We start from the raw sequence: 57671 nt of genomic DNA, 5'->3' as shown, positions 1-57671 counted from the left end.
CGCGTTGACCCGTATCCACGACGGCATAGCGGAGGAATCAGCCGGCACCCCGTCGCGACGGCCCCGGCCGGCCGTCGGACGCGTGACCGAGAAGCGCCGGCGGGTCGTGGGCGGCCGATGTCCAGCCCAGGACGGCCTGTGGACGCTGAGAGATGAGGAGCGCGTAGCGATCGGACGCGCCTCCCCCGACACGGCAGGGCGGCTGTGATCGGCCCCGCCTCCTGTTCGTCCCCCACGCCCGACCCACCCGAAGGTCTCTGGTGTGCCCGTCCCTGGAAAGGATCGCCCGGCTCGTTCCTTTGGGGGTTTCCCGGCGGTCTTCGTGTGTCCGGGGCGGGACGGTCGGTCAAGGGTGGAGCGCAGCGACATCGCGAAGCGACGCGACCGGAGGGAGCGCCCTTGAGGGACCGGCCCGACACGGAGAGACGATGAGACTGACGGGAAACCCCCATACGCCTCTCTGATTCCGATCAAGTGGCTCCCGCCCACCCACGCCCCCGACCCCCACCCCCGCCCCACGTCACAGCTGCGCTGCAAGGCGACCCGCCCAGGACGGTCGCCGCGTGGCGGCTCGTAGAATCGCCGGGTGGATACGACCCTGGATGACCCCCTCGTCGGGCGCGTGCTCGACGGCCGCTACCGCATCGACGCCCGCATCGCGGCCGGCGGCATGGCCACGGTCTACCGGGCCCTCGACACCCGCCTCGACCGCGTGCTCGCGCTGAAGGTGATGCACCCGGCCCTCGCCGCCGACGCCGCCTTCGTCGACCGGTTCATCCGCGAGGCGAAGTCCGTCGCCCGGCTCGCGCACCCGAACGTGGTCGCCGTCTTCGACCAGGGCACGGACGGGCCGTACGTGTACCTGGCCATGGAGTACGTCTCCGGCTGCACCCTGCGCGACGTGCTCCGCGAGCGCGGCGCGCTCCAGCCCCGGGCCGCCCTCGACATCCTCGAACCGGTCCTCGCCGCCCTCGGCGCCGCCCACCGGGCCGGCTTCGTCCACCGCGACATGAAGCCCGAGAACGTCCTGATCGGGGACGACGGCCGGGTGAAGGTCGCGGACTTCGGGCTGGTGCGGTCGGTCGACTCGGTGACCAACACCACCGGCTCCGTCCTCGGCACCGTCTCCTACCTAGCCCCCGAGCAGATCGAGAACGGCATCGCCGACACCCGCGTGGACGTCTACGCCTGCGGTGTCGTCCTCTACGAGATGCTCACCGGCTCCAAGCCCCACCTCGGCGGCACCGCCGCGCAGGTGCTCTACCAGCACCTGCACGAGGACGTCCCGCCCCCGTCCGCCGTGGTCCCGGGGCTCGCCGTCGGGCTCGACGAGCTGGTAGCGCAGGCCGCCGCCCGCAATCCAGACCTGCGTCCCTACGACGCGGCCGCGCTGCTCGGCCTCACCCGCGAGGCCCGCGCGCGGCTCAGCGACGCCGAGCTGGACGCCCTGCCCCCGCAGGCGCGCGCCGAGGAGCGCTCGTCCGCCGAGGACCGCACGGGTGTGATCCCGCGTCCGGTGTCCGCGCAGCAGCCCGTGCAGCACACCTCCCGTCTGGAGATGCCCCCGGCGCCGCCCGTGCCGCCCGCGCACCGGCCGGTGGCCTCCGCGCGGCGGCCCCGTCGCGGGGTGCTGCTCGTCATCGCGGGCGTGCTGCTCGCGCTGGGGCTCGGGGTCGGCGTCTGGTACATCAACTCCGGGCAGTTCACGAAGGTCCCCAACCTGCTCGGCAAGACCGAGGAGCAGGCCCGCTCCCAGCTGTCCGCGGCCGGGCTCGGGGTGAAGGGGGTGAACCGGAAGTTCAGCGAAGCCTTCGAACGCGGGACGGTGATGAACACCGATCCCGCGGGCGGCCGGCGGATCCGCGGCAACGACGCGGTGACCATCACCATCTCCCGCGGCCCCGAGGTCGTGGCCGTGCCCAACCTGAAGGGCCGGCCCCTGGAGGAGGCCACCGCCGAGCTGACGCAGTCCGGGCTGGCGCCCGGCATGGTGACGCAGGCCTTCAGTCAGGACATCGCGCAGGGTTCGGTGATCAGCACCAATCCGGCGGGCGGCGAGAAGCGGGCGCCGGACACGGCGGTCTCGCTCGTCGTCAGCAAGGGCCGCCCGGTACCGGTCCCGAGCGTGACCGGGATCCCCGCCGACCAGGCGAAGGCGGCCCTGGAGGCCGTGGGCCTCAAGGTCGTGATGGCTCCCGAGCAGGTCAACGCCCCGTTCGCGGCCGGTACGGTCGCCAACCAGTCGGTCGGCGCCGGCACCCAGGCCGCGGCCGGGGACACGGTCACGCTGACCGTGTCCAAGGGCCCCCGGCTGATCCCGGTCCCGAACGTGACCGGTCAGGACGTGGACGCGGCCCGCAAGGCGCTGGAGGCGGCCGGCTTCAAGGTGAAGGTGGACCGGCCGCTGATCTCCTTCAGCAACACGGTCGACACCCAGTCGGTGCCGGCCGGGCAGAACGCCCCCGAGGGCAGCACGATCACCATCAAGACCAAGGGGCTGTGAGCCGTGGTGATGCGCAATCCAGTGGGCGGGCACGTCCCCGTCGCCGGGGGGCTCGCCTCGGTCGGCCTGACCTACGCCCGGGAGATGGGGGCGGAGGCCGTCCAGGTCTTCGTCGCCAATCCGCGCGGCTGGGCCACCCCGGTCGGCAATCCGGCGCAGGACGAACGGTTCCGGGCGGAGTGCGCGGCCGAGTCGATCCCGGCGTACGTGCACGCCCCGTATCTGATCAATTTCGGCTCGCACACCGAGGCGACCGTGGAGAAGTCGGTGGAGTCGCTGCGCCATTCGCTGCGCCGCGGCCGGGAGATCGGCGCGCTCGGGGTGGTCGTGCACACCGGTTCGGCGACCGGTGGCCGCCCGCGGGAGGCGGCGTACGCGCAGGTCAGGGAGCACATGCTGCCGTTGCTGGACGAGCTGACGCATGACGACGACCCGTTCCTGCTGCTGGAGTCCACGGCCGGGCAGGGCTCCTCGCTGTGCTCGCGCACGTGGGACTTCGGGCCGTACTTCGAGGCGCTCGACCACCATCCGAAGCTGGGGATCTGCCTGGACACCTGCCACATCTTCGCGGCCGGTCACGATCTGGCGGAGCCGGGCGGGACGAAGGTGATGCTGGACCTGCTGGTGGACACGGTGGGCGAGGGCCGGCTGAAGCTGGTTCACGCGAACGATTCCAAGGAGGGCGTCGGCGCCCACAAGGACCGGCACGCCAACATCGGCCAGGGCCACATCGGCCGGGACGCCTTCGCGGAGCTGTTCACGCACCCCGCGATGGACGGCGTGCCGCTGATCACCGAGACGCCCGGCGGCAAGGAAGGGCACGCGGCGGACGTCGCGCTGCTGAAGGAGCTGCGCGGCCCGCAGTGATCCACCGATCCCTTGAGGAATACCCCAGGGGGGTATACGGTTCCGTCATATCGACGGGACCGCTACCCGGCGTACCCACGAGGGGGTTGTCATGGAGCACGCGCATGAGGGGCACGAGGGGCACCACGGCCACGGGCCCGCGCACGAGCACCACGCACACACACACGCGCACGGCGCCGGTGGCCCGGTCAGCTGGGGCACGGCCGCCCGGGCCACCCTCCACTGCCTCACCGGATGCGCCATCGGCGAAGTGCTCGGCATGATCATCGGTACCGCGCTGGGCTGGGGGAACGTCCCGACGATGATCCTGGCGATCGTCCTCGCGTTCTTCTTCGGCTACGCGCTCACCCTGCGCGGGGTCCTCGCCGCAGGCGTCGACCTGCGTACGGCCGTCCGGGTGGCGCTGGCCGCGGACACCCTTTCGATCGCCGTCATGGAGCTGATCGACAACGGGGTGATCGCCCTGTGGCCCGGCGCGATGGACGCGCACCTGTCGGAGCCGCTGTTCTGGATCGTCCTGGCGATCGCGCTGGCGGCCGCCTTCGTGATCACGACCCCGGTCAACAAGTGGATGATCGGCCGCGGCAGGGGCCACGCGGTCGTGCACCGGTACCACCACTGAGCGAGCACCACCGAGCGGCGGGGCGCCCCTACAGTTCGGGGCCCTCCCCGGGCTCCTCCTGGTAGGAGTAGCGCTGCTCGCGCCACGGGTCGCCGATGTTGTGGTAGCCGCGCTCCTCCCAGAAGCCGCGGCGGTCGGCGGTCATGTACTCGATGCCGCGGACCCACTTGGGGCCCTTCCAGGCGTACAGGTGCGGGACCACCAGCCGTACCGGGAAACCGTGCTCGGCGGTGAGCAGTTCACCGCCCTCGTGGGTGGCGAAGACGGTCCGGTCGGAGGCGAAATCGGCCAGGCGCAGGTTGGAGCTGAAGCCGTACTCGGCCCACACCATCACGTGCGTGACCTGGGGGGCGGGGGGAGCCAGGGCGAGGACCTCGCGGGCGAGCACGCCGCCCCATTCGGCGCCCTGCATGCTGAACTTCGTGACGCAGTGCAGATCGGCCACGACGGAGTCGAACGGCAGGGCCGTGAACTCCTCGTGGTTCCAGCAGTGCTTGCCCCCGTCGGCCGTCGCGCCGAAGACGCGGAACTCCCAGCGGTCCGGCTTGAACTTGGGTACGGGCCCGTAGTGGGTGACCGGCCAGCCCCTCTGAAGCCGCTGCCCCGGTGGAAGCTCCAGCTGCTCTGCTCCCGGAGATTCCCGGCTTTCCGGCTGACCCATGACTCCATGGTGACAGACTGGGCAGGGTGGTCATGACCAGGTCTCGGCCGATTCGGGCAAGTCGCAGTAACTCCCACTAAGGAGGCACTTACTGGACGGCCTCCAGCGGCGGTGCGAGGATGCGCGCAACTGCCCCGTCACATAGCTGACATTGCCTGGAAGGAGCCTCTGCGATGCAGGGCGACCCCGAGGTCCTTGAGTTTCTGAACGAGCAGCTGACCGGCGAGCTGACGGCCATCAACCAGTACTGGCTGCACTACCGCATCCAGGACAACAAGGGCTGGACCAAGCTCGCCAAGTACACGCGTGAAGAGTCCATCGACGAGATGAAGCACGCGGACAAGATCACCGAGCGCATCCTGATGCTCGACGGTCTGCCGAATTACCAGCGCCTCTTCCATGTGCGCGTCGGGCAGACGCTCCCGGAGATGTTCCAGGCGGACCGCCAGGTCGAGGTCGAGGCCATCGACCGGCTCAAGCGGGGCATCGAGGTCATGCGCGGCAAGGGTGACATCACCTCGGCCCGGCTCTTCGAGGAGATCCTGGAGGACGAGGAGCACCACATCGACTACCTCGACACCCAGCTGGAGCTCATCGACTCCCTGGGCGAGCCGCTCTACATCGCGCAGCTGATCGAGCAGCCGAGCTAACCGGCTCTAGGCCGCTTCCGCCAGCTCCGCCGAACGGGCCGTACCCGGCTCCGCGGCGAGCACGGCCGCCGTCCGGCCCTTCTCCAGCAGCTCCCGGCGGGGGCACGCCCCACGGCCGAGGATGCCCTGGATGGTGCGCACGCACGATCCGCAGTCGGTGCCGGCCTTGGTGGCCGAGGCGATCTGGCGCGGGGTGCAGGCCCCGGCAGCCGCGTGCTCCTTGACCTGCTTGTCGGTGACACCGAAGCAAGAACAGACGTACACGCGGTTCACCTCCGAGGGCGGAATGGTTCAGCGGTTCAGCGGTTCGACGAGCCGTCCCCATTTCGGTGAGGCTTACCTAACCGTACCTAAAGTTAGGGTCGCCTAAAAGCCCTGGATATGACAGTGGGGCGCGGATCACATCGATCCGCGCCCCGCTGTCGTACGAAGGTACTGAGTGATCCCTACTGGTCGCGGTACATCTCGGCGACGAGGAACGCCAGGTCGAGGGACTGGCTGCGGTTGAGCCGCGGGTCGCAGGCCGTCTCGTAGCGCTGGTGCAGGTCGTCGACGAAGATCTCGTCGCCGCCGCCCACGCATTCGGTGACATCGTCACCGGTGAGCTCGACGTGGATGCCGCCCGGGTGGGTGCCGAGGGCCTTGTGGACCTCGAAGAAGCCCTTGACCTCGTCGAGCACGTCGTCGAAACGGCGCGTCTTGTGGCCGGAGGCCGCCTCGAAGGTGTTGCCGTGCATCGGGTCGGTGACCCAGGCGACGGTCGCGCCGGAGGCGGTGACCTTCTCGACGAGCTCGGGGAGCTTGTCGCGGACCTTGTCGGCGCCCATGCGGACGACGAAGGTCAGCCGGCCCGGCTCACGCTCGGGGTCCAGGCGGTCGATGTACGTCAGCGCCTCGTCCACCGTGGTGGTGGGGCCGAGCTTGATGCCGATCGGGTTGGCGATCTGCGAGCAGAACTCGATGTGCGCGTGGTCCAGCTGGCGGGTGCGCTCACCGATCCAGACCATGTGGCCGGAGGTGTCGTACAGCTTGCCGGTGCGCGAGTCGGTGCGGGTCAGCGCGCCCTCGTAGTCGAGCAGCAGCGCCTCGTGGGAGGCGTAGAACTCGACGGCCTTGAACTCGGCCGGGTCGGTGCCGCACGCCTTCATGAAGTTCAGCGCGTTGTCGATCTCGCGCGCCAGCTGCTCGTACCGCTGACCGGACGGGCTGGACTTCACGAAGTCCTGGTTCCAGGCGTGCACCTGGCGCAGGTCGGCGTAGCCACCGGTGGTGAAGGCGCGCACCAGGTTGAGCGTCGAGGCGGACGCGTTGTACATGCGCTTCAGCCGCTCGGGGTCCGGGATCCGGGCCTCTTCGGTGAAGGCGAAGCCGTTGACGGAGTCGCCGCGGTAGGTCGGCAGGGTGACGCCGTCGCGGGTCTCGGTGTCCTTGGAGCGCGGCTTGGAGTACTGGCCCGCGATGCGGCCGACCTTGACGACGGGCACGGAGGCGGCGTACGTCAGGACGGCGCTCATCTGGAGCAGCGTCTTCAGCTTGGCGCGGATGTGGTCGGCGGAGACGCCGTCGAAGGCCTCGGCACAGTCGCCGCCCTGGAGCAGGAACGCCTCGCCCTTGGCGACGGCTCCCAGACGGGCACGCAGCTGGTCGCACTCACCCGCGAAAACGAGGGGAGGATACGACTCGAGGTCCGCGACGACAGCGCGCAGAGCCTCGGCATCGGGGTACGAAGGCTGCTGCGCCGCGGGAAGGTCTCGCCAGGTCGCCTTGGCGGCGGGGGCTTGGTGTTCAGCGTTCACGGTCACCTCGTACACATTACGGCGTCACACGCCGCGTTCAGCCCCCCGCCCACAACGTGAGACGAACCAGCTCAAAGGTCGCGAGCGTCCGGCGGAACGGAATCCATGGTTCAGCTCACGCCATGAGACAGATCCTGCCCCGCGGGGGCGGTCTGGGCTAAGGTGCCCACCATGTACGCGCACTCGAACCAGAACTGGTGGTGGCCCGCTCCCGGCGGCCCACTTCTCGCGCGTACCTGAAGACACGCACGACGCGAAGGCCGCCCCGAGGGGCGGCCTTCCGCGTTTTCGACCACGTCGTCGGATCCCAGGGGCCGCTCCTCCCACCGGAAGGACGCTCCGCCCCATGAACCCCAGCCGACCCGGCCGACTGAGCCGACTGCTCGACCCCGCCGGCCCGCCGTTCGCCCTGCTGCGCCGACGGACCCCCGGCCGCGACCACGACACCGTCGAGGTGCTGATCGGGCAGGTGCACGAGGTCGAACACCTCGCCGACCTGCCCGTCGGCGAGCTGCCCGCACTCGCTCTCGTCCCCTTCCGGCAGATCCGGGAGCGCGGTTTCGACGTACGCGACGACGGCACGCCGCTGAGCGTGCTGGTCGCCGGGGAGGCGTACGAGATCCCGCTCGCCGAGGCGCTGGCCGCGCTGCCGAGCCACCCGGTGCGGGTCGACGGCGGCGGCTTCGACGTCCCCGACGAGGAGTACGCGGCCACCGTCCGGCGGGTCATCGAGGACGAGATCGGCCGCGGCGAGGGCGCGAACTTCGTCATCCGGCGCACCTACGGGGGCCGCATCGGCGGCTTCGGCCGGGCCGACGCGCTCGCGCTGTTCCGGCGGCTGCTGGAGGGCGAGCGGGGCGCGTACTGGACGTACGTCGTCCACACCGGGGAGCGGACCCTCGTCGGGGCCAGCCCCGAGGTGCACGTGCGGATGTCCGGGGGGACGGTCGTGATGAACCCGATCAGCGGCACGTACCGCTATCCGGCCGGGGGGCCGACGGCCGACTCCCTCCTCGCCTTCCTCGGCGACCGCAAGGAGACCGAGGAACTGTCGATGGTGGTCGACGAGGAGCTGAAGATGATGTGCACGGTCGGCGACATGGGCGGGGTCGTCGTCGGACCGCGGCTTAAGGAGATGTCCCACCTCGCGCACACCGAGTACGAGCTGCGCGGCCGGTCCTCGCTGGACGTGCGCGAGGTGCTGCGCGAAACCATGTTCGCCGCGACCGTCACCGGATCCCCCGTGCAGAACGCCTGCCGCGTCATCGAGCGCTACGAGGCCGGCGGACGCGGCTACTACGCGGGCGCGCTGGCCCTGCTGGGCCAGGACCCCGCGGGGGCGCAGACCCTCGACTCCCCCATCCTGATCCGCACCGCCGACATCGCGGCGGACGGCACGCTGCGGGTACCGGTGGGCGCCACGCTGGTGCGGCACTCGGATCCGGCGGGCGAGGTGGCGGAGACCCATGCGAAGGCGGCGGGGGTGCTGGCGGCGCTCGGGGTACGGGCGGCCGCGCCGCGCCCGGCCTTCGAGGGGGCCCGGCTGGCGGACGACCCGCGGGTGCGGGCGGCCCTGGCGGCGCGCCGCCAGGACCTGGCACCGTTCTGGCTGCGGATGCAGGAGCGGCCCGCGGCCCCGGCCGGACACGCGCTGGTGGTGGACGGCGAGGACACCTTCACGGCGATGCTGGCACACGTCCTGCGGGTGGCCGGGCTGGAGGTGACCGTACGCCGCTACGACGACCCGGGGCTGCGGGCGGCGGCCCTGGCCTGGGAGGGCCCGATCGTGCTGGGCCCCGGCCCGGGCGATCCGGCCGAGGCCGCGGACCCCAAGATGCGGATGCTGCGCGCGCTGGCGGCCGACCTGCTGGCCGGGCACCGCCACGGCCTGGTCGGGGTCTGCCTGGGCCACGAGCTGCTGGCGGCCGAGCTGGGCCTCCCGCTGGTCCGCAAGGCGGAACCGGCGCAGGGGGCGCAGACCCGGATCGATCTGTTCGGGGCCGAGGAGGTGGTCGGCTTCTACAACACGTACACCGCGCACTGCGACGACGCCCTGGCCGCGCGGCTCGCCGCCGGCGGGGTGGAGGTGGCCCGTGATCCGGCGACGGGCGAGGTCCACGCCCTCCGCTCCGCGGCCGGCTTCGCGGGGGTCCAGTTCCATCCGGAGTCGGTGCTCACCCTGCGCGGCGCGGATGTGCTGCGCGAGCTGCTGACGGGGGACACGGCCGGGGTGCGGGCGGTTTCCTAGGACTCAGGCTTCCCCGCCCGGGGTGGCTCCCGCGCCGGTCGTGGGGGCCGTCCCCGCCGTCCGGCGGGCGAGGACGGAGCGGATTCCCTGCCACGACAGGATCGCCAGCAGCACCGGGGCCGCTACCGCCAGGACAAAGACCGCGCCGAAGGCCAGCCCGAGGGACAGCACCACGCCCGTGGCGTGGTCGGCGGCCTCCAGCCACGGATCCGTCCGCCGGCCGGGCTCGGCCCGGCGCGCCAGCTGCGCGGCGCGGTAGACGTACAGCAGTTGTACGGCGGCGAAGACGAAGAAGATCCACCGGATCCAGTCAGGTATGTGCACGGTGCGAACATAAGCCCGCCCCGGCTCCGCGTCGTGGACGGGGGGTGAACGCGGGCAGAACTCCGGGGTCGTGTCCTGGGACCCGCAGCACCCGGCCGCTCAGCCGAAGAACACCCCGGCCTCCTTGTAGAGGGCGGGATCCACCGTCTTCAGCTTCGACGTCGCCTCCGAGATCGGCACCCGGACGATGTCCGTCCCCTTGAGCGCGACCATCTTCCCGAAGTCCCTGTCGCGCACCGCGTCGATCGCGTGCAGCCCGAACCGGGTCGCGAGCCACCGGTCGAAGGCGCTCGGCGTGCCGCCCCGCTGGATGTGCCCGAGCACCGTCGTACGGGCCTCCTTGCCGGTCCGCGTCTCGATCTCCTTGGCCAGCCACTCGCCCACGCCCGACAGCCGGACATGGCCGAAGGAGTCCAGGGTGCCGTCCTTCAGCACCATCTCCCCGTCCTTGGGCATCGCCCCCTCCGCGACGACCACGATCGGCGCGTAGCTCGCCTTGAACCGTGAGGTCACCCAGGCGCAGACCTCGTCCATGTCGAAGCGCTGCTCCGGGATGAGGATGACGTTGGCGCCGCCCGCGAGCCCCGAGTGCAGGGCGATCCAGCCGGCGTGCCGGCCCATGACCTCGACGACCAGGACCCGCATGTGGGACTCGGCCGTGGTGTGCAGCCGGTCGATGGCCTCGGTCGCGATGCCGACGGCGGTGTCGAAGCCGAAGGTGTAGTCGGTGGCGGACAGGTCGTTGTCGATGGTCTTGGGCACGCCGACACAGGGGATGCCGTACTCCTCGTACAGCCGGGCCGCGACCCCGAGGGTGTCCTCGCCGCCGATCGCGATGAGCGCGTCCACCTCGTACTTCGCGAGGTTGTCCTTGATGTCGCGCACGCCGTGCTCCGTCTTGAACGGATTGGTGCGCGAGGAGCCGAGGATGGTGCCGCCGCGGGGCAGGATGCCGCGGACGGCGGGGATGTCGAGGGGGACGGTACGCCCCTCGATCGCGCCCCGCCAGCCGTCCTTGAACCCGACGAACCCGCAGCCGTACTCCTGCTCGCCCTTGCGGACGACGGCCCTGATCACCGCGTTGAGCCCGGGGCAGTCGCCGCCGCCGGTCAGCACTCCGACCTTCATGGAATCTCCAATCGCCATGACGGTCACGCTAGTGGTGGCGCAGGTCACAGCAAGGGGCCTGGAGAGGTCAATTCCGGTGGAATCGTGAGGCGTTGCGTACGCCCGTTCACTCGTACGAGGACGTAAGTACGATCGACGTGCGGTGCGGACGTCCCCCGGGCGGGTACTACGCGTCGTCGAGGCCGCGTTCTATGGCGTACCGGACGAGCTCCACCCGGTTGTGCAACTGCAGCTTGCCCAGGGTGTTCTGGACGTGGTTCTGCACGGTGCGGTGGGAGATGACCAGACGCTCGGCGATCTGCTTGTACGACAGCCCCTTGGCCACGAGCCGCAGCACCTCGGTCTCGCGGTCGGTCAGTTGCGGGGCCTTCGGCTCGTCGGAGGTGGCCGGCATCGGATCGGTGGCCAGGCGCCGGTACTCGCCGAGCACCAGCCCGGCCAGGCCCGGGGTGAAGACCGGGTCGCCGGCCGCGGTGCGGCGGACGGCGTCGATCAGCTCCTGGGCGCCGGCGGACTTCAGCAGGTAGCCGGTCGCACCGGACTTCACCGCCTCCAGGACGTCCGCGTGCTCGCCGCTGGCCGACAGGACCAGGACCCGCAGGGCCGGGTTGGCGCCGACCAGTTCCTTGCAGACCTGCACGCCCGGCATGCCGGGCAGGTTGAGGTCGAGGACCAGTACGTCGGGCGTGACGGCGTGGGCCCGGCGGACCGCCTCGGGGCCGTCGCCGGCGGTGGCGACGACGTCGAAGCCCGCGGCGGCCAGGTCGCGGGCGACCGCGTCCCGCCACATCGGGTGGTCGTCGACGACCATCACCTTTATGTCGTGCAGCTCGTTCGGCCGGTTCGGGTCGTTCACGTCGGTGCGCTCGCTCATCTCTTGTCCGTCCTCCCCCTGGGTACCTTCAGTTCCACTTCGGTGCCCTGCCCGGGAACGGACACCAGGTCGGCGCTGCCGCCGAGATCGCGCAGCCTGCCGCGGATGGACAGGGCCACCCCCATCCGGCCCTCGCCCGCCGCCTGGTCGAGCCGGCCCGCGGGGATGCCGGGGCCGTCGTCGCGAACGGTCACGATCACCTCGTCGCCCCAGTCCTCGACGAGGATCCAGGCCCGCGCCCCTTCCCCGGCGTGCTTGCGCACGTTGTCCAGGGCGGCGCCGACCGCCGCGGCCAGTTCCTTCGCGGCGGGCACCGGCAGCGGCACCGGGGTGCCCGGCTCGGCGAAGCTCACGCGGGACCCGGCGTGCGGGGCGAGGAGCGTCCGCAGGTCCAGCTCGCCGTCCTCGGCGCCCGGCTCGTCCACCTCGTACGTGTCCACCCGCGCGCCGCGCGACTCGTCGCGGGAGACCCGGGAGGGCTGGACCAGCCCGCTGGAGACCAGCGTGCGCAGCGCCACCTCCTGCTCCCCCGCCATCCGGCCGAGCTCCTCGGCCTCGCCGCCCAGCGCGCTGCCGCGCCGCTGGACCATGGCGAGGACCTGGAGGACCCCGTCGTGGATGTCGCGGGCCAGGCGCTCGCGCTCGCGGGTGGCGGCCTCGATCTCCAGGGCGCGCGCGAGGGTGTTCTCACTGGCCCGGGCGACCTCGACCACGTAGCCGATGGCCACGGAGGCGACCCAGACGAGCAGGACGTTGTGCAGGGTGTCCCGGGTGGGCTGGCCGGTGTGGATGGCGAGGTTGGCCGCCGCCACGAAGGTGGAGGCGAAGCAGGCCCAGCGCCAGCCGCCCTTGATGGCGAAGGCGAGGACCGCGCCCGCCGTCCAGATGGTGGGGAGGGTGCTGCCTCCCGCGGAGATCCGCGCCTGGGTGTCGGCGACCGGTGTGAGCACGATGCCCACGATCGCGACGGTGAGGTCGGCGACGAGGAAGCCCTTGGTGCAGCTGGCGGCGTTCGCCACCTTGCGGGAGGTGGCGAGGGTCCAGACGGCGAGGAAGGCGAGGTAGCCGACCGCCACCCCGGGGCGCGGGAACTCCTTGTGCGCGGCGGCGAACAGCAGCGCCGCGTACACCATGGTCAGCAGCCGGTACGCGGTCAGGGCACGCCAGAGCGGCTGCTCGACCGACATGCGTACGACGCGTTCGCGTTTCGCCATCTCCCCCACCCCTCGCGGGCGGCATCGCCCACGCGCAGCTACTCCGACGTGCCGTCGGCCTTGTCCGCCTTGGCAGCCTTCTCGGCCTTCTCGGCATCGGCGATCTGGCGCTTGGCGGCCGTCGCGTAGATGTCGACGTACTCCTGGCCGGAGAGCTTCATGATCTCGTACATGACCTCGTCGGTCACCGAGCGGAGGATGAAGCGGTCGTTCTCCATGCCGTGGTAACGGCTGAAGTCCAGCGGCTTGCCGATCCGGATCCCCGGGCGCATCAGCTTGGGGACCACCTTGCCGGGCGGCTGGATCTTCTCCGTGTCGATCATCGCGACGGGGATCACGGGCGCACCGGTGGCCAGGGCCACGCGGGCCAGACCGCCGGGCTTGCCGCGGTAGAGGCGTCCGTCGGGTGAGCGCGTGCCCTCGGGGTAGATACCGAACAGCTCTCCGCGCTCGATGACCTGGATGCCGCTCTGGATCGCGGCCTCCCCGGCCCCGCGGGCTCCGGAGCGGTCCACCGGGAGCTGGCCGACGCCCTTGAAGAAGGCGGCCGTCAGCTTGCCCTTGACCCCCGGCGAGGTGAAGTACTCCGCCTTCGCGATGAAGGTGACCTTCCGGTCCAGCACCGCCGGCAGGAAGAAGGAGTCGGAGAAGGACAGGTGGTTGCTCGCGAGGATCGCCGGCCCCTCCGCGGGAATGTTCTCGAGGCCCTCCACCCACGGCCTGAAAGCGAGTTTCAGTGAACCGCCGATGGAGAACTTCATTGCGCCGTAGATCAACTCGAAAGCCTTCCTGTGTCTGTCGAACAGACCATATCCCGTGCCTACACCGGCAGGGGCCCGACGACCCTGGCCGGTGCCACCCCGGTCGCGTACGGTGAAGTCACACAGAGCAACGCACCCACCCGACGTACATCATGATCAAGGAGACCCTGGTGCCCGTCCTCCCTGGAGCCGAGCCGTTCCGCCACGAGGGCGGAGAGGTCGGCGTCCTCCTCTGCCACGGCTTCACCGGTTCCCCGCAGTCCCTGCGCCCCTGGGCCGAGTATCTCGCCGGGCGGGGCCTCACGGTGTCGCTCCCGCTGCTGCCCGGACACGGGACGCGCTGGCAGGACATGCAGCTCACGGGCTGGCAGGACTGGTACGCCGAGGTCGACCGCGCCCTGCGGGAACTGCTGGACCGGTGCGAGCAGGTGTTCGTCTTCGGGCTCTCGATGGGCGGGGCGCTGACCCTGCGGCTGGCGGCCAAGCACGGGGACGCCATCAGCGGCATCGTGCTCGTCAACCCGGCCAACAAGGTGCACGACCCGCTGGCCGTGACCCTCCCGGTGACCAAGCACCTCATCCGGTCGACGCCGGGCATCGCCAGCGACATCGCGAAGCCGGGCTCGGAGGAGGTCGGCTACGACCGGGTCCCGACCCGGGCCGCGCACTCGCTGAAGAAGTTCCTGCAGCTCGTGGACGCGGAGCTGCCGCAGGTGACGCAACCGATGCTGCTGCTGCACAGCCCGCAGGACCATGTCGTACCGCCCGTCGACTCCGCGCGGGTGCTGGCCCGGGTCTCCTCGACGGACGTCACCGAGACCCTGCTGGAACAGAGCTACCACGTCGCGACGTTGGACCATGACGCGGAGCGGATCTTCGCGGACAGCTATGCGTTCATCGGCCGACTGGCGGAGAGCGTGGGCAGGGAGGGGGCGGAGGCCGGTGGCTGAGCACGAGGAGCAGTCGGGCGGGGTTCCGCCGCTGGACGAGGAAGCGGCGTGGGCGGCGATCGTCGCCGGGTACGGACAGGAGCCGCCGGACCCGCCGGGGGCCCGGCCGTTCAGACCGATCGAGAACCTCCTCCTGCCGGAGGAGGACGTCAAGCCGCTGCCCGCGGAGTCCGGACCGGATCCGAAGGCCGACCCGAAGCCGGACCCGAAGCCGGAATCGGAATCGAACCCTCCGGCGGCGCTGGGCAGCTCCGTGGTCTTCGCCCCGGGTGTGGGCATGGCGGGTCCCCGGGACCACTCACCGGCAGAACCGAAGGACGACGACCTGACTCCGGCGGACGAGGGCCACTTCGTCCCCCCGGAGCCGGAGCTCCCCCCGGCGGACACGACGTCGAAGTTCGCGTGGCTGGCGGTCGTCGGCGGCCCGGTCCTGCTGCTGCTCGCCGTACTCCTGCAGTGGGAGATGACCTGGTGGCTGACGACGCTGGGCATCGGCGGCTTCCTGGGCGGCTTCGCCACGCTGATCGCACGCATGCAGCACGACGAGGATGACGACGACGACCCGGGCCGCGGCGCGGTCGTCTGACACGCCCGTTGCCGGGGCTCCGCCCGCTCTCTCAGCCCCGCCGGCGTTCGAGGCGCGGGGGTCCGGGGGCGGCGCCCCCGGCAACGACGCCGCACCCGGACCCGTCGAGCTACGGCGCAGCCGTCAGACGCAGGGCCGCCAGCACCGGCAGGTGGTCCGTCGCCGAACGCAGGTCCGTGGTCGAGACCCCCGGCAGCCCCTCCGGTACACCGCAGGCCAGCACCTGAACCCCCTTCGTGGCGAACACGGCGTCGATCCGGCGGTCCGGCGCCGACGCCGGGAAGGTCGGTCCGCCGCCCCAGGGGGCCACCGCCCGGCAGTCCTGGAGCTCGGTGGCCAGCCGCCCGTACGCCGGCCCGTCCGGCCCCTCGTTCAGGTCGCCCGCGGCGATCGCGTACGGCACGTCCATGGCGGCCAGCCGCTCCAGCAGCAGCTCCGCGTGGGCCCGGCGCTCGGCCGCCTGCAGCGAGAGGTGCACGGAGGCCAGCCCCACCCGCACGCCCCCGACCCGGATCACCGCCGTGGCGAAGCCCCTGCGGTGCAGGCCGGGGGTGCGCGGCAGCAGGACGTCCTCCGTCCGCTCCACGAAGACCCGCAGCGAGCACAGCAGCAGCGGCCCGGCCGCCGTCGCGCCCCCGCCCAGCACCACCAGGTCGCACTTGGCGGCAAGCCGCGCCGCGTGTTTGCGCCACCGGAAGAACCGGGGGGCCTCCTGCACGAGGACGAGGTCGGGCTCGCACGCCCGGATGACCCGGGCCAGCGCCTCCTCGTCGTCGCGCAGCGAGCGGATGTTGTAGCTGAGCACCCGGATCACGGCAGAACCGTCGGGCTCCGTACGGGACTTCGGCAGCTGGTCCATGCCCCGCAAGATACGCAGCCGCCCGCCGCTCCCCCAAGGGGCGCGACGGGCGGTACGCGTGGAAATGAAGGGTGAGAAAAGGCTCAGCCCTGGCGGGCCAGGTCGGCCGCGCCGACGAGCCCGGCCTTGCCGCCCAGCTGCGCGGCGAGGACCTGCGCGTGCGGACGCCAGGCGCCGCCGACGAGCCAGCGCTTGAAGGACTTGCGGATCGGGTCGAGGACGAGGTCGCCCTCGTCCGAGACCCCGCCGCCGACGATGAACGCGGACGGGTCGAACAGCGAGGCCAGGTCGGCCAGTCCCGCGCCGGCCCAGCGGGCCAGTTCGCGGAAGGCGTCGATGGCCACCAGGTCGCCCTGCCGGGCGGCCTCGCTGATGTGCTTGCCTTCGATGCCCCCGGGGGTGCCGTCGCCGAGCGCGAGCAGGATCGCCGCGTTCTCGGGGGTGGCGTTGGCGCGCTGCTTCGCGTACCGGACGAGGGCGCGCCCGGAGGCGTACTGCTCCCAGCAGCCCTGGCTGCCGCAGCCGCACAGCAGGCCGTCCGGGACGACCCGGATGTGCCCGAACTCGGCGGCGACGCCGAAGCGTCCGCGCCGCAGCTTGTTGCCGATGATGATGCCGCCGCCCAGGCCGGTGCCGAGCGTGATGCAGATGACGTCGTCGTGGCCCTGGCCGGCGCCGAAGCGGTACTCGCCCCAGGCCGCGCAGTTCGCGTCGTTCTCGACGACGACGGGCAGGCCGATGCGCTGCTCGACCTTGTCCTTCAGCGGCTCGTGCCGCCAGTTGATGTTGGGCGCGAAGAGTACGGTCGCGCGCTTGTCGTCCACGTAGCCGGCGGCGCCGATGCCGACGGCCTCGATGGTGTGGTTGCTGCTGACCTCGGAGACGGCGGCGCAGATGGCCTCCGTCACTCCGTCCGCGGTCGGCGGGGTGGGCACCTTGTACGTCTCAAGGATCGTGCCCTCTTCGTCGACCACGCCGGCCGCGATCTTCGTGCCGCCGATGTCGACGCCGATGGTGAGTCCCATTAGTCCCTCGGTTTCCGGTCAAACCCCGCCACGGCCAACGGTACCCGAGGCTTCCGGGGGATCAGTCGAGATCGATCCGCTCGGAGGGGCCGTCCTCGGGGCCGTCGTCGCGCGCGTCGCGGTCGTGGGACGCCTGCCGGGGAGCCGGGGGTTCGCCCCGCGTCCACCGGCGCTCGTGGCCCTCGACGGCCGAGCGGTAGGCGGCGAGCAGTTCGGAGCCGGCGGCCGTGAGGTGGTCGAAGACGTCCGGGTTGCGCTCGATGACGGGCTTGGCGGCGGTCTTGGCCTGGTCGACGATCTGGCGCACCGCACTCTGCGCGGCCGCGCCGAACAGCGGGTTGTTCAGCCCGGACACCTTGTCGGCGACGGCTTCGAAGAGCTTGAACAGCTCCTCGGCGGCGGTGCCGGTGCCGCCCGCCGCGGCCTGCTCCTGTCCGCGCAGGCGCTCCTTCTCGGCGGCGAGGTCCTCGGCGCAGGCCCTGGCCCAGGCGTCGTCGTCGGTGGGGCGGTCGGTGGCCTCGCTCATGGCGGACTCTCTCCTGCGGCGGCTGCTGGACGTGCGGTACGGACTACCTTCGACGGTACCCGAACGGGGGTACGCGGTTCATCGCGTGCGGGGCCACAGGCCCGGGTCGGGGGTGAAGCGGATGCGGAGCTCCCCGTCGGCGAGGGCGGCGCCGGAGACGGTGCAGCGGCGTAGCGCCGCCGGGAGCGGAACGATCCTGCGGTGGGGGCCGGCGGTGAGCAGCAGTTCGTCGCCGCGGCGGACGAGGTCGAGGTCGCTCTTGTGCGCGCCGGGCAGCGGTACCACCCAGACGAGCACCCCGTCCTCGGCGAGCCGGTCCTCGACGGCCCAGGCCCGGCGGGGTGCGGGCGCCTCGGGGACGAGCCCGTCGGCGTCGGCGAGCCGCTCCAGGTCCTGCGGACCGCGCGGGTCGCGGCCGAGGTGGGCGAGGGCGACCAGCGGGAGCTCCCCGGCCCACTCCGCGGCGTACTTCTGCTGCTGGGCGGCGAGCCCGGCCAGCCACGGATCGGCGGATTCCGCCGGCACGGAGCGGTTGGCGACGACGGCGGAGACGGGCAGCTGCTGGAGGGCGAGTCCGAGCCGGCCGAGGCGCAGCGCGTCGGCGGCGGCCGGGCCGGGCTCGGCGACCAGCCGCAGCTCGGTGGTGTCGGCCTCGACGACGGCCTGGACGGCGGCCAGCTCCTCGTCCCAGCGGGCGGCGGTGTCGTAGAGCCACTGCGCGGGCATGGGTACGCCGGCCAGCTGCGCCAGTACGGGGCGCAGGGCGCGGGCGGCCTGCCGCTCGGCGGGCAGCAGCCGGGCGAGGTAGCGGCGCAGCTGGGCGGGGAGGGCGAGGGTGGCGACGGTCTGGTGGAGCGGTGGCATGTCGACGACGACGAGGTCGGTGCCGGGCGCGGCGGCGGCCCGCCGCAGGGCACGGAGCAGGGCGAACTGCTCGGCGCCGGGCAGTTCGGTGATCTCCTCGGCGCCCAGTGGCCGGGCCCCGACCATGCCGAGCAGGGCGGATCCGCGCTGCTGGAGGGCGACGAGTTCTTCGCGGAACTCCTCGCCGGAGTCCACCCGGGCCACCCGCAGCCCGGGTGCGGCCGGGTCGCCGACCAGGGCGGTGAGCGGGTCGCCGATGTCTCCGGAGAGCAGCAGCACCCGCCGCCCGTGGCGGGCCGCGGCGAGGGCGGTGGCCGCCGCCACGGTGGTCCGCCCGGCCCCGCCGGGGCCGGTGATCAGCAAGGTGTGCATGGTGCGGGTGCTCCGGTGTGCGGGGAAGCGGGATCAGACGGATTCGACGCGCTTCTTCAGGCCCGCGAGCGCCCGGTCGATGATGACCTTCTCGGCCTTGCGCTTGATCATCCCGAGCATGGGGATCTTGACGTCGACGGTCAGCTGGTAGGTGACCTCGGTGCGCTTGCCGCCGTCGACGGGGCTCAGCCGGTAGGAGCCGTCCAGCTGGCGCAGCATCTGGGACTTGTCCAGGGTCCAGCTGACCTCGTCGGTGCCCTTCCAGGAGTAGGCGAGGGTGTGGTCGTCCTTGATCGCGCCCGCGTCGAGCAGCAGGCGGACCTTCTCGGCGCGCCCCTGGGCGTCGGTGGCCAGTACCTCGGCCTCCTTCACCTCCCCGGTCCACTCGGGGTAACGGGCGAAGTCGGCGATCACGGCCATCACGTCGGTGGGCGCAGCCTCGATCGTGATGCTTGAGCTGGTGTGTTCCGCCATCGCGGTCGCTCCTCCGGGCTGGGGGTGGTACCTCCCAGCGGCAGCTGGGGGAGTTCGAGGATGTGGGCGGCCCGGGGGCCGCCGCGTGAAGGCTACCGCGCGTGTGGACGTCGCCACTCCAGTGCCTCCCGCACCCTGCCGGAGCCCGCCGTGAAGCGGCTCGATCTCTACCATTCCAGGGCCCAGGGCCGGCCGGTGGCCGCGAAGTGGCCCACGTTCACGCACTCGGTGTTCCCGATGCGCATCCGCCGGGCCAGGGGCTGGTGGACGTGTCCGAAGAGGGCGTAGCGGGGGCGGGTGCGGCGGATCGCCGCGAGCAGGGCCTCGCTGCCGCGTTCGAAGCGGCGGGCGACGGTGTCGTAGCAGAGCTCGGGCACTTCCGGCGGGATGTGCGAGCAGAGGACGTCCACCTCGCCGAGGGCCTCGACCTTGGCGGCGTACTCCTCCGGGTCCACCTCGTACGGGGTGCGCATCGGGGAGGGCAGTCCGCCGCCGACGAAGCCGAAGACGCGGCCGCCGATCTCCACGCGCTGGCCGTCGAGCACGGTGAGGCCGTGGCGGTCGGCGTACTCGGGCCACAGGCCCGGGACGTCGACATTGCCGTAGGTGGCGTACGTGGGGGTGGGGAAGGCGGCGAACATCTGCGCGTACTGGCGGCGTACGGCGCCCTCGATGAGGGTGTCCCGGTCCAGGCCGGCCCAGAGCTGCCGCCCGAAGGCGTGGGCCTCCTCGAAGCGGCGCGCGGTGCGCAGCTCGACGATCCGGTCGGCGTTCTCGACGCCGAACAGGTCGGGGAAGATCCCGCGCGAGTGGTCGGCGTAGTCGAGGAAGAGCACGAGGTCGCCGAGGCAGATGAGGGCGTCGGCGCCGTCGCCCGCGCGGGCGAGGGCCTCGGTGTTGCCGTGCACGTCGCTCACGACGTGGACCCGGGTGCGGCCCGGCCCACGGCCTGATCCGCTCGTGCCGAACTGCTCTCCCCGCATGCTGCCAGCCATGCCGCCAACCCTAGAGCTGCCTGGTGGCAGCGGGTAGAGGGGGTGGTAGAGGTGGCCGGACCTGCGGTTACTTCCGAGTCGCAAGTGGCGTCGACTACTGTCGGCACGGTAGGGCGAGGCAGGGTACGTACAGAATGTGACGCACGGAACATCTGGCCGGTTCCCCCTATCGGGAACCCACTACCGGTGGGTAACGTCCGGTCGGTCCACATGGTGGCGATGGCGCCCAGAGGAGCAGCAGTCTTGCGCGAGTTCAGCCTTCCGGCCCTGTACGAGGTCCCGTCGGACGGGAACCTGACGGATCTCATCCGCCGCAACGCCGCTCAGCATCCAGACACCGCCGTCATGAGCCGCAAGGTCGACGGCCGGTGGCAGGACGTGACCGCGACCGAGTTCCTGGCCGAGGTCCGGGCCACGGCCAAGGGCCTCATCGCGGCCGGCATCCGGCCCGGCGACCGGGTCGCCCTCATCTCCCGCACCCGCTACGAGTGGGTGCTGTCCGACTTCGCGATCTGGAGCGCGGGCGGCGTCACCGTCCCCGTGTACGAAACCAGCTCCCCCGAGCAGGTCCAGTGGATCCTCGGTGACTCCGGCGCCGTCGCCGTCATCGCGGAGAGCCCTGCGCACAGCGCTGCCGTGGCCTCGCTGCGCGACCGGCTGCCGGAGCTGCGCGAGGTCTGGGAGATCGAGCAGGGCGCGCTGGAGACGCTGAAGGCCGCCGGCGCAGAGATCTCCGACGCCGAGGTCGAGGAGCGCAGCAGCCTCGCCAACGCCGACGACCCGGCCACCATCGTCTACACCTCGGGTACCACCGGCCGCCCCAAGGGCTGCGTGCTGACCCACCGCAACTTCTTCGCCGAGTGCGGCAACGTGGTGGAGCGCCTCAGCCCGCTCTTCCGCACCGGCGAGTGCTCGGTCCTGCTCTTCCTCCCGGCCGCGCACGTCTTCGGGCGCCTGGTGGAGGTGGCGGCCGTGCTGGCGCCGATCCGCCTGGGCTGCGTACCGGACATCAAGAACCTGACGGACGAGCTCCAGTCCTTCCGGCCCACGCTGATCCTCGGTGTCCCGCGCGTCTTCGAGAAGGTCTACAACTCGGCGCGCGCCAAGGCCCAGGCCGAGGGCAAGGGCAAGATCTTCGACGCCGCGGCGGACACGGCGATCGCCTACAGCCGTGCGCTGGACCTTCCGGGCGGCCCGTCCTTCGGGCTGCGCCTGAAGCACAAGCTGTTCTCCAAGCTGGTCTACAGCAAGCTGCACACGGTCCTCGGCGGGCGCGGTGAGTACGCGATCTCCGGCGGCGCCCCGCTGGGCGAGCGGCTCGGCCACTTCTTCCGCGGCATCGGCTTCACGGTGCTGGAGGGCTACGGCCTCACCGAGTCCTGTGCGGCCACGGCCTTCAACCCGTGGGACAAGACGAAGATCGGTACGGTCGGCCAGCCGCTGCCCGGCTCCGTGGTGCGCATCGCGGACGACGGCGAGGTGCTGCTGCACGGCGAGCACATCTTCAAGGAGTACTGGAAGAACGAGACGGCGACCGCCGAGGCGCTGACCGACGGCTGGTTCCACACCGGCGACGTCGGCACCCTCGACGAGGACGGCTATCTCGCGATCACCGGCCGCAAGAAGGAACTCATCGTCACGGCGGGCGGCAAGAACGTCGCGCCGGCCGTCATCGAGGACCGGATCCGTGCGCACGCGCTGGTCGCGGAGTGCATGGTGGTGGGCGACGCGCGGCCCTTCGTGGCGGCGCTGGTCACCATCGACGAGGAGTTCCTCGGCCGGTGGGCCGCTGAGAACGGCAAGCCGGCCGGTGTGACGGCGGCGGAGCTGCGTGAGGACGCGGATCTGATCGCCGCCGTCCAGAAGGCCGTGGATGACGGCAACGCGGCGGTTTCCAAGGCGGAATCGGTGCGGAAATTCCGCATTCTCCCCGCCCAGTTCACGGAGGAGTCGGGTCACATCACGCCGTCGCTGAAGCTGAAGCGCAATGTGGTGGCCAAGGACTTCGCGGACGAGATCGAGGCGCTGTACCGCAGCTAGCGGCCTAGCGGGGGTCCTCGGCGAGGATCCGGGCCATGTTCCGTTCCGCGAGGGCGGTGATGGTCACGAACGGGTTCACGCCGAGCGATCCGGGGATCAGGGAGCCGTCGACCACGTACAGCCCCTGGTAGCCCTTGGCCCGCCCGTACACGTCGGTGGCGTCCCCGAGGACGCAGCCGCCGAGCGGGTGGTAGGTGAAGTTGTCGGCGAAGGCCTTGTTGTCGCCGAAGAGGTCGTAGCGGTACATCGTGAAGTTCCGCCGGTTGATGCGGTCGAAGAGGTTCTTCGCCGCGTCGACCGAGGGCGTGTTCTGGTCCCGCCGCCAGTTGAGCCGGGCCGAGTCGGTGGCGGCGTCGTAGGTGAAGTGCCCGCGCTCCCGGTTCTTGGTGATGGCCAGGTACATCGAGATCCAGTGCTCGATGCCCATGGGGAGCGGGGCGATCTCGGCGAAGACCGGGTGAGAGGCGTTGTCCCAGTCGTCGATGCCCATCGCGGGCATGGTGGCCTGGTTGCAGCCGACGGTGTCCCACAGGTGATTGGCGCGGGCGGTCATGACGTTGCCGTTGTGGCCCCAGCCGAGTCCGACCTTGTCGCTGAGCGCGGGCAGTGTCCCCCTCTCGCGGGCCCGCAGCAGGATCTCGGTGGTCCCCAGGCTCCCGGCGCCGAGGAAGAGCTGTTTGCAGCCGAGTTCGCGGACCTGGGTGACCCGTCCGGTGACATCGCTGGTCCGTACGGTCAGGACGTATCCCCCGGCCGGGTCGGGCCGTACGCCGACCACGCGCTGCATGGTCTCGATGATGACGTTGCCGGTGCCGATGGCGGCGGCGAGATAGGTCTTGTCGACGCTCTTCTTGCCGTGGTTGTTGCCGTAGATGACCTCGCCGGCCAGGGCCGAGCGGGGGGCGGTGCCGGCGGCCTCGCGCTTCATGTGCTCGAAGTCGTAGACGTTGGGGACGAAGACGGTCTTCAGGCCGGTGTTCTGGGCGTGCTTGCGGGAGATCCGGGCGAAGCGGTACCACTCGGTGGATTCGAACCAGGCCGGGTCGATGTCGTTCACCCCGAGCATGGCGCGGGCGCGGGGGTAGTACGTGCCGTACATCTCGTCGGCGTCGACCTGGGGCAGCACCTCGGAGAAGTACGAGCGCCGGGGTGTCGGGGCCATGCCGCCGTTGACGAGCGATCCGCCGCCGACGCCCCGGCCGACGTACACGGACATGTCGCCGTAGTTCACGCGGTCGAGGACGCCGGGGTAGGGGCTGATGTCGCGGTTGACCACGTCGAGCCAGAGGAACTGGGCGAGCGGGGCCTCGGTGCGGTTGCGGAACCACATGGAGCGCTGGTCGGGCGCGGAGGTGGAGGGGAAGACCTTGCCGTCGGCGCCGGGGGTGTCCCAGAGCCGGCCCATCTCCAGCACGACGGTACGCACGCCCGCCTGGCCGAGCCGCAGGGCGGCGACGGCGGATCCGTAGCCGGAGCCGACGACGATGGCGGGGGCGTACGGGGCGGCGGCGGGCTCCACGGCCGCGGCGGAGGCCGCCCCGATCCGGGTGAAGCCGAGCGCGGCGGCGGTCGAGAGGGCGCCGAGTCCCAGTAGTTGACGGCGCGTCAGATTGGATGTCATGGCCGCATCATGGGCGGAATCCAGCCGTCCGCCCAGACGCGGTATTGACAGACATCTGAGGAACAGTCAGACGTGGCGCGGCCCGTCGGCCGCAGCTCCGCTGTCGGGGCTCCGCCGCGAACCCCGCTCCTCAAACGCCGGAGGGACTGAAATCGTCAGCCGGCACCGGCTACAGCAGCTCGCGCAGGCGTTCCGCAAGGAGGTCCCAGCGCCACTTCTCCTCGACCCATGCGCGGCCCCGCTCGCCCATCCGGGCCCGCAGTTCCGGATCCTTCAGCAGGGTGACGATCCGGTCCGCCGCCTCCTCCGGGGATCCGCCCCGCACGACCCAGCCCGTCTCACCGTCCAGCACCGCGTCCGGCGCCCCGCCCGAGTCGCCCGCGATCACCGGCAGGCCGGTGGCCGAGGCCTCCAGGTAGACGATGCCGAGCCCCTCCACGTCCAGCCCGCCCCGGCGGGTCCGGCACGGCATGGCGAAGACGTCGCCCGCGCCGTAGTGGGCCGCGAGTTCCGACCAGGGGACGGCTCCGGTGAAGACGACGGAGTCCGAGACCCCGGTGGAGACGGCCAGCTCCCGCAGGTCCGCCTCGTAGGGCCCGCCGCCCACGATCAGCAGTACCGCGTCCGGCACCGCCGCCAGGATCTGCGGCATCGCCTCGATCAGCGTGTCCTGCCCCTTGCGCGGCACCAGCCGGGAGACGCAGACGACCACCGGCCGGTCCGTCAGCCCGAGCCGGGCCCGGACCTCCGGCCCGCCCGATCCGGGGTGGAAGGTCTTCTCGTCCACCCCCGGCGGGAGTTGCACCATCCGGGCCGCCGCCCGGTCCGTCACCGCCGAGGCGATCCGCGAGCGCGTGTACTCCCCCAGGTAGGTCAGCGTGTCGGTGCCCTCGCCGATCCGGCGCAGCAACTGCCGCGCGGCCGGCAGCTGGGCCCAGCCCGCCTCGTGCCCGTGGGTGGTCGCCACGATCCGCCGCGCACCCGCCCGCCGCAGCGCGGGGCCCATCAGCCCGAGCGGGGCCGCCGCCCCGAACCACACCGACTCGCAGCCGTGTTCGCGCAGCAGGCCCACCGCCCGCCGCGTCACGCGCGGGGTCGGCAGCAGCACCGTCGTACGGTCGCGGACGACCTGGAACGGCTGCTCCGCGTCGAAGGCCGCGGTCGCCTCGCGGCCCTCCGCGCTGTGCTTCCAGGTGGAGGCGTAGACGACGATCCGGTCGGGATCCAGCCGTAGTGCCATGTTGTGCAGGAAGGCCTGGATGCCGCCCGGGCGCGGCGGGAAGTCGTTGGTCACGATCAGCGTCTTGTGCATCGGTGCCAACGTACCGGACGCCCTCAGCGGAACTCCGCCCGCAGGGCCTCCTGCCAGTCCTTCGTCAGCGCGTCCGGGTCCACTCCGAGGGCCTCCCGCACCGCCACCGGCCACGGCCCGCGCCCGGCCCTCCCGTACAGGTCCACGAGCGCCGCCTCGCCCCATCTGTCCGCGATCAGCCGGCAGGCCAGCCAGGCGCCCTCGTACGCCCGGGCCAGGGCCTCCGGGTCGCCGCCGAAGGCGAAGTCCTCCGCCCGGGGCAGCCCGCCCGGCACCTCGCCCCGCCGTACGGCCCTGGCCAGCGCCGGGGCGGCCTGCCCGGGGGCGGCCGGGGTGCCGCGGTAGGCGGCCCAGTCCGCGAAGCCCTCGGAGAGCCACAGCGGGGTCGTGGCCGTGGTCGCCGCCCGGGTGGCCACATGGGTGACCTCGTGGGTCAGGACGACCCCGCGGCCCGCAGGGCTGAGCTGCGCCCACCCCTGCGGGTTCACGACGACCCGGTCGGCCGGGGCGGGGCCCGCGCCCACCCGGCCCGTCGTGACGGCCCCCATGCCCTGGTACTCGGCGGCCGGGCGGCCCAGCAGCTCCGCCATCCGCTCCACGGATCCGGGCACCAGCACCACGGCCCGGCCCGCCCAGGGCCCCGGCCAGGCGGCGCTCGCCGCGGGCACCGCCCGGTCGGCCTCCGCCGCGATCGCGGACAGCGTCCCGGCGTCCTGTCCGACGCCCAGCACCAGCGCGTGCGCCCCGCGGACCACCGCCACCGGGCCCTGGTCCCACAGCTGCGGCAGCGCGCCCGGCGCGGCCCGGTCCCCGGTGACGTGCCACCGCCCGCCGTCCCGGGTCAGGCGCACCTCGCGCGCCGACCCGGCCGCGGCCGCGTCGTAGCCGCTCAGCCGGTAGCGCAGCTCCGCCCGGGCGGTGGCCCCGGCGCCGTCCCGCCGGACCGCGGAGACCTCGTACGCCCATCCCTCCAGCGGGATCCCGGCGAGCTGCGCGGGCGGCGTCCGCGACCAGTCGGCGACGGCCTCCCGGATGTCCCGCTCGGCGCCGTCCCGCAGGGCGGGCGCGCCGCACCCGGCGAGCAGCGCGCTCAGCAGGAGCGGCAGCACGCGTACGAGGGACCGGCGGACGGGGGGCATCCGACGATCGTACGCACGGCTGCGCCAGGGGGAGTCCTGCCGGTCGTGCCGGGCTCGACCGGCACGACACCCCCTAGGGTCGGGTCACCGAGGAGACGGGCATCATCCCGACGGGGTCGTAGCGGACCCGGGCCCCGGGGTACGGGGCGTGCACCACCTGGCCGTTGCCGACGTACATGCCGACGTGGCTGGCGTCCGAGCGGTACGTCACCAGGTCGCCCGGGCGGGCCTGCGACAGCGGCACCTGCCGGCCGGCGTGCCGCTGGGCCTGCGAGGTGCGCGGCAGCGAGACGCCGGCCTGCCGGTACGACCAGACCATCAGCCCGGAGCAGTCGAAGCCGCTGGGGCCGGTGGAGCCCCACACGTACGGCCGTCCCACCGCGGCCCGGACCGCCATCACGGCGGTCTCGGCGCGTCCGGAGGAGGGGCCCAGGGAGGGCAGCTCGGGCAGTCCCTCGGGGCGGCCTCCGGAGCGCGAGGCGCGTTCGTAGTCGGCCCGCTCCCCGGAGGGCATGGCGTTGAGCAGCCGCCGGGCGGCCGCGAGCTTCGCGGTGACGGAGCGCTTGTGCCGGGCCACGTCGGAGCGCAGGGCGTCGAGTTCGGCGAGTTTGCGGGAGGCCTCCTGGCGCTCCTGGCCGAGTTCGCGCTGCTCCTCGCGGAGTTCGTCGAGCTGCCGGGCCTGGCGGCCGGTCAGCCGGTCGAGGGCGGCGGCCCGCTCCAGGTAGGCGTCGGGGTTCTCGGCCAGCATCAGCCCGACGGCGGGGTCGATGCCGCCGCCGCGGTACTGGGCCCCCGCGAAGGTGCCGAGGACGCCCCGCAGGGTGTTGATGCGCTCCTGGCCGCGGGCCACCGCGTCCTGGGCCCGGTTGACCTCGATGCGGAGCCGGTCGGCCTTCTCCCCGGCCTCGTTGAAGCGCTCGGTGGCCTGCTCGGCCTCCTCGAAGAGGCGGTCGACCTGGGCGCTGATGCCGGTTCTCGCCCCGCCGCCGGGTTCGTACGGGTGGCCGGGGGCCGCGTTCGCGGGTACGCCCGTCATGGCGACCGCGGCGGTGGCCGCGGCGGCGGTGAGGACGGTGTACTTCGTGTTCCGGTCGAGGCTGCCGAGGCCGGCCCGGCGATGGGACGCCACGTGAAACCGCTCCCTTCCGCTGTGCGGGGCCCGGGTCCGCCCCCCGTGGACGGCCGTGTGCCGGGTTCCGCGCTGGCAGACAGTAGCGGCGCGACCACACACCGGCCAACGGCCGTCGGCGGGCGCACATGCCGACGCCCCGCAGGAGACGCAGGTCACCGGCGGGGCGTGAGGTCAGGGGGAGGCCGTGGAATTCGCCCGGATGGGCGGTGTACGGCGCGTCCCGGACCGCGGGGCGGAGGGGGTCAGCCGACCCGGACGCCGAACTGGAACGGCATGTTGTCCATGGATTCGTACTTGATGCCGCTGCGCGGGTTCGAGGCGTGCAGCGTCATGTTGTTGCCGGCGTAGAGGCCGACGTGGTGCAGGTCGCCGTAGAAGAAGACCAGGTCACCGGGCTGGAGCTGGCTGCGGCTGATGCGGGTGCCGTCGTTCACCTGGGTGAAGGTGGTGCGGCTGATGGTGACGCCGGCCTGCTTGTAGGCCCACTGCGTCAGCCCGGAGCAGTCGTAGACCGTGGGGCCGGTGCCGCCGGACTGGTAGGTGAAGCCCAGCTTCGTCTTGGCGGCTTCGAGGGCGGCGCCGGCGCGGCCGGAGGCCTTGACGTTGCCGAGGTCGACGCGCTGGCCGTCGGCGCGGCTGGCGCGCGTGTCCTCGTCCTTGATGGCCGCGCGCTCCTGCGCGGTCAGGGTGTTGAGGAGGGCCTGGGCCGCGGCGAGCTTCTCGGTGGAGACCTTCTTCTTCTCGCCGAGCTCCTTGCGAGTGGCGTCGAGGTCGGCGAGCTTGCCGGCGGCCTCCTGGCGCTGCTGCGCGAGCGTGCGCTGCTTGTCCTGGATCCGCTGGACTCCCTCGACCTGCTTGGCGCTCAGGTGCTCCAGCGAGGAGGCCTTGTCGAGGTAGCTGTCGGGGTCCTCGGAGAGGAGGAGCGCGAGGGAAGGGTCGATGCCGCCGCTGCGGTACTGGGCGCTGGCCATCGAACCGAGCGTGCTGCGAAGGTCGTTGAGCTCGCCCTGGCCGCGCGCGACCTGGTCCTGGAGCTGGCCTATCTCCTTCTCCAGCTTGTCCTGGCGCTCCTTGGCCCCGTTGAACTTCTCGGTGGCCTGCTCCGCCTCTTCGTAGAGCGCGTCGACCTGGCTCTTGACCTCGTCCTTGCTCGGCTTCGCCGGCGCGGCGGAGGCGCTCTGCGCGGTGAGGGCGACGGCTGCGGCCGCGACCGAGGTGAGCACGGTCACACGAGCGCGGTTCGGCTGCTTGGGTCGACGGTGGGACGCCACGAAGGCGAGCTCCTTCTTCCTGGGAGCCGCCGAAGAACGCAACTCGGCAGCACCTTCGCTGCCACCCCGAATGAGTGATCTACCGCACGAAGGTTTGACCAGACCCTAGTGACCCATCTGTGATCAGTTCAAATCCTGCCGGGAAAAAACTCGTCCTCCGACCAGGTTCTTTACCTACAGCGCACGCTCTGTGCAGGGCACTTGACGGTGCGTCCCCCGCGAGTCCCATCAATTCGGGCATTGCGGCAAGGAGTTATGAAACGCGCGAAAGCCGCTTCAGCAACAAAGCGGACGTCACGGGCCGGGCGCCCGCCTTGGCCACCCCGTCGGCGACCTCCCGGTCCGTGGAGACCACGACCACCGGCCGGCCGGGCGGTTCCGCACGCACCAACTGGCGGATCAGCTCGTCCGCCGTCACCCCGGCCTTGGAGAACAGCACCCGCACCCCGCGCGGCGGCGCGAGCAGCACCGGGGCCGCCAGTTCCGCCCCGTCGAAGACACAGGTCATCTCCGCGCCCGTCTGCGCGGCCAGCATCGACAGCCCGCCCAGCAGCCGCAGCCGCTGCTTCTCCAGCGGCATCGTCGGATAGCCCGTCTTGGTCACGTTGTACCCGTCGACCACCAGATGGGCCTGAGGCAGCGCCAACAACTGGTCCAGCAACGCCGGATCGGTCTCCGAGAGGGCCCGCGCCGCAATGTCCTTCGGCGTCATCCGGCCCGGCTCCACCGCGTCCACGGTGTCGGCCGGCCGCGTCGAGACGGGCGGCAGGGCCAGCTCCCGGCGGAGCCCCTGGGCCGCGTCCAGCACGGTGTCCAGCAGCAGCCGCAGCCGCATGTCCTCGATGCTGCGCCCCTCACGGGTGGCGCGGCGCGAAGTCTCCAGCGCCGTCTCCACCTCCGCGAGACGGGCCTTGAGCCGCCGGGTCTCGCTCTCGGCGGCGGCCACCCGGGCGGCCGCGTCGCCACGGATCCCGTCGATCTCCGCATTCACCTTGCGCAGGGCCGCGTCACCCCGCTTGACGTCGCTGAGAGCGCTGCGCAGCTTGCGCTGAAGCGATTCCGCTTCCTTGCGGGCCGCGTCCAGTTCGACCCGGATCTGCTCCCCGCCCGTGCGCTGCAGCTCCCGCGCATGGGCCAGCTCCTCGCGCAGGCGCTCCAGCTCGCGCCGGGTCTCCTCGCCGACCCGCTCGGCGTCGGCGCGCTGCGCCTCCTCGCCCGCGGCGGCCACCAGCTTGATCCAGCCGGCCGGCCGCAGGATGAAGGCGGCGGCCGCCACGTCCAGCGGATCCGCGGCGGCCGGGGGCGCGCCGGCCTCCAGCGCGGCGGCCAGGTCGGCCTGCGCCTCGCGCAGCTTCTCGGCGACCCGGCTCCGGAACACGGCGTCGGTCTCGACCGCCGCGGCCATGGCGTTGCCCGCGAACTTGGCGCGCCGGGTCGGGGTGAAACGGGCGTACTGGCGCAGCTGCGCCGGGAGGTCCGCGACCGTCAGTCCGCCGAAGGCGTCCGAGACGAGCGCGACGACCCGGCGCCGCACGCCTTCCGGCAGCGGGTGGTCGAGCGCCTCGGCGGCGTCGCCGGCCGCGTCGGCCGGCTCAGCGCCGCTTGCTGGCTCCACAATCCGTCACCCCTACCGTGATCTTCCTGTGGGTGCGCCTCCGTCAGGAGTCCGCGCCCGGCCTGTCCACGAGCTCGATCTGGTCCACCGCGTTGCACCAGCGGCAGCGGACCGACTCGATGGTCTCATTGACCACCTCGCGCTCCTCGACCTTGGGCTCCCCGGCGAGGTCCAGGTGGACGTACTCCACGACCTTCGACGAACGCGTCACGTCGAAGCGCGTGAGATTGCCGCACAGGGTGCAGCGCCACCGGGTGGTGTCGGTCGGCAGGGGAACCGTCATCAGGCCGCTCTCTCCTTCGTAGCTGATTCAATTAAAGCCGCCCGCGCCGCCGTATGCGTCGTCCTGCGGACCGCAGCTCGTAACCCTACGGCCTGCCACCGCTTCAGGTGGGTCCCCTTGCGTCATGCTCTGTCACATGATCGTGAGGTGGCGGGCCGTTCGCGAGGCCGCCCGGGGACCGGTGGTCACCCATGCGCTGATCGCGGGCTGCGCCGTGGTGTTCGTACTCGGCCCGGCCTCGGGGCTCAACCCGGCCTACGGGACCGGCGAAGAGCTGCTGTCCGCCGGGACGGCCTACTTCCGGCGCTGGGGCGTGGTCCCGGACGAGCTCTTCACGGGCAGTCCCCGCGCCTGGCTGACCCCGCTGACCGCGCTGTTCGTCCACGGCAGCTGGCTGCACCTGCTCGGGAACATGCTCTTCCTGTTCGTTTTCGGGGCGATGGCGGAGGAACGGATGGGCCGCCCGGCGTTCCTCGTCTTCTACCTCTGCACGGGGTACCTGGCGATGGCGGCGTACGCGGCGGCCAACGCGGGCTCCCCGCAGACACTGGTCGGGGCCTCCGGAGCCATCTCGGCCGTGCTGGGCGCCTTCCTCTTCCTGCTCCCGCGCGCGAGGGTGACGAGCCTGTTCCCGTTCCTCTTCTTCCTGCCGCTGCGGTTCCCGGCGTGGATCGTGCTGCTGTTCTGGTTCGCCCTCCAGTGGGTGGCGGCGCAGCGGGCCGGCAGCGGGCCGGGAGTCGCCTATCTGGCCCATCTGGTGGGCTTCTCGGTCGGGTTCTTCTACGCGTGGGTCCGCTATCGGGGTACGACTAGAGTGAGACGACCAGCGACGGCCACCGAGGGAGACAGCCAGCCGTGATCACCGCGATCGTGCTCATCAAGACCAGCGTGGACCGGATCCCCGAGATCGCCGAGTCCATCGCCGCCCTCGAGAACGTCAGCGAGGTCTACTCCGTCACGGGGACGTACGACCTGATCGCGCTGGTCCGCGTGGCCCGTCACGAGAACCTGGCGGACATCATCCCCGGCCGCATCAGCAAGATCCCGGGCGTCGAGGCGACGGACACCCACGTGGCCTTCCGCACGTACTCCCAGCACGACCTGGAGGCGGCGTTCGCGATCGGCCTGGACGCGTAACGCCTCCGGCGCGGTCTGCGGTACGGCCCGGGCCGCGCCCTGCCCCTCGGCTGCGCGGCCGGATCCACGCCGGGCGCGGGCCGTGCGCCGGGCGCGGGCCGTGCGCCGGGCGCGGGCGGTGTGTTCGGATCGGGCGGTGTGCCGGGCGCTGCCCGGACCCGCGCCTCAATCGCCGGCGGGGCTGGATGTGGCGGGCCTGTCGGCAGGGGGCGGGGTGGGGTGCCGGGGCGGGGTGTCTCCTCGGCTCGGCGCGTGCGGGCGTGTCTCGGCCGTACCCGGTGGTTGCGCGCTCGTCCTGCGGGGACACCCCGCCCCGTCCCCCCACCCCTCAGGCTGTCGAAGCCCACAGGGGGATGGGAGCCGGGCTGTCGGAGCCCTGCCGTGGGGCGGGGACACGCAGGAGGGTCCCCGCAGGACGAGGCGCGACCACGGCCGTCTGGCCGGGACGAGCCCGAATGCGCCGAGCCGAGGAGACCCTCGTGCGGGGCACCGCCCCACCCTTTGAAGCCCCGCCGGCGATTGAGGCGACCGCCCCCGCAGGGGCAGCCCACGCCGTGAACCGCCGAGCCGACCGCAGGGCACCCCGCAGGGGACCGGGCGCCGCCCCGGCCGGCAAGGGCAGAGCCGTATCGCACACCGCCGAGCGGACCGCAGGTCACACGGCGGGTACGCAGCGGCCTTCCTCCGTGCGGTACTGCCACTTGGCTCCCGAGGTGACCAGTTCCTTCACCGCGCCGACGAAGCGGTCGACGTGCTCGTCCGGGGTCCCGGCGCCGAAGCTGACGCGGATCGCGTTCAGCGAGCGCTCCCCCGGCGCCGCCTCGGGGGCTCCGCATTCGCCCTGGGCCTGCGGCTCGCTGCCCAGCAGGGTGCGGACCAGCGGGTGGGCGCAGAACAGGCCGTCGCGGACGCCGATCCCGTACTCGGCGGACAGTGCGGCGGCGAAGTGGGAGCTGTTCCAGCCGTCCACGACGAAGGAGATCACGCCGACCCGCGGGGCGTCGTCGCCGAAGAGGGAGAGGATCCGGACCGCCGGGACCTCCGCCAGGCCGCTGCGGACCTTCGCGATGAGGTACTGCTCGCGGGCGACGAGGTTCTCGAAGCCGGCCTCGGTCAGGGCCTTGCAGGCCGAGGCGATGGAGTAGACGCCGATGACGTTCGGAGAGCCGGCCTCGTGGCGGGCCGCGGTGGTGTGCCACTCGACGTCCACGCCGCCGTCCGCACGCCGGGCCACCTTGCGGGAGGCCCCGCCGCCGGCCAGGTACGGCTGCGCTTCCTGCAGCCAGTCCGCGCGTCCGGCGAGCACGCCCGAGCCGAAGGGCGCGTAGAGCTTGTGCCCGGAGAAGGCGACCCAGTCGACGTCCAGCTCCTGCACGGAGACCGGGTGGTGCGGGGCCAGTTGGGCGGCGTCCAGCACGATGCGCGCGCCGTGGGCGTGCGCGGCGGCGGCGAGTTCCCTGACCGGCCACAGCTCGCCGGTGACGTTGGAGGCGCCGGTCACGCAGACCAGGGCGGGGCCGTACGGGTCGCGGTCGGCCAGCGCCCGCTCCAAGGTGGCGACGGCCTCGGCCGGGGTGCGCGGCGCGTTGAGGTAGGTGACCTGTGCGTTCGTCCAGGGCAGCAGGGAGGCGTGGTGCTCGGTCTCGAAGACGAACACCTGGCAGTCGGCGGGGAGTACGGCGGCGAGCAGGTTCAGCGAGTCGGTGGTGGACCGGGTGAAGACGACCTGGTCGGTGGGGCGGCAGTCGAGGAACTCGGCGACGGTGACCCGGCTCTGCTCGAAGAGGTCGGTGGAGAGCTGCGAGAGGTATCCGGCGCCGCGGTGCACGCTGCCGTAGTACGGGGCGTACGCGGCCACGTCGTCCCAGACCCGCTGCAGGGCGGGGGCGCTGGCCGCGTAGTCGAGGGCCGCGTAGGTGACCTCGCCGCCGGTGACGAGGGGGACGGTGACGTCGCGGCCGAGGACGGCGAGCGGCTCGGCACAGGCGGGGTCGGCGGTGGCTGCGGTGGTGGCGACGGCGGCGTTCAGGGTTGCGGACATGGCGGTATCTCCCGGCAGGCAGGGCTGAATGGCTTCGGTGTGCCCGTACGCGGGTACGGCGCTGCGGCCGTCCGGGGTACGGGAGAGTCCTCGGTCCGCGCTGGGCGGGGGGGTACACGGAAGTGACCCTGGTCCGAGGGGTGAAGTAGGGGCGGAGTCGCCCTATCGCATTCGCTTGCTCACGGAAAAAGCTCCTCGAGAAGACCAGGACCCCTGGTGTCGAGGGATCCGCGCTTGCCGTAGGCCTTGCTGCCTACGACCTGGTCATCACCCGGGGCACCCCGCCACGGAAGGAGGGTTGCCGGACAGCAAGCCGGGGCCTAAACGCTGTCACTCGTGACCTGGTCAGCATCCTGCCACAAGATCGCCCGAACGCAAGACCCCGGTCCGAATGGCGGACCGGGGCCGTTGCTTTTCACGCCGTTCTCACACGGCTACGCGTTGCTGGCCGTCACCCAGCGCTCCAGGGCGGCCCGCGCCGCCCCCGAGTCGATGGACTGCGCCGCACGGGCGATACCGGCCGTGATCTGCTCCTCCAGGCTGCCGGGGCCCGGGTCGAGGGCCACCAGGGCCGCCGCCGAGTTCAGCAGCACGGCGTCGCGGACCGGTCCGGTCTCGCCGGCCAGCAGGCGGCGGGCCACGTCCGCGTTGTACGAGGGGTCCCCGCCGGCCAGGGCGGAGACGTCGACCAGGGAGATGCCCACGTCACGGGGGTCGAAGGCGCGCTCGGAGACCTTGCCGTCGCGAACCCACCAGATGCGCGAGGTCGACGTCGTGGTCAGTTCGTCCAGGCCGTCGTCGCCGCGGAAGACCAGCGCGGAGGAGCCCCGCTCGGCGAGCACGCCCGCGATGATCGGGGCCATCCGGGGATCGGCCACGCCGGTCGCCTGGGCGCGCACCCGGGCCGGGTTGGTCAGCGGGCCCAGCGCGTTGAAGAAGGTCCGGATGCCCAGTTCCTTGCGGGCCGCGGCCACATGGCGCAGTGCCGGGTGGAACTTCACGGCGAAGCAGAAGGTGATGCCGGCTTCCTCGGCGACCTCCACGACCCGCTCGCGGCTCAGCTGGAGGTTGACGCCGAGCTTTTCCAGGACGTCCGAGGAGCCGCTCGCGGAGGACGCGGCCCGGTTGCCGTGCTTGACGACCTTGGCGCCGGTACCGGCCACCACGACCGCCGACATCGTGGAGATGTTCACCGTTTTGGCCCCGTCGCCGCCGGTGCCGACGATGTCCACCGTGCGGCCCGGCACCTCGATCAGGTTGGCGTGCGCGTACATCGCCCGTACGAGGCCGTTGATCTCCTCGACCGTCTCCCCCTTGGCCCGCAGCGCGACCGTGAAGCCGGCGATCTGGGCGTCGGTGGCCTCCCCCCGCATGATCCGGTCCATGGCCCAGGCGGTGTCCTCCGCGCGCAGGTCCTGGCCGGTCAGCAGAGCGTCGAGAACGCCCGGCCAGCCACGGGCCGCCACGCTGTCGCCGCCTGCCGGGGTCGCAACGTTCATGGTCCGCTCCTGCTGTCGGTGGGCCGTCCTCATTTTCCGGCGCCCACGTCTGATCGGTCAGGGTTCAGCCTATCCAGCCCCGGTTACGGCAAAGAGCCCCGTCCAGACACTGGACGGGGCTCTCGCCGTGGCGACACCAGGACTGACCGAAATCAGTCCCTCATGCGTTCATACGGGGATCAGTGGTGGCCGTGGCCGGACTGGATCTCCTTGTATTCCTCCACCGTGGGCTTCGGAATCTGGTTGTTCTCGCCGTAGAGGCCCTGGCTGAGCTTCGCGCGCAGCTTCTCGGTGGCCTTCACCTTGCGCTCGACACCGTTCTCGTCGACCGTCGGGCCGATCTCGATCGGCTTGTACTGCTCGTGCGCGGTGAGCTTGTGCAGCTGGCCCGCCGGGAGCGGCTCGTGGACCTCGACGAACTCACCGTGCGGCAGACGCTTGATGATGCCGGTCTCGCGACCGTGCAGCACCTTGTCGTGGTCCCGGCGCTGGAGGCCGAGGCAGATCCGCTTGGTGGCGATGAAGGCGAGGACCGGGACGACGAAGAAGCCGATCCGGACGAACCAGGTGATCGAGTTGATCGACAGGTGGAAGTACTGGGCGAACATGTCGTTGCCGCCGCCGATGAGGAGCACGATGTACTCCGCGATCCAGGCGACACCGAAGGCCGTACGGGTCGGGACGTTGCGCGGGCGGTCCAGGATGTGGTGCTCGCGCTTGTCCCCGGTGACCCAGGACTCGATGAACGGCCAGACGGCGATCGCGCCGAGCACCAGCGGGAAGAGCAGCAGCGGGATGAACACACCCAGGACGAGCGTGTGGCCCCACAGGTTGATCTCCCAGCCGGGCATGGCTCGGATCAGGCCTTCCGGCATACCCATGTACCAGTCGGGCTGCGCACCGGTGGACACGTGGTCCGGGCGGTACGGGCCGAGCGCCCAGATCGGGTTGATCGTGGCGATGGCCGCGACGGCCGAGATGACACCGAAGACCAGGAAGAAGAAGCCTCCGGCCTTGGCCATGTAGACCGGCAGCAGCGGCATGCCGACGACGTTGTCGTTCGTCTTGCCGGGACCCGCGAACTGGGTGTGCTTGTGGTAGAAGACCAGGATCAGGTGGGCCACGAGCAGGCCCATCATGATGCCGGGCAGCAGCAGGATGTGCACCGAGTAGAACCGCGCGACGAAGTCGCCGCCCGGGAACTCCCCGCCGAACAGGAACATCGACAGGTAGGTGCCGACGACCGGGACGGACAGGATGGCGCCCTGCATGAAGCGGACACCGGTACCCGAGAGCAGGTCGTCCGGCAGCGAGTAACCGGTGAATCCGGTGAACATGCCGAGGACCAGCAGCAGGAAGCCGAAGATCCAGTTGACCTCGCGGGGCTTGCGGAACGCGCCGGTGAAGAAGACGCGCATCATGTGCACGACCATGGCCGCGACGAAGATCAGCGCTGCCCAGTGGTGGATCTGACGGATCAGCAGGCCACCGCGGACGTCGAAGCTGATGTCCAGCGTCGAGGCGAAGGCCTCGGACATCATGACGCCCTGCATCGGCACGTACGAGCCGTGGTACACGACCTCGTTCATGCTCGGGTGGAAGAACAGCGTCAGGTACACACCCGTGAGGATGATGATGATGAAGCTGTAGAGGCAGATCTCACCCAGCATGAAGGACCAGTGGTCCGGGAAGATCTTGCGCATGTTGGCCTTGGCCAGGCCGTAGATACCCAGGCGGCCGTCCGCCCAGTCCGCTACTCGCTCGCCGGCCGGCGCTTTGCGCTCGTTGTTGTCGCTGGTGCTCATCCGCGCTCCCAGAATGCAGGACCGACGGGCTCTTCGAAGTCGCCGAGCGCTTCGAGGAAGCCTTCGTCATTCACGCCGATCCGCAGCTGCGGAAGCGCGTGACCGGCCGGGCCGAAGATGACACGGGCGCCGTCGGAGAGGTCGAAGGTGGACTGGTGGCACGGGCAGAGCACGTGGTGCGTCTGCTGCTCGTACAGGCTGATCGGGCAGCCGACGTGGGTGCAGATCTTGGAGTAGGCCACGATCCCGTCGTGGGACCACTCCAGTTCCCTCTTGTCCTTGATGTCGTCCGGCTGGATACGGACGATCATCAGGGCGGCCTTGGCGATCTGGACCTGGAAGTCGTGCTGCTCCTCCTCCAGGCCTTCCGGCCTGGCGAAGGTCAGCGACCCGACGAGCACGTCCTCGGGACGCAGCGGCTCGTTCGTGTTGTCGTTGATGAGCAGCTTGCCCTTGGCCCACAGGGTCTTGCGCAGCTTGTCCTCGGGCAGCGGGCCCAGGTCGCGCAGCAGCATCACGCCGGCGAGCGGCACCATGGCCATCGCGCCCAGCAGCGTGTTGCGGATCAGGGGCCGGCGGCCGATGCCGGACTCGTTCGCGCCGTCGGCGAAGTCCTGCAGGACCTGCGCCTTGACCTCCGGCGGAGCGGCGATCTCGTGGCGCTCGGCGGCGACCTCGACGTCGGACATCAGGGTGCGGGCCCAGTGGACCGCGCCCGCGCCGATGCAGAAGAGGGCCACGCCCAGGGTCAGACCCAGGGAGAAGTTGAGCGCGCTGACCTTCCCGATGGGGAAGATGTAGACGATCTTGTCGACCGGGAAGATCACGTAGGACGCGATGAAGCCGATCGTCGCCAGCATCGACAGGATGAAGAGCATCGCGACGGTGCGCTCGGAGCGCTTCGCCGCCCGCTCGTCGATGTCCTGGATGCGGGGCTTGTGGACCGGCAGGCCCGGGTCGGCGAACGGGTCGTCCGCGACCGCTACGCCACCGTGGTGGGCGTCGCCCTGCTCGCTCGGCAGGTGCTTCTCTTCGGGAATCTCTTGGCTACTCATGACTTCTTGGCCTTAGCGGTGTGGGCCGCGACCCAGACGGCGACAGCGATCAGCGCACCCAGGGCGAAGATCCAGCCGAACAGACCCTCGGAGACGGGGCCGAGGCCACCGAGCTTCAGGCCGCCGGGGCTGGTCGACTTCTCGCCGTTGACGTTCTGGAGGTACGCGATGATGTCCTTCTTCTGCTTCTCCGGCATGGTGCTGTCGGGGAAGGAGGGCATGTTCTGCGGGCCGGTCTGCATGGCCTCGTAGATGTGCTTCGGCGAGACACCCTCAAGGTTGGGGGCGTACTTGCCGTTCGTCAGCGCGCCGCCTTCGCCGGTGAAGTTGTGGCACTGCGCGCAGTTGTTGCGGAAGAGCTCACCACCGTTGGCGATGTCGGCGCCCGCCGGGTCGTACTGCTTCGCGGTCGGCGCGATCGGACCGGCGCCGAGGGAAGCGATGTACGCGGCCAGCTGGTCGATCTGCGCCTGGTCGTAGATGACGGGCTTCTTCGGCACCTGGGCGCCGGGCTGCTGGGCCGGCATGCGGCCCGTGCTCACCTGGAAGTCGACGGCCGCGGAGCCGACGCCTACCAGGCTCGGGCCGTCAGAGGAACCCTGACCGCCGGTTCCGTGGCAGCTTGCGCAACCCACGGCGTAGAGCTTCTTGCCCTCCTCGATGGCGAGGGACTGGGCGGTTTCATCGGCCTGCGCCTTGCCCGCGGGGGCGAAGGCGGCGTACAGCCCCCCAGTGGCCGCCAGCGCGAGGAGTAGAACGACGACCGCCGCCAGCGGATGGCGTCGTCGTGCGGAGAGCTTTTTCACGGATTACCCCGGTGTCAGGATCTTCTGCGTCGGTGTGTCTGGATGGAGTGCCGGGTCTTGCCCGGTGACGTGTTCGCTACTTGATCAGGTAGATCGTCGCGAAGAGGCCGATCCAGACGACGTCGACGAAGTGCCAGTAGTAGGACACGACGATGGCCGACGTGGCCTGTTCGTGGGTGAACCTCTTGGCCGCGTACGTCCGGCCGAGGACCAGCAGGAAGGCGATGAGACCGCCCGTCACGTGCAGACCGTGGAAGCCGGTGGTCAGGTAGAACACCGAGCCGTAGGGGTCCGACGAGAGGGACAGGCCCTCATGCTTGACCAGCTCGGTGTACTCGAACACCTGGCCGCCAATGAAGATCGCACCCATGACGAACGTGATGATGAACCACGTCCGGAGCTTCTTCACGTCACCGCGCTCGGCGGCGAATACGCCGAGCTGGCAGGTGAGCGAGGAAAGCACCAGGATCGTCGTGTTCGTCGCCGAGAAGGGAAGATTCAGGGCCTCGGCCTGTTTCGTCCAGAACTCGGGACCCATCACGGATCGCAGGGTGAAGTACATCGCGAAGAGGGCCGCGAAGAACATCAGCTCGGAACTCAACCAGATGATGGTTCCGACGCTGACGAGGTTCGGCCGGTTGACCGTCGGGTGCGCGTGCCCGGTATCTACTGTCGTTGCTGTCGCCACGACCGACATTATGTCGGTCGCTTATCCCGCCCTCACCCCGGGGGGTGCCGTTCGGAGTGTCAGGGGCGTGTGCAAGGCCCGAACGGCCCATCAGATGAGCCCTGCGCGCCGTCACCTGCGACATGTTCGAACCGATGTTGACGGCGGACCGGGAGGAGTAGCATCCCGCGCAACATCAACGTGATTCACGGCCACGTGGAGGAACGAAATGCGGGCGACTGCGCGGGTTCTGGTCTACAGCGACGACGCGGGCACCCGGGAGCAGGTGCGGCTGGCGGCAGGACGCAGGCCCGCCGCGGACCTGCCGCCGGTGGAGTTCCTGGAGTGCGCCACGCTGCCGGCGGTGCTGACGGAGCTGGACGCGGGCGGAATCGACGCGTGCGTGCTGGACGGCGAGGCGGTTCCGGCCGGGGGCATGGGTGTGTGCCGGCAGATCAAGGACGAGATCTTCCGGTGTCCGCCGGTGCTGCTGCTGATGGGGCGCCCCCAGGACGCCTGGCTGGCCACGTGGAGCCGCGCGGACGCCGCCGTGACCCTTCCGGTGGACCCGGTGCAGTTCGCGGACACCCTGGCGGGCCTCCTGAGGACCCGTCTGTCCCTGGACGCCTGATCCGCCCCACGGGCCCCGCGTGGGCCCGCGTGTGCCCGTGTGTGCCCCGCAGGGGCCCGTACGGGTGAATGAGCCGGGATTCTCCCCCCGGACGGCGTCCGGGGGGAGAGAACGGCCCGGGGTCACCTAGGCCGTGTCCGCAAAGTCCCGCCTGCCCCGCGGCGTCTGGCACCGCACCTCGCCGCGTTGTCGGGCGCACCCGAGTACGCCCAGTACACGGGCGGCCCTCCGCCTTGCGAGTCACGCCCTAGACGGTGGGGCGCAGGCGGGCCTGGTCGACCGGACTGCGGCCTTCCTGGGTGCCCTTGAGCAGGGCGCTGCCCTGGCGCCAGTCCTTCCAGTCCATGTTCCAGTCGCCGAAGCCGTTGCCGAAGACGTCCATGTCGTCGCCGATGCTGTTGATCACCTTGACGACGTCGCCCTCGGTGATGTTCTCGTAGAACCAGGCGGCGTTGCCGGTGCTCATGCCCGTGCAGCCGTGGCTGACGTTCTCGTAGCCCTGGGAGCCGACGGACCACGGCGCGGCGTGGACGTATTCACCACTCCAGGTGACGCGGGTGGCGTAGTAGACGGGCAGGTTGTAGTACTCGCTGCCGCCGATGCCGACGGTGTCGCCGCGCATCTGTACGAAGTACTGCTTGCCCAGCACCACCTTGATGCCGTTGCGGGTGGAGAATCCGGGCTTCCCGGTGGTCACCGGGATGGTGTTGATCACTTCTCCGTTGCGCCGGAACGTGAGGTAGTGCGAGGAGGCGTCGGTGGTGACCTCGACCCGGTCCCCGATCTCCAGCTTCAGCGGCTTGGCGGCGGCCCCGTGGAGCTCGTCGGTGATCCGGACGCCTTCCAGGTTGCTGCGTACGGAGACGGCGGAGTGGGCGGGCCAGTAGTCCTTGGGCCGGTAGTGGAGGTTCTTGTCGTCCACCCAGTGCCAGGCGCCCTCGACGCCGGGCGGGGTGTCGACGACGAGGCCCCGTTCGACGATGGCGCGGGCGGCCTTGTCCTTGACGGGCTCGCTGAGTTCGGCGGTGATGGGCTGCCCGACGCCGTACTTGCCCTCGTCCGGGCCGAACTCGACCTTCAGGATCCCCTTGGACGGGGTGGTGTCGAAGGTGAGCGTGCGCTGCCCCGGGGCACCCCGCTCGTCCTCGGTGCTCACGGTGACCGTGTAGCGGACGCCTGAGGCCATCGGGGTCGTGCTGTGCCAGCGGTCCCCCTTGGCGCTCAGTTCGCCCGCCAGGCGGCGGCCGTGGGTGTCCACGGCCAGCACATCGGTGATACGGCCGCCGCCGCTCTTGGCGGTGATCTCCAGGGGCCGGTCCGGGTTCACGGGGCGGGTCCCGGCGCTCTGGTTGAAGGCGACCTGCTCGCCCGCGTCGTACGGGCGGGCTGACAGCGGGTTCTTGTCGCCGGACCCGCATGCGGTGGCGCCGGCCCCGAGGGACGCGACCAGCAGGGAGCAGCTGAGTACCGTCCAAAGACGCGGTGAGTGCTTCATGGAGCCAACGCTATGAAGATATGACAAATCCGGCGCGCGGGGTGACTGCAAACGAGGGGCCCGGGCTCCTCCCGAAGGAGGGGCCCGGGCCCCGAGTGCTGCGCGGCGCGGCCGCGGAGGTGCTGCTACTGGTTCTGGTTCTCACCGCGGTAGTACTCGTACACCCAGCCCCACAGGCCGATCATGATGATCGGGGCCGAGAAGTACATGAGCCACCAGCCGAAGATGACGCCCATGAACGCGAGCGCACCGCCGATGCCCAGCGAGAGCGGCTGCCAGCTGTGCGGGGAGAAGAACCCCAGCTCGCCCGCCTCGTCGGCGACGTCGGCCTCCAGGTTGTCCTGGGCCATCTCGTCGACGCGCTTGGCCGTGAAGGCCAGGTAGTAGCCGATCATGACGCTCAGGCCGAAGGCCAGGAAGAGCGCGGTGGTACCGACGGGCTCCTTCGACCACACGCCGTACACGACGGCCATGATCAGGATGAAGAAGGAGAGCCAGAGGAACATCTTGCCCTGGATCTTCACTTGCCGGCCTCCTTGCCACCGGTGACGGCCTTGGCGGCGACGCTGTGGTCCTCGAGGTGGTCGAGGGCCGCGATCTCAGGGTGGTGCAGGTCGAACGCCGGGGACTCGGAACGGATCCGCGGCAGGGTGAGGAAGTTGTGCCGCGGCGGCGGGCAGGACGTCGCCCACTCGAGCGAACGGCCGTAACCCCACGGGTCGTCGACCTCGATCTTCTCGCCGTACTTGGCCGTCTTCCAGACGTTGTACATGAACGGCAGCATCGACAGGCCGAGCACGAACGAACTGATCGTCGAGATCGTGTTCAGCGCGGTGAAACCGTCGGCGGCGAGGTAGTCCGCGTAACGACGCGGCATGCCCTCGGCACCGAGCCAGTGCTGCACCAGGAAGGTGCCGTGGAAGCCGATGAACAGCGTCCAGAACGTCATCTTGCCGAGGCGCTCGTCCAGCATCTTGCCCGTGAACTTCGGCCACCAGAAGTGGAAGCCGGCGAACATCGCGAACACCACGGTGCCGAAGACGACGTAGTGGAAGTGCGCGACGACGAAGTACGAGTCGGAGACGTGGAAGTCCATCGGGGGCGAGGCCAGGATGACGCCGGTCAGACCACCGAAGGTGAAGGTGACCAGGAAGCCGATCGTCCAGAGCATCGGGGTCTCGAAGGACAGCGAGCCCTTCCACATGGTGCCGATCCAGTTGAAGAACTTCACACCGGTCGGTACCGCGATCAGGAAGGTCATGAAGGAGAAGAACGGCAGCAGCACACCACCGGTGACGTACATGTGGTGGGCCCACACGGTCACGGAGAGGCCGGCGATCGCGATCGTCGCGGCGATCAGGCCGATGTAGCCGAACATCGGCTTACGGCTGAAGACCGGGATGATCTCGGAGACGATTCCGAAGAACGGCAGCGCGATGATGTACACCTCTGGGTGTCCGAAGAACCAGAAGAGGTGTTGCCATAGCAATGCGCCGCCGTTCGCGGCATCGAACACATGCGCACCGAACTTGCGGTCGGCCTCCAGCGCGAAGAGCGCGGCGGCCAGCACCGGGAAGGCGAGCAGGACCAGGACACCGGTCAGCAGCACGTTCCAGGTGAAGATCGGCATGCGGAACATCGTCATGCCGGGTGCGCGCATGCAGATGATCGTGGTGATGAAGTTGACCGAGCCGAGGATGGTTCCGAAGCCGGAGAAGGCCAGACCCATGATCCACATGTCGGCGCCGATGCCCGGCGACCGGACCGCGTCCGACAGCGGGGAGTAGGCGAACCAGCCGAAGTCGGCGGCGCCGTTCGGCGTCACGAAGCCGGCCACCGCGATGGTCGAGCCGAAGAGGTACAGCCAGTACGCGAACATGTTCAGCCGCGGGAACGCCACGTCGGGCGCGCCGATCTGCAGCGGCATGATCCAGTTGGCGAAGCCCGCGAACAGCGGGGTGGCGAACATCAGCAGCATGATCGTGCCATGCATGGTGAACGCCTGGTTGAACTGCTCGTTCGACATGATCTGCGTGCCCGGACGGGCCAGCTCGGCGCGCATGAAGAGCGCCAGCACACCGCCGATGATGAAGAACACGAACGACGTGACCAGGTACATCGTGCCGATGGTCTTGTGGTCGGTCGTGGTCAGCCACTTCACGACCACATTGCCCGGCTGCTTGCGCCGTACCGGCAGCTCGTTCTCATACGAGTCGGCGGCGGCACCCTGGGATTCGTTGAGGATGCTCACAGTTTGTTCACTTCCGCATTCCGGGCCGGGTCGGTCTGCTGGATACCGGCCGGGAGGTAGCCGGTCTGACCCTTCTCCGCCAGATCCTTCAGGTACGCCCGGTACTCCTCGGGGGAGACCACCTTGACGTTGAAGAGCATCCGGGAGTGGTCAACGCCGCAGAGCTCGGCGCACTTGCCCATGAAGGTGCCGTATTCGGACGGGGTGACCTCGAAGACGTTCGTGTGGCCCGGAATGACGTCCTGCTTGAACAGGAACGGGACCACCCAGAAGGAGTGGATCACGTCGTTCGACGACAGGATGAAACGGACCTTCTCGCCCTTGGGGAGGACCAGGGTCGGACCCGGGTTGCCCGTCTGGGGGTTCTTGTCGCCCGGGACACCCTTCTGGTAGACGCCTTCGGCGCCCGCCGGGAAGTCCTTGGTGAAGCGGTCCGGGATGGAGGCAAGCTCCTTGGGGACCGCGCCCGCCTTCGGGGTCGCCGCGTCGCCGTCGACGTTCTCGACGTAGTTGAAGCCCCAGCTCCACTGGAAGCCGATCACGTTGATCGTGTGCGGCGGCTTCGGGGTGAGGGCCAGGAGCTTCGACTCGTCACGAGCGGTGAAGTAGAAGAGCACCGAGACGATGATGAGCGGGACCACGGTGTACAGCGCCTCGATGGGCATGTTGTACCGGGTCTGCGCGGGGACCTCGATCTTCGTCCGGCTGCGCCGGTGGAAGATGACGCTCCAGATGATCAGGCCCCACACGAGGATGCCCGTGACCAGCGCGGCCGCCCAGGATCCCTGCCACAGGGAGAGGATGCGCGGCGCCTCCTCGGTTACCGGAGTCGGCATTCCGAGGCGGGGGAAGTCTTTCCATGTATACGAGCAACCAGTGGCGGTCGCCAGGACCACGCCCGCAGTCAGCGCCTGCAGCAGCTTCCGCCGCATCGGGCGCCGCGGCGAGCGGTCGGAGCCGTAGGGACTCACGTAGCGCCTTCCCGAGAGTCTCGGCCCGCGCGGCCGGCCGCGGCCGTGTTCGGGTCGGTCGCCGGCCCTGACGCAGGCAGGGGTTTGGATGTTTATGCGGACCAAACCCTACTGGACGCTATTTGGGGTCGCGCGGGGAGGGTGCCCAACGCGCCGCTACTGCCCCCGAAGGGATGGATCCGCCGTCCGGGGGACGGCGCGAACGGCCCTGAATGGCGGGCTCGGGAGCACATCTGACGCCCCCTGACCTCGAACGCGACAGGCCTCGCGTTAGCGTGACCGGATGCCGTACTTCGACAGCGCGTCCGCCGCTCCCCTGCACCCCGTGGCCCGCCAGGCGTTGCAGGCCGCCCTGGACGAGGGCTGGGCCGATCCGGCCCGGCTCTACCGGGAGGGCAGGCGCGCCCGGCTGCTGCTGGACGCGGCGCGGGAGGCCGCCGCGGAGGCGGTGGGATGCCGGGCTGACGAGCTCGTGTTCACTCCTTCGGGGACGCACGCGGTTCACACGGGGGTGGCGGGGGCCCTCGCGGGGCGCCGGCGCGTCGGAAGTCATCTGGTCGTATCGGCGGTCGAACACAGTTCTGTATTGCACGCGGCCGAGGTGCACGAGGCGCGCGGCGGGACGGTGACCGAGGTCCCGGTGGACCGGTGGGGCGCGGTGACGCCCGCCGCCTACGCGGACGCGCTCGCCCCGGAGAGCGCCCTCGCCTGCCTCCAGTCGGCCAACCACGAGGTGGGCACCGTCCAGCCGGTGGCGGAGGTGGCCGAGATCTGCGCGGCGGCCGGGGTGCCGCTGCTGGTGGACGCGGCCCAGTCGCTGGGCTGGGGCCCGGTGGAGGGCGCCTGGTCCGTACTGGCCGCGAGTGCGCACAAGTGGGGCGGCCCGCCCGGGGTCGGCCTGCTGGCGGTCCGCAAGGGGGTGCGCTTCTCCCCCCAAGGGCCTGCTGACGAGAGGGAGTCGGGGCGCTCCCCCGGTTTCACGAACCTGCCCGCGATCGTGGCCGCGGCGGCTTCCCTGCGGGCCGTACGGGCCGAGGCGGACGCGGAGGCGGCCCGGCTGCGGGTCCTGGTGGACCGCATCCGGCGGCGGGTGGTGCGGCTGGTCCCGGACGTGGAGGTGGTGGGCGATCCGGAGCGGCGGCTGCCGCACCTGGTCACCTTCTCCTGCCTGTACGTCGACGGGGAGACGCTGCTGCACGAGCTGGACCGGGCCGGTTTCTCGGTGTCCTCCGGCTCCTCGTGCACGAGCTCCACGCTGACCCCCAGTCACGTGCTGCGGGCGATGGGCGTGCTGTCGGAGGGGAACGTACGGGTGTCCCTGCCGCCGGGGACCCCGGCGGAGGAGGTCAACGCGTTCCTGGAGGTGCTGCCGCGGGCGGTGGCGGACGTACGGGAACGGCTCGGCGTGTCGGAGCCGCCGACGGTGGCGCCGGTGGCGGACTCCCTGGAGCTGGACGCGCTCGGGCTGCGGTGCCCCCAGCCGGTGATCGAACTGGCCCGGGCCATCGTGACGGTCCCGGTGGGCGGGACCGTCACGGTCGTCTCCGACGACGAGGTGGCGCGGCTGGACATCCCGGCGTGGTGCGCGATGCGGGGCCACACGTATGTGGGCGAAACCCCCCGCGAGGTCGGCTCGGCCTACACGGTCCGCCGAGCCGTCTGACCGGGCCCGCCCCATCCGGCTCCGCCAGATCCAGCCCCTCCGGCCCCGATCCGGCGATGCCGGGCACATCCGGCCTCGTCCGCATCGATCCGGCTCCGCCGGGCACCCCCAGCCCCTCCGGCGTTCGAGGAGCGGGGTCTGGGGCGGAGCCCGGGAAACCCGGCTTCGCCGGGAGGTGCCCCCTGCTCAAACGCCGGCGAGGCTGAATCGGCCCGGGCTCAGACGGAGGCGGAGCCGCAGGCGCGAGGGCGGTCAGGCGAGGTGGGCGCGGACTTCCGCCGCGGCTTCGTCGCCGTAGGCCTTGGTGAAGCGCTCCATGAAGTGGGCACGGGCCAGCGCGTACTCCTGGGTGCCCAGGGTCTCGATGACCAGCGTCGCGAGCATGCAGCCCAGCTGCGCCGCACGCTCCAGGCCGACGCCCCAGCCCAGACCGGTCAGGAACCCGGCGCGGAACGCGTCGCCGACACCCGTCGGGTCGACCTTCGCGGTCTCCTCCGGGCAGCCGACCACGATCGGGGCCTCGCCGACGCGCTCGATCCGGACGCCGTTGGAGCCCAGCGTGGTCACGCGGGTGCCGACCTTCGACAGGATCTCCTCGTCGGTCCAGCCGGACTTCGACTCGATGAGGCCCTTCTCGTACTCGTTCGAGAAGAGGAAGGTCGCGCCCTCCATCAGGGTGCGGATGTTGTCGCCGTCCATGCGGGCGATCTGCTGCGAGAAGTCGGCGGCGAAGGGGATCCCGCGCGTGCGGCACTCCTCCGTGTGGCGCAGCATCGCCTCGGGGTCGTCCGCGCCGATGAGGACGAGGTCGAGCCCGCCCACCCGGTCGGCCACGGCCTTGAGCTCGATCAGACGGGCCTCGCTCATGGCGCCCGTGTAGAAGGAGCCGATCTGGTTGTGGTCGGAGTCCGTGGTGCACACGAAGCGCGCGGTGTGCAGCACCTCGGAGATCCGGACGGACTCGGTGTCGACGCCGTGCCGGTCCAGCCAGGCGCGGTATTCGTCGAAGTCGGAGCCGGCGGCTCCGACGAGGATCGGGCGGCTGCCGAGCTGCCCCATACCGAAGCAGATGTTCGGGCCGACACCGCCCCGCCGGACGTCGAGGTTGTCGACGAGGAAGGAGAGGGAGACCGTGTGCAGCTGGTCCGCGACCAGCTGGTCGGCGAAACGGCCGGGGAAGGTCATGAGGTGGTCGGTGGCGATGGAGCCGGTGACTGCGATGCGCACGGCGAGGACGCTCCTGCTGAGGACGGCGAGGGACAGTCAAAACTACCCGGTAAGCGGCCCCGGGCTGTACCCCGGAAACTACCCCTTAGTAGGTCTTTCTTCGCCAGAGCTCCGATGCCTACGGTGCCTGCATGACCTATACCGACGGTTTCGGCTACTCCGAGTACACCGCCGACAAGCGCGGCGCGGAAGCCCCACGGCAGCCCGGTTTCGCCCGCCTGCTGGGTGACTGTGCCCGGATGGCCCCGCACTGGGCGGTTCCGGCGGGCCCCCGGCCGGTCCGCGTGGCCCCTTCGCAGATCCACGGGATCAGCGTCCCGCCGGCCTCGGCGCGGCTGATCGCCTCCACGTCCGTGTACGGGGACCAGTAGGAGGGAACCGGTTGCGCTCCCGCTCCGTCACACCCGCATCAGGTACGACGGACCGGTGAAGGAGCGATGCGGTGACCAGCGAAGGACCCGACGACACATCACGCGGAACACGGCGGCGGCCCGCCTGGGCCGTCGGTTCGATCGCGGCCGCCGTCCTGCTCGCCGGCGGCGGTGGCGCGTACTGGGCGTCGACCGCCTACGGCGACGGTGGGCCGGGTCACCGTACGGGTGACAGCGCGGCCTCCGCGCCCCGCGACGCGGGAGACCCCTCGGGGCCGGGCATCGCGCCCGGGGAGCCCGACCCGTCCGGCGGCGGGGTGGTCTACCGGGCCGACGTGAAGCTTCCGGAGGCCCCGGCCGACGCGCCCGCCTACGCGCTGTCCGGCGAGGTCACCCCGGCGGAGGTGGCCCGCCTCGCGGCGGCTCTGGGGCTGCCCGGCGAGCCGCGCCTGAGCGGGGACGTCTGGCTGGCCGGGGAGGCCGCCGACGGCTCCGGGCCCCGGCTCACGGTGGCCCGTACGGCGCCGGGGACGTGGAACTTCGCCCGTTTCCAGGCGCCGGGCAACGGCGGCAACGGCGCCGGGGACGACTGCGTGCGCGGCAAGGACACCTGCGGCCCGGCCACCCTCCCCCAGGACGCGGGGGCGAGTGCGGGCGGCGGGGCCGAGACGGGCAAGCCGGTGTCGGAGGAGGCCGCCAAGGCCGCCGCGGCCCCCGTACTGGCCGCCGCGGGGGTGGCGGGGGCCACGCCGGACGCCCGGTCCCACCAGGGTTCGGTACGGGTGGTGGCCGCCGACCCGGTGGTCGACGGGCTGCGCACGCACGGCTGGGCCACGAAGGTCAGCGTGGGCTCCGACGGCTCGGTGGTGGGGGGCAACGGGGAGCTGAAGGCCCCGGTGCGGGCGGCCTCGCAGCAGGTGGTCGGGGCCGTGGAGGCGCTGGCCCGGCTGAACGCGAAGTCGGGCGGCAGGGAGGGCGACCCCGAGCCCAGCGGATGCGCGAGCGCGGTCCCGCTGGCTGCGGACACCCCGGTGTCGGCCACGGACACGGTGCCGTGCAACCCGGAGCCGCGGCCGATGAAGCCCCCGCGGACGGAGACGGTGAAGGGCGCCGTGCTCGGCCTGGTCCCCGGCACGGTGAACGGGGCGCAGGGTCTGGTTCCGGCCTGGCTCTTCGAGGTGGCGGGCCAGGGCGGCGCGCCCGGTCACACGGTGGCCCAGCCGGCGGCGGCCGCCCAGGAGAGCACTCCCGGCCCGAAGGACCTGCGCACGGTGACCGGGTTCTCGTACGCGGACGCCGACCGGAAGCTGACCGTGAACTTCTGGGGCAGTGTGTGCAGCACTTACGCCCTGGAGGCGCGGGAGCAGGCGGAATCGGTCCTGGCGAAGATCACGGACACCCCGAACAAGCCGGGCCAGGCCTGCATCATGCTGGCGCAGGAGATGTCCTTGACGGTGACGCTGCAGCAGCCGCTGGGCGACCGGAAGGTGCTCGACGCGGCCACCGGCAAGCCGCTCCCCCGGCAGTAGCCGAGGTCCCGGGCAGGGCCCGGGACCGGGTATGACACGAGGGCCCGCCTCCGGTCGGATTCGACCGGGGGCGGGCCCTCGTGGGCGTCCAGGCTTAGCTGAACGAGTCGCCGCAGGCGCAGGAGCCCGTGGCGTTGGGGTTGTCGATCGTGAAGCCCTGCTTCTCGATGGTGTCGACGAAGTCGATGGAGGCACCGTGGAGGTACGGAGAGCTCATCCGGTCCGTGACGACCTTCACACCGTCGAAGTCCTTCACGACGTCGCCGTCGAGGGAGCGCTCGTCGAAGAAGAGCTGGTAGCGCAGGCCGGAGCAGCCACCGGGCTGGACGGCGACGCGGAGCGCCAGGTCATCGCGGCCTTCCTGCTCCAGCAGGGTCCTGACCTTCTCGGCGGCGGCGTCGGACAGGAGGATGCCGTCGCTCACAGTGGTCTTGTCGTCCTGTACGGACATCTGCATTCACTCCCGAAGTGGGCGGCTCCCCGCCGGAGACGGGGAAACGTCGGACTCTTGCCGTCGGTGGCAACGAGCGGGACCGCGGATTCATTCCGGGACCCGACGCTTGTTTCAGATATTCCATGCTCGCACACCGCGCGCGGGGGTGGACCCGGCGAATCGTGGGCTGATGCGTCACATTGACACTATCGGCATCGTCAAACTGACGTGAAGCGGTTATGATAGATAACGTCAAATAGACGAGAAGTCGAAGTGATGATCCAGAAGTCCCTTGTCGCAGAACAGAAAGGGTGCGTGTCGTGACCACCGCCCAGCCTTTGGACGTCCAGCCGACGCCCCTTGCCCTGCTGCTGCTCGGCCGTGAGGCCGACCCCAAGAGCGAGCGCGGGGTGGAGTGCCCCGGCGACCTGCCCTCGCCGTCGGACCCGGACCTCGTGGAGCGCGCCCGCGCGGCCAAGGAGAAGCTCGGGGACAAGGTCTTCATCCTGGGCCACCACTACCAGCGTGACGAGGTCATCGAGTTCGCGGACGTCACCGGCGACTCGTTCAAGCTGGCCAAGGACGCGGCCGCCAAGCCGGAGGCCGAGTACATCGTCTTCTGCGGCGTGCACTTCATGGCCGAGTCCGCGGACATCCTGACCTCGGACGACCAGAAGGTGGTCCTGCCGGACCTGGCCGCCGGCTGCTCGATGGCCGACATGGCCACCGCCGAGCAGGTCGCGGAGTGCTGGGACGTGCTGTCCGAGGCCGGCATAGCCGACGTCACGGTGCCCGTCTCGTACATGAACTCCTCCGCCGACATCAAGGCCTTCACCGGCAAGCACGGCGGCACGATCTGTACCTCGTCCAACGCGAAGAAGGCCCTGGAGTGGGCGTTCGAGCAGGGCGAGAAGATCCTCTTCCTCCCGGACCAGCACCTGGGCCGCAACACCGCCGTCCGCGACATGGGCATGTCCCTGGACGACTGCGTGCTCTACAACCCGCACAAGCCGAACGGCGGCCTGACCGTCGAGCAGCTGCGGAACGCCAAGATGATCCTGTGGCGCGGGCACTGCTCGGTGCACGGCCGGTTCTCGGTCGACTCGGTCAACGACGTCCGCGCCCGGATCCCCGGCGTGAACGTCCTGGTCCACCCCGAGTGCAAGCACGAGGTCGTGGCGGCCGCGGACTACGTCGGCTCGACGGAGTACATCATCAAGGCGCTGGAGGCGGCCCCGGCCGGTTCCAAGTGGGCCATCGGCACGGAGCTGAACCTGGTCCGCCGCCTGGCGAACCGATTCGCCGCCGAGGACAAGGAAGTCGTCTTCCTCGACAAGACGGTCTGCTTCTGCTCGACGATGAACCGCATCGACCTCCCGCACCTGGTGTGGACCCTGGAGTCCCTGGCCGAGGGCAACCTCGTCAACCAGATCCAGGTCGACAAGGAGACGGAGAGCTTCGCGAAGCTCGCGCTGGAGCGGATGCTGGCGCTCCCGTAGCCGCCGCCTCCCCCCGCACATGCCCGAAGGGCCGCCCCTCGATCCGAGGAGCGGCCCTTCGGCCGTTGTGCGAGGAGGTGTCAGGCCTTGGCCGGGACCTCTTCCTCCGTGGCGGAGGGGGCCGGGACCGCCGTCAGACGGGCCTCGCGCTTCGCCGAGCGCTTGGCGCGGCGGCGCTCCTTGCGGAGCTCGACCATCGTGTAGAGGGTCGGCACGAGCAGCAGCGTCAGCAGGGTGGAGCTGACCAGGCCGCCGATCACCACGACCGCGAGCGGCTGGGAGATGAAGCCGCCCTCACCGGTGACGCCCAGCGCCATCGGGAGCAGCGCGAAGATCGTCGCCAGGGCCGTCATCAGGATCGGGCGCAGCCGGTGGCGGCCGCCCTCGATGACCGCTTCCACGACACCCAGGCCTTGGGCGCGGTACTGGTTGACCAGGTCGATCAGGACGATTGCGTTGGTCACCACGATGCCGATGAGCATCAGCATGCCGATCATCGCCGGGACGCCCATCGGGGTGCCGGTGGCGATGAGCAGGCCGAGTGCGCCGGTCGCCGCGAACGGGATGGAGACCAGCAGGATCAGCGGCTGGATCAGCGACCGGAAGGTCGCGACCAGCAGCATGAACACGATCGCGATGGCCGCGAACATGGCCAGGCCCAGCGAGCCGAAGGCCTCGTCCTGGTCCTCGGAGACGCCGCCGATGGATGCGGTGGCGCCCTCCGGCAGGTCCAGGGCCTTGAGCTTGGTCTGCAGCTCGGCGCTGACCGCGCCGGTGTTGTCGCCGAGCGGCCGCGCGGTGACGGTGGCGGCGCGGGCGCCGTCGATGCGGGTCATCGCGACCGGGCCGGGGACCTCCTTGACCTCGGCGATGTCGCCGAGCTTGACCGGGCCGACCGGGAGCGCCTGCAGTTCGGCCAGGGTGGTGGCCGGCTGCGCGGACCTGATGACGATGTCGCGCTCGGTGTCGTCGAGCACGGCCTTGCCCGCCGGGTTGCCCCGGACGGCCTGCGCGACGATCGCGCCGAGCGCGGCCTGGTTCAGGCCGGCCTCGGCCGCCTTGGGGGTGGCGGTCACCGAGATGCGGGGCACGGACTGGGACAGGTCGCTCTGCACGTCGGCGACGTTCTTGAGCTTCGCGACCTCGGCGCGGACCTGCTCGGCCGCCTCGGCGAGGACCTTGCCGTCACCGGCCTTGACGACCACGCTGAGGTTCTGGCTGCCGAAGCCGTCGCCCGCCACGATGCGGGTCTCGCCGATGCCGTCGAGGGCGGCCAGCTTGCCCTCGATGCCCTTCTTGACGGAGTCCGCCTTGCCGGAGTCCTTGAGGCTGACCTGGTACGAGGCCTGGTTGGAGCCCGTACCGCCGCCGAAGGCCGCGAGGAAGCCGGAGGAGCCGACGGTGACCTGGTAGCTCTTGACGCCCTCGACCGAGGCCAGCACCTGCTCGATCTTGCGGCTCGCCTCGTCGGAGGCGGCCAGCGAGGTGCCGGGGGCGAGTTCCTGCTTGACCGTCAGGACCTCCTGCTCGCCCTGGTCGAAGAAGTTGGTCTTCAGCATCGGGGTCATCCCGAAGGTGCCGAAGAGGACGACCACGGCGATGGCCACGCTGGTCAGCCGGCGCCGGGTGGCGAAGCCCAGGACGCGGACGTAGAGGAGCTGGAGGCGGCTGCGCGCCTCCTTCTCCTCGGCCTCGCGGCGGGCCTTGGCCGCGCTCTCGGCGTTCCCCGGCTCGACGCCCTTCGGCGCGCTCAGGAACCAGTACGAGAGCACCGGTACGACCGTCAGCGAGACCAGCAGCGAAGCCAGCAGGGCCGCGGTGACGGTGAGCGAGAAGGAGCCGAAGAGCTCACCGATCATGCCGCCGGTGAGGCCGATCGGCAGGAAGACGGCGACGGTGGTGAGGGTGGAGGAGGTGACCGCGCCGGCGACCTCCTTGACCGCGGTGATGATCGCGGCCTCGCGCTCCTCGCCGTAGCCGAGGTGGCGCTTGATGTTCTCCAGGACCACGATCGAGTCGTCGACCACGCGGCCGATGGCGATGGTCAGGGCGCCCAGGGTCAGCATGTTGAGCGACAGGTCGCGGGTCCACAGCACGATGAGCGCGAGGACGACGGACAGCGGGATGGAGACCGCCGTGACCAGCGTCGAGCGCAGCGAGGCCAGGAAGACCAGGATCACGATCACCGCGAAGAGCAGGCCGAGCATGCCTTCGGTGGTGAGGCTGGAGATGGACTTCGCGACGGCCGGGCCCTGGTCGCTGACGACGGTCAGGTCGGCGCCGGCGCCGAGCGCGGTACGCAGCCCGGGCAGCTTGTCCTTGACGGCGTCGGAGATGGCGACGGCGCTGCCGTCCTTGTCCATGGTGAGGACGAGGGCGAGGCTGGGCTTGCCGTTGGTGCGGGTGATGGAGACGGCCTTGGCCGGCTCCTGCTTCACGGTGGCGACGTCGGCGAGGCGGACGGCCGGCTTGCCCGGGCCCGGGGTCAGGCGCAGCTCCTCCAGCTGGGCGAGGGAGGTGTAGCCGCCGCCGACGCGCACGGTGCGGTTCTTGCCCGCCTCGTCGAAGGAGCCGGCGGGAACGGCCGCGCCGCCCGCCTGGAGGCCCTCGGCGAGCTTGGCGCCGTCGAGGCCGGCGGCCGCGAGCTTGGCGTTGTCGGGGGTGACGGTGACCTGGAGGTCCTGGACGCCGTCGACGGTGACCTGGCCGACGCCCTCGATGTCCGAGAGGACGGGGACGACGGAACGTTCCAGCTGGTCGGCGAGCGCCTGCTGGTCCTTGTCGGCGGTGACGGCCAGGATGACGGTCGGGATGTCGTCCGTGGAGCCGGCCACGACCTGCGGGTCCACCTCGGCGGGCAGCCGGACGCGGGCCCGGTTCACGGCCTGCTGGACGTCGGCGACGAGCTGCTTGGTGCCGCTGTCGCCGTAGTCGAAGGTGGCCATGATGAGGGCGTTGCCCTCGCTGGCGGTGGAGGTGATGCCGGTGATGCCGTCGACGCCCTTGAGCATGGACTCGATCGGTTCGACGACCTGCTTCTCGACCACGTCGGGCGAGGCGCCCTGGTACGGCGCGAGCACGGACACCATCGGCAATTCGATGGAGGGCAGCAGCTGCTGCTTGAGCTGCGGGATGGCTATGGCGCCGAAGAGGAGCGCGACGATCGACACGAGGCCGACCAAGGCCCTTTGGGCCAGGCTGAAGCGGGACAGCCACGACATGGGTATGAGATCTCTCTGCAGTGACGAACGCGAGGGCACTCCTACCCTGTCGCACCGCGGTGGCGCGTTTCGTCGCTCGCAGGTGCCGTCCTTATGTGCGGCATACCGCGTCTGGAGTACGCCGTACCCGGCGGTGCTACTCCGCGCGCGGGCGGACCAGTCCTGATTCGTAGGCAATAACCACCAATTGGGCCCGGTCGCGGGCGCCGAGCTTGGCCATGGCCCGGTTCACGTGGGTCTTGACGGTCAGCGGGCTGACCTCAAGCCGCCCGGCGATCCCGTCGTTCGACAGCCCGGCCGCGACGTGTACGAGGACCTCGCGCTCCCGGACGGTCAGCGCGGCGAGCCGCTCCGCGTGCGCCCCGGCCGAAGCTCCGGCGGCGGCCGGGTCGGCGCCGCCGCCCTGGGCGAGGAAGGTGGCGATGAGCCCTTTGGTGGCGGCCGGGGAGAGCAGGGCCTCGCCGGCCGCGGCGACCCGGACAGCGTTGAGCAGTTCCTCGGGCTCGGCGCCCTTGCCGAGGAAGCCGGAGGCGCCGGCCCGCAGGGCCGAGACCACGTACTCGTCGACCTCGAAGGTCGTCAGCATCACCACGCGCACGCCGGCCAGTTCCGGGTCCGCGCTGATCATGCGGGTGGCGGCGAGCCCGTCGGTGCCGGGCATCCGGATGTCCATGAGGACGACGTCGGGGCGCATCCGGCGGGCGAGTGCGAAGGCCTGAGCCCCGTCGGAGGCCTCCCCGACGACCTCCATGTCCGGCTCGGAGTCGACGAGCACCTTGAAGGCGCTGCGCAGCAGCGCCTGGTCGTCGGCGAGCAGCACCCTGACGGGCGCGGCGGCGGGCAGGTCCGTAGAAGGTTGGTCCACGGGGTGAGGGTACGCGGGCCCGCCGTCGGCGCTCAGCCCAGGGCGAGGACGATCAGGGCGGTGGTCGCCGCGACCTCGGCGAGGGCGCCGAAGACGTCGCCGGTGACCCCGTCGAAGCGGCGTACGCAGCGGCGGAGCAGCAGTTCCGCGGCGAGCAGGGCGGCCAGGACGGCTGCCGCGCTCTGCCCGGCGGCCGTCAGGCCGAGCGGGAGTGCGGCAGCCGCGGCCAGGGCGGTGACGAGCACGGCGATCAGCACGGCGGCGCGCCGCGGGACCACCCCGGCGACGGCGGCGCCGAGTCCCCCGGGGCGGGCCGCCGGGACGCCTTCCCGGCAGGCCAGGGTCATGGCGAGGCGGGCCGCCACGGCGGCGACCACGGCGGCGAGGGCGCCGCGGATCCAGCTGTCGGCGTAGATGTCGGACAGGGCGGCCACCTGCAGGAGCAGCACGATCACCAGGGCCACGACGCCGAAGGGGCCGATGTCGGACTGTTTCATGATCCGCAGGGCCTCGTCTGCGGGTTTGGCGCTGCCGAGGCCGTCGGCCGTGTCGGCGAGGCCGTCGAGGTGCAGTCCCCGGGTCAGCGCGGCCGGTACGGCGACGGTGACGGCCGCGGCGAGCAGCGGGCCCCCGCCGAGCAGCAGCAGGAGTGCTCCGGGCAGGGCCGCGAGCACGCCCACGACCAGCCCGGCGAGCGGGGCGCAGGCCATTCCGGTGCGGGCGGCGGGGCGGTCCCAGCGGGTGATGCGGGCGGGCAGCACGGTGAGGGTGCCGAACGCGAAACGGATGCCGTCGGGGAACGAGGCGCGTTCCTGGGGCGGCATCGGGGGCGGGCCGTCGTACGAATCTGTCATCGGCGGGAACGGTACCCGCTCAGCACGAGCGGTAAATTACCCATTACATGCCAAATAGGGAGTCCGTGGGATGGGTCACTGGTGGTATCGGAACATCGTCGAACCGGGGAAGCTGCCGCTCCTGCTCGCCCTGCTCTCCTTCGTGCTGTCGTTCCTGGTCACCCGTGTGATCACCCGGATGATCCGGGCCGGCCGGGGCCCCTTCAAGAACGTCACCCCGGGCGGTCTGCACATCCACCACGTGGTGCCGGGCGTGATCCTCGTGATCATCGGCGGTTTCGGTGCGGTCGGCAGCGGCCGCTACGGCTTCGGCGCGTGGGCATCGGCCGTGATCTTCGGCCTGGGCGCGGGCCTGGTCCTGGACGAGTTCGCGCTCATCCTGCACCTCGACGACGTCTACTGGAGCGAGCAGGGCCGCAAGAGCGTGGAGCTCGTGGTCGTCACGGCCGCCATCGTGGCCCTGGTCATCGGCGGTTTCGTGCCCTTCGGGGTGAACGACCTGTCGAGCGAGGAGCGTCAGAGCCGCGGCCTGGTCGTCATGAACGGGGCCACCAACTTCTTCCTGGCCCTGATCGCCCTGTGGAAGGGCAAGGCGCGCACCGCGCTCTTCGGCCTGGTCGTCCCCCTGGTGGCGCTCGTCGGCGCGATCCGGCTGGCCCGGCCCGGCTCCCCGTACGCAAAGCGGTTCTACGCGAACCGGCCGCGCGCCCGGGCCAAGGCCGGGCTGCGCGCCTTCCACCACGACCGGCGCTGGGCGCGGCCGCGCCGCAGGTTCGAGAACTTCATCGGCGGGACCCCGGATCCGGATCACCGCGTCTCCCTGGAGAAACCGCCCCCGCACTGACGACGGCGGCGGGGGGGGGGGGCGGGGGGGGGGGGGGGGGGGGGGGGGGTGGTGTGGGGGGGGGGTGGGGGGGGGGGGGGGGGGGGGGGGGGAGG

The 57671-nt window shown here is 71.2% G+C and carries 52 protein-coding genes and 1 riboswitch; of the genes, 16 read left to right on the top strand and 36 right to left on the bottom strand.

All coding sequences use genetic code 11. From position 1 onward, the window contains the following. Positions 1-586 precede the first annotated feature (586 nt). The 3 genes from pknB (at position 587) to ACZ573_RS12095 (ending at position 3992) form a co-directional block, all read left to right on the top strand. Complete coding sequence (gene pknB / locus ACZ573_RS12105; RefSeq protein ID WP_471302512.1) at positions 587-2503, top strand: Stk1 family PASTA domain-containing Ser/Thr kinase; 1917 nt, start codon at positions 587-589, stop codon at positions 2501-2503. A gap of 9 nt (positions 2504-2512) precedes the next feature. Continuing rightward, on the top strand, positions 2513-3370 hold the full coding sequence (locus ACZ573_RS12100; RefSeq protein WP_351156243.1) for a deoxyribonuclease IV: 858 nt from the start codon (positions 2513-2515) through the stop codon (positions 3368-3370). A gap of 91 nt (positions 3371-3461) precedes the next feature. Continuing rightward, positions 3462-3992, top strand: a complete 531-nt coding sequence (locus tag ACZ573_RS12095; RefSeq protein WP_471302509.1) for a DUF4396 domain-containing protein — start codon at positions 3462-3464, stop codon at positions 3990-3992. A 28-nt stretch (positions 3993-4020) separates the two neighbouring features. Here the strand turns inward: ACZ573_RS12095 and ACZ573_RS12090 are convergent, their stop codons facing one another. Beyond that, positions 4021-4653 carry a sulfite oxidase-like oxidoreductase gene (locus ACZ573_RS12090; RefSeq protein WP_401341892.1) on the bottom strand — a complete coding sequence of 211 codons (633 nt, stop codon included), beginning with the start codon at positions 4651-4653 and terminating at the stop codon, positions 4021-4023. A gap of 173 nt (positions 4654-4826) precedes the next feature. Between ACZ573_RS12090 and bfr the strand changes: the two genes are divergently transcribed. Next, on the top strand, positions 4827-5303 hold the full coding sequence (bfr, locus tag ACZ573_RS12085) for a bacterioferritin (RefSeq protein WP_471302506.1): 477 nt from the start codon (positions 4827-4829) through the stop codon (positions 5301-5303). A gap of 6 nt (positions 5304-5309) precedes the next feature. Here bfr and ACZ573_RS12080 read toward each other — a convergent pair whose 3' ends face one another. Continuing rightward, positions 5310-5567, bottom strand: coding sequence for a (2Fe-2S)-binding protein (locus tag ACZ573_RS12080; RefSeq protein WP_471302503.1), 258 nt, complete (start codon positions 5565-5567; stop codon positions 5310-5312). 182 nt (positions 5568-5749) lie between these two features. Continuing rightward, the gene (locus ACZ573_RS12075) at positions 5750-7105 is read right to left on the bottom strand and encodes a class II 3-deoxy-7-phosphoheptulonate synthase (protein WP_471302499.1); all 1356 of its coding nucleotides are present in this window, start codon (positions 7103-7105) and stop codon (positions 5750-5752) included. 340 nt (positions 7106-7445) lie between these two features. Between ACZ573_RS12075 and ACZ573_RS12070 the strand changes: the two genes are divergently transcribed. Then, positions 7446-9347, top strand: a complete 1902-nt coding sequence (locus ACZ573_RS12070; RefSeq protein WP_471302496.1) for an anthranilate synthase family protein — start codon at positions 7446-7448, stop codon at positions 9345-9347. A gap of 3 nt (positions 9348-9350) precedes the next feature. Here ACZ573_RS12070 and ACZ573_RS12065 read toward each other — a convergent pair whose 3' ends face one another. From ACZ573_RS12065 to ACZ573_RS12045, 5 genes are all read right to left on the bottom strand, one after another. Next, positions 9351-9671, bottom strand: a complete 321-nt coding sequence (locus ACZ573_RS12065) for a hypothetical protein (RefSeq protein ID WP_471302493.1) — start codon at positions 9669-9671, stop codon at positions 9351-9353. 99 nt (positions 9672-9770) lie between these two features. Further along, positions 9771-10799, bottom strand: a complete 1029-nt coding sequence (locus ACZ573_RS12060; RefSeq protein ID WP_471302682.1) for a 6-phosphofructokinase — start codon at positions 10797-10799, stop codon at positions 9771-9773. Positions 10800-10965: 166 nt separating this feature from the next. Further along, a complete protein-coding gene (locus ACZ573_RS12055; protein WP_471302490.1) occupies positions 10966-11673 on the bottom strand; it encodes a response regulator in 708 nt (235 codons plus the stop codon). Beyond that, positions 11670-12887 (bottom strand): MacS family sensor histidine kinase, encoded by a 1218-nt coding sequence (gene macS / locus ACZ573_RS12050; RefSeq protein WP_471302487.1) that lies wholly within the window; start codon positions 12885-12887, stop codon positions 11670-11672. Before macS ends, ACZ573_RS12055 begins: the two co-directional genes overlap by 4 nt. Positions 12888-12925: 38 nt before the next feature. Then, positions 12926-13648, bottom strand: a complete 723-nt coding sequence (locus ACZ573_RS12045; RefSeq protein ID WP_471302681.1) for a lysophospholipid acyltransferase family protein — start codon at positions 13646-13648, stop codon at positions 12926-12928. A gap of 170 nt (positions 13649-13818) precedes the next feature. On the opposite strand from ACZ573_RS12045, the gene ACZ573_RS12040 reads away from it, so the two are divergent. Both ACZ573_RS12040 and ACZ573_RS12035 read left to right on the top strand, forming a co-directional pair. After that, positions 13819-14598, top strand: a complete 780-nt coding sequence (locus ACZ573_RS12040; protein ID WP_030010357.1) for an alpha/beta hydrolase — start codon at positions 13819-13821, stop codon at positions 14596-14598. After that, positions 14591-15184: a hypothetical protein gene (locus tag ACZ573_RS12035; RefSeq protein ID WP_471302483.1), complete on the top strand. Its 594-nt coding sequence runs from the start codon at positions 14591-14593 to the stop codon at positions 15182-15184. Before ACZ573_RS12040 ends, ACZ573_RS12035 begins: the two co-directional genes overlap by 8 nt. Before the next feature lie 109 nt (positions 15185-15293). On the opposite strand, the gene ACZ573_RS12030 is transcribed toward ACZ573_RS12035, so the two are convergent. From ACZ573_RS12030 to ACZ573_RS12005, 6 genes are all read right to left on the bottom strand, one after another. Further along, complete coding sequence (locus ACZ573_RS12030; RefSeq protein ID WP_471302480.1) at positions 15294-16043, bottom strand: endonuclease/exonuclease/phosphatase family protein; 750 nt, start codon at positions 16041-16043, stop codon at positions 15294-15296. A gap of 83 nt (positions 16044-16126) precedes the next feature. Further along, the gene (locus ACZ573_RS12025; RefSeq protein ID WP_471302477.1) at positions 16127-17068 is read right to left on the bottom strand and encodes an ROK family glucokinase; all 942 of its coding nucleotides are present in this window, start codon (positions 17066-17068) and stop codon (positions 16127-16129) included. A 61-nt stretch (positions 17069-17129) separates the two neighbouring features. Continuing rightward, complete coding sequence (locus tag ACZ573_RS12020) at positions 17130-17594, bottom strand: DUF5304 domain-containing protein (protein ID WP_471302474.1); 465 nt, start codon at positions 17592-17594, stop codon at positions 17130-17132. A 78-nt stretch (positions 17595-17672) separates the two neighbouring features. Beyond that, a complete protein-coding gene (locus ACZ573_RS12015) occupies positions 17673-18830 on the bottom strand; it encodes an ArsA family ATPase (RefSeq protein WP_471302471.1) in 1158 nt (385 codons plus the stop codon). 33 nt (positions 18831-18863) lie between these two features. After that, positions 18864-19304, bottom strand: coding sequence for an SRPBCC family protein (locus tag ACZ573_RS12010; protein ID WP_471302468.1), 441 nt, complete (start codon positions 19302-19304; stop codon positions 18864-18866). Positions 19305-19471: 167 nt separating this feature from the next. Beyond that, on the bottom strand, positions 19472-20287 hold the full coding sequence (locus ACZ573_RS12005) for a metallophosphoesterase family protein (RefSeq protein ID WP_471302677.1): 816 nt from the start codon (positions 20285-20287) through the stop codon (positions 19472-19474). A gap of 255 nt (positions 20288-20542) precedes the next feature. Between ACZ573_RS12005 and ACZ573_RS12000 the strand changes: the two genes are divergently transcribed. Beyond that, a complete protein-coding gene (locus tag ACZ573_RS12000; protein WP_471302466.1) occupies positions 20543-22339 on the top strand; it encodes an AMP-dependent synthetase/ligase in 1797 nt (598 codons plus the stop codon). 4 nt (positions 22340-22343) lie between these two features. Here the strand turns inward: ACZ573_RS12000 and ACZ573_RS11995 are convergent, their stop codons facing one another. The 7 genes from ACZ573_RS11995 to ACZ573_RS11965 form a co-directional block, all read right to left on the bottom strand. Continuing rightward, a complete protein-coding gene (locus tag ACZ573_RS11995; RefSeq protein ID WP_471302463.1) occupies positions 22344-23960 on the bottom strand; it encodes a GMC oxidoreductase in 1617 nt (538 codons plus the stop codon). A gap of 169 nt (positions 23961-24129) precedes the next feature. Then, a complete protein-coding gene (locus tag ACZ573_RS11990) occupies positions 24130-25272 on the bottom strand; it encodes a glycosyltransferase family 4 protein (protein ID WP_471302460.1) in 1143 nt (380 codons plus the stop codon). A 23-nt stretch (positions 25273-25295) separates the two neighbouring features. After that, positions 25296-26411, bottom strand: a complete 1116-nt coding sequence (locus ACZ573_RS11985; protein ID WP_471302457.1) for a hypothetical protein — start codon at positions 26409-26411, stop codon at positions 25296-25298. Positions 26412-26484: 73 nt separating this feature from the next. Further along, complete coding sequence (locus ACZ573_RS11980) at positions 26485-27540, bottom strand: C40 family peptidase (protein WP_471302453.1); 1056 nt, start codon at positions 27538-27540, stop codon at positions 26485-26487. A gap of 245 nt (positions 27541-27785) precedes the next feature. Further along, the gene (locus ACZ573_RS11975) at positions 27786-28814 is read right to left on the bottom strand and encodes a C40 family peptidase (protein WP_382549793.1); all 1029 of its coding nucleotides are present in this window, start codon (positions 28812-28814) and stop codon (positions 27786-27788) included. Between the two features lie 253 nt (positions 28815-29067). Further along, entirely contained in the window at positions 29068-30432 is a 1365-nt protein-coding gene (locus tag ACZ573_RS11970) for an NYN domain-containing protein (protein ID WP_471302675.1), read from the bottom strand. Between the two features lie 40 nt (positions 30433-30472). Next, positions 30473-30712 (bottom strand): hypothetical protein, encoded by a 240-nt coding sequence (locus tag ACZ573_RS11965; RefSeq protein WP_008738811.1) that lies wholly within the window; start codon positions 30710-30712, stop codon positions 30473-30475. A 124-nt stretch (positions 30713-30836) separates the two neighbouring features. Here ACZ573_RS11965 and ACZ573_RS11960 point away from each other — a divergent pair, with 124 nt between their 5' ends. Both ACZ573_RS11960 and ACZ573_RS11955 read left to right on the top strand, forming a co-directional pair. Continuing rightward, positions 30837-31571, top strand: a complete 735-nt coding sequence (locus tag ACZ573_RS11960; RefSeq protein WP_471302450.1) for a rhomboid family intramembrane serine protease — start codon at positions 30837-30839, stop codon at positions 31569-31571. Further along, complete coding sequence (locus ACZ573_RS11955; RefSeq protein ID WP_030013053.1) at positions 31568-31849, top strand: Lrp/AsnC family transcriptional regulator; 282 nt, start codon at positions 31568-31570, stop codon at positions 31847-31849. The genes ACZ573_RS11960 and ACZ573_RS11955 overlap by 4 nt, the downstream gene beginning before the upstream one ends. 655 nt (positions 31850-32504) lie before the next feature. Here the strand turns inward: ACZ573_RS11955 and ACZ573_RS11950 are convergent. From ACZ573_RS11950 to ctaE, 6 genes are all read right to left on the bottom strand, one after another. Continuing rightward, positions 32505-33890 (bottom strand): aminotransferase class V-fold PLP-dependent enzyme, encoded by a 1386-nt coding sequence (locus ACZ573_RS11950; RefSeq protein WP_471302447.1) that lies wholly within the window; start codon positions 33888-33890, stop codon positions 32505-32507. Positions 33891-34115: 225 nt separating this feature from the next. After that, positions 34116-34232, bottom strand: a riboswitch (SAM riboswitch). Between the two features lie 92 nt (positions 34233-34324). Beyond that, on the bottom strand, positions 34325-35389 hold the full coding sequence (gene trpD / locus ACZ573_RS11945; RefSeq protein WP_301371640.1) for an anthranilate phosphoribosyltransferase: 1065 nt from the start codon (positions 35387-35389) through the stop codon (positions 34325-34327). 179 nt (positions 35390-35568) lie between these two features. Further along, entirely contained in the window at positions 35569-37194 is a 1626-nt protein-coding gene (gene qcrB / locus ACZ573_RS11940) for a cytochrome bc1 complex cytochrome b subunit (RefSeq protein ID WP_471302443.1), read from the bottom strand. After that, positions 37191-38249, bottom strand: coding sequence for a cytochrome bc1 complex Rieske iron-sulfur subunit (gene qcrA, locus ACZ573_RS11935; protein ID WP_471302440.1), 1059 nt, complete (start codon positions 38247-38249; stop codon positions 37191-37193). Before qcrA ends, qcrB begins: the two co-directional genes overlap by 4 nt. Next, positions 38246-39055, bottom strand: a complete 810-nt coding sequence (gene qcrC, locus ACZ573_RS11930) for a cytochrome bc1 complex diheme cytochrome c subunit (protein WP_471302437.1) — start codon at positions 39053-39055, stop codon at positions 38246-38248. Before qcrC ends, qcrA begins: the two co-directional genes overlap by 4 nt. A 76-nt stretch (positions 39056-39131) precedes the next feature. After that, positions 39132-39752, bottom strand: coding sequence for an aa3-type cytochrome oxidase subunit III (gene ctaE, locus ACZ573_RS11925; RefSeq protein WP_266390758.1), 621 nt, complete (start codon positions 39750-39752; stop codon positions 39132-39134). A gap of 199 nt (positions 39753-39951) precedes the next feature. Here ctaE and ACZ573_RS11920 point away from each other — a divergent pair, with 199 nt between their 5' ends. Then, the gene (locus tag ACZ573_RS11920; protein WP_373038820.1) at positions 39952-40353 is read left to right on the top strand and encodes a hypothetical protein; all 402 of its coding nucleotides are present in this window, start codon (positions 39952-39954) and stop codon (positions 40351-40353) included. A 247-nt stretch (positions 40354-40600) separates the two neighbouring features. Here ACZ573_RS11920 and ACZ573_RS11915 read toward each other — a convergent pair whose 3' ends face one another. The 4 genes from ACZ573_RS11915 to ctaC form a co-directional block, all read right to left on the bottom strand. Then, a complete protein-coding gene (locus ACZ573_RS11915; protein WP_471302433.1) occupies positions 40601-41848 on the bottom strand; it encodes a L,D-transpeptidase in 1248 nt (415 codons plus the stop codon). Between the two features lie 125 nt (positions 41849-41973). Then, complete coding sequence (locus tag ACZ573_RS11910; protein ID WP_053692942.1) at positions 41974-42372, bottom strand: cytochrome c oxidase subunit 4; 399 nt, start codon at positions 42370-42372, stop codon at positions 41974-41976. Continuing rightward, positions 42369-44099, bottom strand: coding sequence for an aa3-type cytochrome oxidase subunit I (gene ctaD / locus ACZ573_RS11905; protein WP_471302429.1), 1731 nt, complete (start codon positions 44097-44099; stop codon positions 42369-42371). Before ctaD ends, ACZ573_RS11910 begins: the two co-directional genes overlap by 4 nt. Next, on the bottom strand, positions 44096-45070 hold the full coding sequence (gene ctaC, locus ACZ573_RS11900; protein ID WP_301371635.1) for an aa3-type cytochrome oxidase subunit II: 975 nt from the start codon (positions 45068-45070) through the stop codon (positions 44096-44098). The genes ctaD and ctaC overlap by 4 nt, the downstream gene beginning before the upstream one ends. 283 nt (positions 45071-45353) lie before the next feature. Here ctaC and ACZ573_RS11895 point away from each other — a divergent pair, with 283 nt between their 5' ends. Next, positions 45354-46733: an aminotransferase class V-fold PLP-dependent enzyme gene (locus ACZ573_RS11895; protein WP_471302426.1), complete on the top strand. Its 1380-nt coding sequence runs from the start codon at positions 45354-45356 to the stop codon at positions 46731-46733. 252 nt (positions 46734-46985) lie between these two features. Here ACZ573_RS11895 and ACZ573_RS11890 read toward each other — a convergent pair whose 3' ends face one another. Then, positions 46986-47960: a carbohydrate kinase family protein gene (locus tag ACZ573_RS11890; RefSeq protein WP_471302422.1), complete on the bottom strand. Its 975-nt coding sequence runs from the start codon at positions 47958-47960 to the stop codon at positions 46986-46988. A 131-nt stretch (positions 47961-48091) separates the two neighbouring features. Between ACZ573_RS11890 and ACZ573_RS11885 the strand changes: the two genes are divergently transcribed. Further along, entirely contained in the window at positions 48092-48331 is a 240-nt protein-coding gene (locus ACZ573_RS11885; protein WP_301371632.1) for a hypothetical protein, read from the top strand. 71 nt (positions 48332-48402) lie between these two features. Further along, a complete protein-coding gene (locus tag ACZ573_RS11880) occupies positions 48403-49860 on the top strand; it encodes a hypothetical protein (RefSeq protein WP_471302419.1) in 1458 nt (485 codons plus the stop codon). A gap of 94 nt (positions 49861-49954) precedes the next feature. Here the strand turns inward: ACZ573_RS11880 and erpA are convergent, their stop codons facing one another. Next, entirely contained in the window at positions 49955-50311 is a 357-nt protein-coding gene (gene erpA / locus ACZ573_RS11875; protein ID WP_030010511.1) for an iron-sulfur cluster insertion protein ErpA, read from the bottom strand. Positions 50312-50604: 293 nt separating this feature from the next. Between erpA and nadA the strand changes: the two genes are divergently transcribed. Continuing rightward, entirely contained in the window at positions 50605-51792 is a 1188-nt protein-coding gene (gene nadA / locus ACZ573_RS11870) for a quinolinate synthase NadA (RefSeq protein ID WP_471302416.1), read from the top strand. 80 nt (positions 51793-51872) lie between these two features. Here nadA and ACZ573_RS11865 read toward each other — a convergent pair whose 3' ends face one another. From ACZ573_RS11865 to cobS, 3 genes are all read right to left on the bottom strand, one after another. Next, positions 51873-55013 (bottom strand): efflux RND transporter permease subunit, encoded by a 3141-nt coding sequence (locus ACZ573_RS11865; RefSeq protein ID WP_471302414.1) that lies wholly within the window; start codon positions 55011-55013, stop codon positions 51873-51875. A 136-nt stretch (positions 55014-55149) separates the two neighbouring features. Continuing rightward, complete coding sequence (locus ACZ573_RS11860) at positions 55150-55878, bottom strand: response regulator (protein ID WP_471302411.1); 729 nt, start codon at positions 55876-55878, stop codon at positions 55150-55152. A gap of 32 nt (positions 55879-55910) precedes the next feature. Continuing rightward, complete coding sequence (gene cobS, locus ACZ573_RS11855) at positions 55911-56732, bottom strand: adenosylcobinamide-GDP ribazoletransferase (protein ID WP_471302408.1); 822 nt, start codon at positions 56730-56732, stop codon at positions 55911-55913. A 70-nt stretch (positions 56733-56802) separates the two neighbouring features. Here cobS and ACZ573_RS11850 point away from each other — a divergent pair, with 70 nt between their 5' ends. Next, entirely contained in the window at positions 56803-57576 is a 774-nt protein-coding gene (locus tag ACZ573_RS11850) for a hypothetical protein (protein ID WP_471302405.1), read from the top strand. The last annotated feature ends 95 nt before the right edge of the window (positions 57577-57671 follow it).

The sequence above is a fragment of the Streptomyces sp. NPDC040545 genome (assembly GCF_055595065.1).
The sequence above is the reverse complement of the archived record's forward strand: the minus strand, read 5'-3'. Positions and strand labels throughout refer to the sequence as shown.

Coding starts and splice junctions, on each gene's coding strand:
- ACZ573_RS12100 (WP_351156243.1), top strand. CDS start 2,513: ATGCGCAATCCAGTGGGCGGGCACGTCCCCGTCGCCGGGGGGCTCGCC.
- ACZ573_RS12095 (WP_471302509.1), top strand. CDS start 3,462: ATGGAGCACGCGCATGAGGGGCACGAGGGGCACCACGGCCACGGGCCC.
- ACZ573_RS11915 (WP_471302433.1), bottom strand. CDS start 41,848: ATGAAGCACTCACCGCGTCTTTGGACGGTACTCAGCTGCTCCCTGCTG.
- ACZ573_RS11960 (WP_471302450.1), top strand. CDS start 30,837: ATGCTCTGTCACATGATCGTGAGGTGGCGGGCCGTTCGCGAGGCCGCC.
- ACZ573_RS12015 (WP_471302471.1), bottom strand. CDS start 18,830: ATGCACACCTTGCTGATCACCGGCCCCGGCGGGGCCGGGCGGACCACC.
- ACZ573_RS12010 (WP_471302468.1), bottom strand. CDS start 19,304: ATGGCGGAACACACCAGCTCAAGCATCACGATCGAGGCTGCGCCCACC.
- ACZ573_RS11895 (WP_471302426.1), top strand. CDS start 45,354: ATGCCGTACTTCGACAGCGCGTCCGCCGCTCCCCTGCACCCCGTGGCC.
- ACZ573_RS12070 (WP_471302496.1), top strand. CDS start 7,446: ATGAACCCCAGCCGACCCGGCCGACTGAGCCGACTGCTCGACCCCGCC.
- ACZ573_RS12005 (WP_471302677.1), bottom strand. CDS start 20,287: ATGCGGGGAGAGCAGTTCGGCACGAGCGGATCAGGCCGTGGGCCGGGC.
- ACZ573_RS11950 (WP_471302447.1), bottom strand. CDS start 33,890: ATGTCCGCAACCCTGAACGCCGCCGTCGCCACCACCGCAGCCACCGCC.
- ACZ573_RS11865 (WP_471302414.1), bottom strand. CDS start 55,013: ATGTCGTGGCTGTCCCGCTTCAGCCTGGCCCAAAGGGCCTTGGTCGGC.
- ACZ573_RS12025 (WP_471302477.1), bottom strand. CDS start 17,068: ATGGGACTCACCATCGGCGTCGACATCGGCGGCACGAAGATCGCGGCC.
- ACZ573_RS12090 (WP_401341892.1), bottom strand. CDS start 4,653: ATGGGTCAGCCGGAAAGCCGGGAATCTCCGGGAGCAGAGCAGCTGGAG.
- ACZ573_RS11990 (WP_471302460.1), bottom strand. CDS start 25,272: ATGCACAAGACGCTGATCGTGACCAACGACTTCCCGCCGCGCCCGGGC.
- ACZ573_RS11995 (WP_471302463.1), bottom strand. CDS start 23,960: ATGACATCCAATCTGACGCGCCGTCAACTACTGGGACTCGGCGCCCTC.
- ctaE (WP_266390758.1), bottom strand. CDS start 39,752: ATGTCGGTCGTGGCGACAGCAACGACAGTAGATACCGGGCACGCGCAC.
- bfr (WP_471302506.1), top strand. CDS start 4,827: ATGCAGGGCGACCCCGAGGTCCTTGAGTTTCTGAACGAGCAGCTGACC.
- ACZ573_RS11850 (WP_471302405.1), top strand. CDS start 56,803: ATGGGTCACTGGTGGTATCGGAACATCGTCGAACCGGGGAAGCTGCCG.
- ACZ573_RS11885 (WP_301371632.1), top strand. CDS start 48,092: ATGACCTATACCGACGGTTTCGGCTACTCCGAGTACACCGCCGACAAG.
- ACZ573_RS12030 (WP_471302480.1), bottom strand. CDS start 16,043: ATGGACCAGCTGCCGAAGTCCCGTACGGAGCCCGACGGTTCTGCCGTG.
- qcrB (WP_471302443.1), bottom strand. CDS start 37,194: ATGAGCACCAGCGACAACAACGAGCGCAAAGCGCCGGCCGGCGAGCGA.
- erpA (WP_030010511.1), bottom strand. CDS start 50,311: ATGTCCGTACAGGACGACAAGACCACTGTGAGCGACGGCATCCTCCTG.
- qcrA (WP_471302440.1), bottom strand. CDS start 38,249: ATGAGTAGCCAAGAGATTCCCGAAGAGAAGCACCTGCCGAGCGAGCAG.
- ACZ573_RS12045 (WP_471302681.1), bottom strand. CDS start 13,648: ATGAAGTTCTCCATCGGCGGTTCACTGAAACTCGCTTTCAGGCCGTGG.
- ACZ573_RS11920 (WP_373038820.1), top strand. CDS start 39,952: ATGCGGGCGACTGCGCGGGTTCTGGTCTACAGCGACGACGCGGGCACC.
- ACZ573_RS11965 (WP_008738811.1), bottom strand. CDS start 30,712: ATGACGGTTCCCCTGCCGACCGACACCACCCGGTGGCGCTGCACCCTG.
- trpD (WP_301371640.1), bottom strand. CDS start 35,389: ATGAACGTTGCGACCCCGGCAGGCGGCGACAGCGTGGCGGCCCGTGGC.
- ACZ573_RS11985 (WP_471302457.1), bottom strand. CDS start 26,411: ATGCCCCCCGTCCGCCGGTCCCTCGTACGCGTGCTGCCGCTCCTGCTG.
- macS (WP_471302487.1), bottom strand. CDS start 12,887: ATGGCGAAACGCGAACGCGTCGTACGCATGTCGGTCGAGCAGCCGCTC.
- ACZ573_RS12055 (WP_471302490.1), bottom strand. CDS start 11,673: ATGAGCGAGCGCACCGACGTGAACGACCCGAACCGGCCGAACGAGCTG.
- ACZ573_RS12060 (WP_471302682.1), bottom strand. CDS start 10,799: ATGAAGGTCGGAGTGCTGACCGGCGGCGGCGACTGCCCCGGGCTCAAC.
- ACZ573_RS12020 (WP_471302474.1), bottom strand. CDS start 17,594: ATGAGCGAGGCCACCGACCGCCCCACCGACGACGACGCCTGGGCCAGG.
- cobS (WP_471302408.1), bottom strand. CDS start 56,732: ATGACAGATTCGTACGACGGCCCGCCCCCGATGCCGCCCCAGGAACGC.